Genomic DNA, 55,457 nt, shown 5'->3' on the forward strand with positions numbered 1-55,457 from the left:
CGGGCGTGCCTTCCCGACCCGCGTTCGCATCGCGGGCCTACTCGGTGACTTGACGATCACTCACTCGGGAAGGTACGCCCTTCGCACGCTCCCCGCGGAGCCGATCCACAAGTCATGAGCATTGCTCCGCGGGCCTGGCAGCAGAAGCGTGTTCAGGCGGTGCGGGAGGAGTTGCCCGATCGCTACCGGATCGGGCTCGACCTCGGTGCCGGGTGCGGGCTGCGGCAAGGAGAGGCGTTCGGCTTCAGCCCCCTCGATGTTCGCGGGGACTTCGTGCATATCGAGCGCCAGGTCCTCCGGCACAAGTCGCAGCTTTACTTCGGCCCTCCGAAGGGGGGTAAGGAGCGAGACGTCCCTCTGGCCCCGTCTCTTCAGAAGAGGATCCTCGGCCACCAGGAGCGATTCGAGCCCGCCCTGGTCACCTTGCCGTGGCTGGATCCTGAAGAGCCGGACCTGCCGCGGGAGCAGCGTCGGATGGTGACGGTGCCGCTGCTCATCTCCACGACTCGTGGTATGGCGATCAACCGCGCAACGTGGAACACCAAGACGTGGAAGCCGGCACTTGCGGCCGCCGGTGTAATCTCTCCGCTTCCGCGACGGGAGAAGGGGGAGAAGCCCGCCCGCGTATGGGAGCCGAGTCGCGAGCACGGATTCCACGTGCTCCGGCACACGTACGCCTCGGTCATGCTGGAAGCCGGTGAGTCGATCGTGTCGCTCGCCAAGTGGCTCGGCCACTCGGACCCTGCCTTCACGCTCTGGACGTACACTCACTTCATGCCGCAGGCAGGAACGCGCGGTCTCGCCGCGCTGGAGTCCTGGTTCTCCCTCGTGGCATAAAGTCCCTGAGAAGTCCCAGCCGCCTTGGATGCCTCGTGCGAACGGGTAAATCCGCAGGTCAGGGCGTAATCCGTCGGGAAGCAGGACAGAACCCGGCGTACAGGCCGACTCGTCCGCCACACGGGCCCTGACCAGCACTGATGCGCTGATCGGGGCTCCTGGCCGTCCGGCGCCACTTCCCTGTTTTTCCCGGGCAACTGTGCACCAGATGTGCACTGGCCCGATCCTCTCTGCCGTGCCGCCGCCGGGGATCCGGAGGGCCCGATGAGTGACGATATGTCTGCCCGGGAGTCGCGTGTGCCGGGACCGCGATCGGCGCGCTGTATCCGTCGCAGCCGAGGCGATGTTCCGCATGCCGGCACCGATGAGCCGCAAGTCCTCTGCGACGACCGCCGCCCGATGCCGCACAGTGCGGTTCACTTCGGGGCGAGCACGCGGCGGCGAAATCCAGGAAGTTCATGATCAGGCCAGGCGCACGACTCGGCCAGCGAGCCGCCCTGCGTCGGCGCAGGCTGGCTGCTGCACTTCTTCCCCAACTCTTGTGTTCGACAGCATTCGACTCATACCGTCGTCAGCGCTTCGCCCGCAGGAATCTGACCTGCATCAATCCTGACGCAAGCGCTTCGACGGACGAGCGGTTACTGCAGGCAAACCGGTCGCCGTACACCCCTGTGCTCCCTCAACTCCCGTCATGCGGCTCTGGCCAGAAAAGGAGAGGTCATGTCACTCTCGCGTCGCGGTTTCCTCGTGCTCGGGGCCACGGGAGCGGTCGTCGCCGGCGCTCCTCCCCTCGGCGTGGCGCAGGCGGCGGCCGAGTCGGCCGCCGCTTCCCGCACCCAGCGGATGTATCTGACTGGCCCGGACGCCGACCACCAGGTCGACTGGGACTTCATGTGCACCAGCGGGCGGCGCCGCGGCGTCTGGGGCACGATTCCGACGCCGTCCAACTGGGAGTTCCACGGCTACGGCACCTACAACTACGGGTGGAACCTGGTCCCGGAGGAGAAGGGCCACTACCGGCACACCTTCACACCACCCGGCGACTGGCGCGGCAGACGGGTCTTCCTCGTCTTCGAAGGCGCGATGACCGACACGGAGGCCCGGATCAACGGCGAGCTTGCCGGACCGGTACACCGCGGAGGCTTCTACCGGTTCCGTTACGAGGTGACCGGCAAGCTCGCCCCGGGTGAGGCAAACGTGCTGGAGGTCACGGTCAGCAAGGAGTCCGCCGATACCTCTGTCAACAACGCCGAACGTCTGGGCGACTACTGGAACTTCGGTGGCATCTACCGTCCGGTCTACCTGGAGTCGGCTCCGGCCCAGCACATCGAACGCATCGCCGTCGACGCCCGCGCCGACGGCACCCTGCGGATCGACGCGTACCTGTCGGGCGCGGGTCCGGCCGACCGTCTCGTCGCCCAGGTGACCGACCGCTCGGGTCGTCCCGTGGGCATGCCGTTCACCGTGCCGGTCCCCACCGGGGCAACCTCGGTGACACTCAGTACCGCCATCGACGCGCCGAGGCAGTGGACCGCGGAGACGCCCCACCTGTACCGCGTCGAGGTCGCGCTCAACTCCGGCGGCCACACCGACCATCGCGTCTCCGAGATGTTCGGCTTCCGTACCATCGAGGTCCGCCCCCACGATGGCGTGTACGTCAACGGCGTCAAGGTTCTCCTGAAGGGGGCCAACCGTCACACCATCTGGCCCACGTCCGGCCGGGCGACCAGCGCCCGCATCAGCCGCGAGGACATCCTCCTGATGAAGGAGATGAACATGAACGCGGTCCGGATGTCCCACTACCCGCCGGACACGCACTTCCTCGACCTCGCCGACGAGCTCGGGCTGTACGTCCTCGACGAACTGGCCGGCTGGCAAAAGTCCTACAGCGAGGAGGCCGGCGCACCCCTCGTCGCCTCAATGGTCAACCGCGACGTCAACCATCCGTCCATCCTGTTCTGGTGCAACGCCAACGAGGGTGGATGGAACACCGCCCTCGACGACGACTATGGCCTCTACGACCCGCAGCAGCGCACGGTGCTGCACCCCTGGGCCAACTTCGGCGGGATCAACACCGACCATTACGAGTCCTACGAGAGCACGCGCCGCATCCTGCAGGAGGGCAGCGACATCTTCATGCCCACCGAGTTCCTCCACGGCCTGTACGACGGAGGCCACGGGGCAGGGCTCGAGGACTACTGGACGCTGATGGGCCACGAACGCCTTTCCGCCGGAGGCTTTCTGTGGGCCCTCCTCGACGAGGGCGTCGTCCGTGACGACCAGGACGGTTCCGTCGATGTGGCAGGCAACGCCGCCCCGGACGGTATCCTCGGCCCCTTCCGTGAGAAGGAAGCCAGCTTCTACACGGTCAAGGACATCTGGTCTCCCGTACAACTCACCGAACCGGAGCGCTTCGCCTCCGGATTGCCGAGCGACTTCGACGGCCGGATCGGCCTCGCCAACCACTACGCCTTCACCAACACGCGCAGGTGCCGGTTTGCTTGGCGGCTCCTGGACTTTCCCACCCCCTCGCAGGGACGTGACGGCCATGCCGTGCGCGACCGCGGCACCGCCTCCGCGCCGGACATCGAGCCCGGACAGGACGGCGTCCTGCGGCTGCGCCTCCCGTCCGGCTGGCGGCGCGCCGACGCCTTGGCGCTGTCCGTGACCGATTCCGACGACCGCGAAATCCAGAACTGGACGTGGATCATCCCGTCCGCCACCGAACAGGCCCGCCGACTGGTATCCACCGGCCGGGACCGGGCGGTTCAAGGTGCGGTCGAGGGCGGCCGAATCGTGCTCACCTCTGGCCACACCACCGTCTCGCTCGACGCCGCAACCGGCATGCTGGCCGGTGTCCGTCACCGCGGAACGCCGTTCTCGTTCACCAACGGCCCGCTGCCCACCACGGGAACCGCCGAGCTCGTACATCTGACGCACGGGCTGGACGCCGACGGGTATGCGGTGGAGGCCGAATACTCCGGCGTCCTGCGTCACGTCCGGTGGTGTCTCACCCCCAGCGGCTGGCTGCGGCTGGACTACCGCTACCACCTCACCGGTGAGCACGACTTCTTCGGCGTCGGCTTCGACCACCCCGAGTCCGAGGTCAGCGGCGTGACGTGGCTGGGCCGCGGACCCTACCGCGTGTGGAAGAACCGGCTGCGCGGCGTCACACCGGACGTCTGGACCAAGACCTACAACGACACCGCCACCGGCGCCGACGGCTGGGAATACCCGGAGTTCAAGGGGTACCACGCGGATGTTCGGTGGGCGTCACTCCACACCGCCGCCGGACGCATCACCATGGTGTCCGAGAACGAGAACCTCTTCCTGCGCCTCTTCACGCCACGTTTCGGGCCCGATCCCCGCTACACCGCGCCGCCCTTCCCCACGGGCGATCTTTCCTTCCTGGACGCCATCCCAGCCATCGGCACCAAGTTCGACCCGCCCGCGGCGCTCGGCCCCAGCGGTGGCCCGAACACGGCAGCGGGTGACTACAGCCGGACCCTGTTCTTCGCGTTCACCCGCACGGTATGAGCTCTGGCGTGTACCGGTGCGCCGGCTGGACGGCGCACCGGTACACGGCGAAAGCGCGGTGCGAAGGGTGCCGGTCTCCCTCCGTCGGCTCGGCGGTCGCGCCCTCTCCGCCTGCCGGACCTTTGTACAGGTCGCGGCAGTTCTCGACGGGTCCAGGACGGCCACCGAGGTATCTCCGTCACCTCCCATGCAGGGCGAGGCTGCGCAGGGACATGGGGAGGGTGGAGTCCTGCGGACGAAGTCCGTAAGCCCCAATCCGCCAGGCGGGCCAGAACGGCGGGGGCCTTGCTCAGGGCACCACCCGCCTCGACAAAGTTCAGGCCCGGCGCGCACATCTCGGCGGCCGCCGTCAACAGCGCGTCGAGTCGTTCCGCTGATGGCCGGCACCCGAGGCGTCCTGTCGCGGAGAATCCGAGCGCTGGGCTTGTTCAGATCAAGCCCAATGCGGCAATGGCGTGTGCTGGGGACACTGGTCCGGCGCGCCTTGCGCCACCCGTCGGCGGACGTGCGGGAGGTGGGGCGGGACTACCTGGCCGTCTACGAGGACGTGGCGTCACTGCTCTCGTCGCGGGAGTGAGTCCACGGGCGGGCAACTGCTGGGCCGTTCATCACCTCGGGCCTCCCGCGAGGTGACTGAGCTGGGCAGCGGGGACCGCCAGGCCCGTTCGCCGCGATGGCCTGTGAAGGGGGCTCGGAGCCGAACTTTACTTTTCCATTACCACCCCTTGGTCATCCTTGTGCCGTTGGTGGTTCACGCCACGAGGAGAGGAATCGAGGTTGGACGTCTCAATGACCATGTGGGTGCTCACGGTCGTCGGACTGTGTGTGCTCATCGCTGCCGACTTCTTCATAGGCGGCCGCAAGCCGCATGAAGTCTCGATCAAGGAAGCAGGCATCTGGACAATCGTCTGGGTCGTTCTTGCCGTGCTCTTCGGCGTCGGCCTGCTGATCTGGGGCGGCGGACAGGCATCCGGTGAGTTCTTCGCGGGCTACGTCACCGAGAAGTCACTCAGCGTGGACAACCTCTTCGTCTTCGTTCTGATCATGGCGAAGTTCGCGGTCCCGCCGATCTACCAGCAGCGCGTGCTGATGATCGGCGTGCTGATCGCGCTGGTGTTGCGCGCCGTCTTCATCGCCGTGGGCGCCGCCGCGATCAACGCGTTCGCCTGGGTCTTCTTCATCTTCGGCGCCTTCCTCATCTGGACCGCCTGGAAGCTCATCCAGGAGGCGCGGGCCGACGAAGAGGACGAGGACTGGGAGGAGGGCCGCCTGATGAAGGCCATCCAGCGGCGCATTCCCTCCACCGACAAGTGGCACGGCACCAAGGTGTTCATCCGCGAGAACGGGCAGCGGCTGGCCACCCCGATGCTGATCGTCATGCTGGCGATCGGCCTCACGGACGTGCTCTTCGCGGTGGACTCGATCCCGGCGATCTTCGGCCTGACCCAGGATCCGTACATCGTCTTCACGGCCAACGCCTTCGCGCTGATGGGTCTGCGGCAGCTTTACTTCCTCATCGTCGGCCTGCTGAAGAAGCTGGTCCACCTGTCGTACGGCCTGTCGGTCATCCTCGGCTTCATCGGCGTGAAGCTGGTCCTGCACGGCATCCACGAGACGACGAGCCTGCACGTACCGGAAATCTCCATCCCGGTCTCGCTGGGCGTCATCTGCGGCGTGCTGGTCATCACCACGATCACCAGCCTGGCGGCGTCGAAGAAGGCGGCGGAGAAGGCCGGGACGGACGAGCCGAAGCCGGCCGAAAAGGCGAACGTCCAGAGCTGAGCCCCGTCCGCAGGGCCCGACCGCCCCCATCAATGACTCTGGGGACGGTCGGGCCCTCGGCCGCTGAGCAAGGTGCCGGGTGCGGTGGGCATCGACGAGTTCGTGCCGTGTCGAGCGCGCTGCAAGGTCGCGTTCACAGCGCTTGCTGTGCCGAACGGGGCCGTGACCGCGCCGCCGACGGTGGTGGCGGGATGAAAGCGTCATACGTCCGGCTTGCCCGGACAGTTGAGGCAAAGCCTCAAGCAGCGGTTCAGGCGAACGTGGCAGTGGCTGTTCCCTTGGAGCCGCCCGCTCCCGCCCCCAAGTTTGTGATGGGGTGCTTCGGTTGGCGGATTTCGCCCGGTGTGGCGCTCATGCCGTGGTGTCCTGCCCGGTCAGCTCCGTTCAGGTCCGAGCACCTGCTGGATCCCCACCAGGCCGACGCTGCGTAAACGGCGCTCACCGGGCCAGGACGGCGCGCTCGGTGTCGTCCGCGGTCAAGTCGGCGTTGAGCGCGGCTGCCGCGGTGACACCGGACGCCGCGGACTGCATGACGCCGGCGGTCACGTCGAGCACGTTGCCGGCGACCCACACGCCGGGCACACCGGTGAAGCCGCTTGGATCGGCACCGACTTGGCGGCCGATGCCGAGCGGGTGCTCGACGACCTTCACGCCCAGGAGGGCGAGCAACTCGTGCCGGGACTCGAACCGCGGACCGATGACGACGACCTCGCGTGGGTGGACCTCGCCGGAGGCGAGCCGGACGCCGGCGACCCGGTCGTCGCTGACCTCGATCGCCTCCACCTCGCCAGGCGCGACCGTGATGCCGCGGGCCGCGAGCCGGGCCCGTTCCTCCTCGGTCGGCTCGGGCGCGGTGTGCTGGAACAGCACCACGTCCTCGCTCCACTGGCGCCACATCAGTGCCTGCGCCGCCGCGCCGGGTCCGGTGCCGAGGACGGCAAGGGCGCGGTCGCGGTGCTCCCAGCCGAAGCAGTAGGGGCAGTGGACGACGTCGCGTCCCCACCGTTCGCGCAGGCCGGGGATGCGCGGGTACTGGTCGACCAGTCCCGTGGTCACGAGCACTCGCCGCGCCTCGTGGCTGGTGCCTTCCCGGGTGGTGAGGCGGAAGCGGCCGTTGTCGAGCCGCGTGATGCTCTCGACGGTGCCCTCGACGATTCGTCCGCCGTAGCCGCGCACCTCCTGCCGCCCCAGCCTGAGCAGTTCCAAGGGAGGCGTGCCGTCGCGGGTCAGGTAGCCGTGCGAGTGGGCGGCCGGCGCGTTGCGCGGGTGGCCCGCGTCGATGACGAGGACCGAGCGACGCGCGCGGCCAAGGGTCAGGGCGGCGCCGAGGCCGGCCAGGCCGCCGCCCACCACGACGACATCGACACGTTCTGAGACGTTGCCCGATTCGGATGCGGGTTCAGCTTCTGCTCGCGTGGTCATGCGCCCACTGTGCGGCGGCCCCGGCCGGGAGTGGAAAGAACTTTGCGGAAAGCGCAAACTCGTTCCATGGCCGACAACTTCAATGCCGTCCTCGACGCGGTCGGGCCACGGCTGCGTGCCATCCGCAAGCAGCGCGGATCCACGCTGGAGCAGCTCGCGGAGCTGACGGGCATGTCCGTCAGCACGCTGTCCCGGATCGAATCGGGCCAGCGGCGCCCGACGCTGGAGGTCCTGCTCCCCCTCGCGCAGGCGTACCGCATGCCGCTCGACGAACTGGTCGGTGCCCCGGCAACGGGCGATCCGCGCATTCACCCGCAACCGGTGCACCGTGACGGCGTGGTGTGGGTGCCCCTCTCCCGTGACCCGGGCGGTCTCCACGTGTTCAAACAGGTCCTGCCGGTGCCCGCACAGGTCCCCGAGCGGCTCGACCAGCAGGTGCACGAGGGCTACGAGTGGCTCTACGTGCTCACCGGCAAGCTGCGGCTCGCTCTCGGAGAGAAGGAGTTCCTCCTGGGTGCCGGTGAGGCCGCCGAGTTCAACACCCGGGTGCCGCACGCCATCGCGAACGCCGGCCGCCGGCCCCTTGAGCTGCTCATCATCTTCGGGCAGCAAGGGGAGCGGATACATCTGCGCGCGCGCACGAAATGACCCGACCCCGGACCAGCCGAACGGCCGCCGCGCACGCCCGCGGGCCGGGATGCGGCACTTTTGCGGTTCTCGCAAGTTCCTTTGCCCTGATGGCCCGGCTCCCAGCACGGTGGGCCCATCGGAACCGGATCAACGAGAAAGCAGGTGCGCACCATGCCATACGGCCGGGACATCACTGGTGAGCAGTTCACGCGGGACTGGAAGGCGTGGCGGGCTGGATGGGAACAGTGGCTCCTCGCACCGCACGGCTGGCTGTCGGCGCGATCGCTGCACTGGCTGGACGACACCCCCCGCCGCTACCCGGGGCTGCCGGGCCTGTGGTCCCAGGACCACGACGAGGTCGTCATCGACCCGGAAGGGGCGGCGATGTCGTTCGGCGGCGAGAGCTTCGACACTGTGAAGCGGCTTTTACTGGTCGACGCCCCCGACGACCAGCGGGTGGCGGCAGGTGAGTTGGAGATCGGCATCACCTACCGCGAGACCTACATGGTCGTGGTCTACGACCCCAACGCGCCGACGCGGCGGAACTTCCGCGGCGTCCCCGTCTTCGAGCCGAACCCCGATTGGGTGCTCACCGGCCACTACGAACCGTACGAGTCGTCCAGCCGGATCAAACTCGGCTCCGTCGATCCGGGGCTGAGCGAGCACACATACGACTCTCCCGGGCTCGTGCACGTCCAGCACGACCATCACACGTACACCCTGCGGGTGCTGCGCTCCGGCGGGACGCTGAACACCGTGTTCACCGACGGCACGAGTGGCGTCACCACCTACGGCGCGGGCCGCTCGCTGGTGATCTCCGAGGTGGGCGAGGACGGACGGGTGCGCCTGGACTTCAATCGGGCGGTGAACCTGCCGTGCGCGTTCAGCGACAACTTCCCCATCTGCCCCGTCCCGCCGCCGGGCAACCGACTGCCGTTCGCCATCGAGGCGGGGGAGCGGACGCCACGAGAGAAGACCGGCTGACCACCGCGACCGCCTGGCCGAACACGGCACCCGCCACCTCGGACGGTCGCTGAGGTGGTCCCGGTCGGTCAGCCCGCTGCCGGGCTCTGCGGAACCCGCGCTCGCGTGAACCCGTGGCTCCGCTCCACTTTCGCCACATGCAGCGTGTAGCTCTGGTACCACTCGGCTCGCCCGCGCTTCCGCGCCGCCCGGTGCTCGGCGTTGCTCCGCCACTCCGCGAGGGCATCGGCGTCGCGGAAGTACCCGACGGTGATGCCCAGCCCGCCGGGAATCTGCGCGTGGTCCATTCCCAGGAAGCCGGGGACGTCCTTCACCAGGTCTTCCAGGCGTGCGTTGGTCTCGATGAAGCCGCTCTGGTTCTCGGTTCGCACCGCAGTGAAGACAGCCACGTAGTAAGGGGGTTCATAGGCCTCGACGGGCACGACGGGCGCTTCCGAGTGATGGCTCATGACGCTGCCGTGAGGCGGGATGCGCCGCCGCGCGTACACCTCGATCTCGATCTTCATGCGGGGGTCGGAGAGGCCGCACATGAGCATCGAAGCGGCCGGCCGGACCTCGCCGAAGCAACGGCGCAGGACCGGCCAGCAGGGCTCGAAGTCTGCACGGTCGGGCAACAGATAGCGCACCCGCACGGCGTCCGCGAAGGTGCACTTCGCCTCGGCCAGCGCGGCCTCGATATTGCGCAGGCACTGCTCGGCCTGCTCCACCACGTCGTCGGAGATCGTCATGGTGGCGTAGTCGAACCCCGTCGTCCCGGACACATGCACCCAGTCGCCGTCGACCACAGCACGGGCATAGCCGATCTGCTCCTCAAAGGTCGAGCCGCTGAGGATCGCGTGTCGCCCTGTCATGCGCCGAACGCTAAGTGACCAGCACAGATACGTCTAATACAGCATGAGGCATGGTCTGATATCCCTGGGCGTATGGAGCGCCCCGAACTTCCCCTACCGCAGCTACACGCCTTCGTCGTGCTCGCCGAAGAACTCCACTTCGGCCACGCGGCCGCCCGCCTGGGCATCGCCCAGCCGCCGCTGAGCCAGCAGATCCGCCGCCTGGAGGACAAGGTCGGCCACGCCTTGTTCAGCCGTGAACCAGGACGCGTCACGCTCACCCCGGCAGGCCGGGAACTGCTGCCCGCCGCCCGGCGGGCACTCACTGGCCTCGCGGACGGCCTGGCCGCAGCCCGGGCCGTCGGCAGCGGCCGGGCCGGCTGCCTGCGGATCGGCTTCGCCGCCTCCCTCGCCCTGACCATCCTGCCCGGCCTGCTGCGCACCTTCCGCCACCGGTTTCCCGGCGTGCGCCTGGACATTCACGAGATGACCACCGCTCCGCAGATCGCCGCCCTGCGTGACAAGACCATCGACATCGGTCTGATGCGCGAACCCCCCACCGACGAGACAGAGCTCGGCTTCAGGACGGTACTCAGCGAGCCTTTCGTGGCCGTGCTGCCGTCCACCCATCCGCTGGCCGCCCAACGGGCCGTGGAGCTCGCACAGTTGGCGGACTCGCCCTTCGTGCTGCTGCCCCGCACGGTCGGCCCTTGTCGAGCAGGTGAGGGAAGACGCGAACCGAGGGAGCCGTCACGATGACCACCCGCTCCGGGCCGGACGCCGTTGACTCAGGCCGTTCCGATCAGGGCCTGGACGCGGTCATGAGCGAGCGGCGGCGGCTGATCAATCTCGCGTACCGGCTGCTGGGCTCGCTGGCCGAGGCCGAGGACGCCGTGCAGGAGACCTACGCCCGCTGGTACGCCATGCGCCGGCAGCAGCAGGAGGCCATCGAGTCGCCCGGCGCCTGGCTGACGACGGTCGCCAGCCGCATCTGCCTCAACCTGCTCGGCTCGGCCCGGGCGCGGCGAGAGACCTACGTGGGCGAATGGATTCCCGAGCCGCTCCCCGAGCCCACGGAGTGGATCAGCGGGCGGCCGGGCGGTGCGACCCTCGACCCGGCCGACCGGGTCACCCTGGACGAGTCGGTCAACCTGGCCTTCATGGTCGTGCTCGAATCGATGACCCCGGCCGAACGCGTCGCGTTCATCCTGCACGACGTCTTCCGCTACTCCTTCGCCGAAGTGGCCGAGATCGTCGGCCGTACGCCGGCAGCATGCCGCCAGTTGGCCTCCTCGGCCCGCCGCCGCATCCGGGACTCGCAGCCGTCCGCGGCCACGGCGGCCCAGCGCGCCGGCATCGTCAAGGAGTTCAAGCAGGCATGGGAGGCCAAGGACATCGACGCCCTGATCGGCCTGCTCGACCCCGACGCCACGGCGATCGGCGACGGCGGGGGCCTCGCCACCACCTTCCTGGACCCCATCGAAGGCGGCGAGCAGATCGCGCACGCCTGGATCGAGATCACCCGCCGCAGGCCCGGCAACATGACGTTCCTGGAACGCACGGTCAACGGCCAGCCCGGTGTGGTGGCCGAGCAGGACGGCGTCATCGTGACGGTGTTCGCGTTCGAGGTCGCGGGCGAGAAGATCAAGCGCATCTGGGTCGTACGCAACCCCGAGAAGCTCCGCCGCTGGACAACGCGCTGAGGGGCGTCCCCCTGTCATCGGGGCCGGTCACAGCCGGCACCGAGCAGCGGAAGACCTTCAACGAAGGGTTCTTATGCGTACTTGTGAGACATCGCCACCAGCGGGGCGCCGAGTTGGGCCGCGTCAGCCGGGAGCAGTCGCCGCTGGCCCCTTCCCGCTGCCGCAGCCAACTGTCCGTGCCATCGAACCCCGAGCGGCGAAGCCTCCGGCGAGGGCTGGGGAACGCGCCCGATCGACTCGTGAAGTACCCGGCCCTTACACTGCGGTGCGTCCTCGGCGAAGGCTCCTGGAGAATGGTAGGCGCGGGCCGGGCAGTACCACCCGCAGCAGGCGACGGCGGTGACGGGGGGCGTGCCGATGGAAGATGTGCAGGACAGTCTCCGCAACGGGCTGTACTGGTGCGTGGCGTTCTCGGTGATCTTGCTGCCGGTCGGGTACGCGACCGGGTTGTGGGTGTGGGTCGTCCTGGGCTATGCGGCGATCATCTGCGTCAGCGTGATCGTCGGCGTGGTGCTGGCTGTCGGCGGCCGGCTGCTGACGGCAGCGGCCTTCCTGCTGTGGCTGCTCGTTCTGGGAGTCGGCGTGTGCCTGGTTGCCTTCGGGGTGCATGCCATCGTGACGTTCGAGCCGTACTGCACTCCGTCCGAGACTGTCGACTGCCGCCTGCTGCTCAACGGGCAGGACGTAGGCGAGGCGAGCGTGGCCGATCAGCGCAGGAGCATGGTCACCGACTCGTTGGTGCCCATCGGTGGCGGGGCGCTGATCGCCATTGCCGCGCTGGTCTTCGGGACGGCGCGCGTGCGTGACCGCGCCCCACGAGCCAGGTACTTGTTCCGACGCCGGTGAACGGTGTGGCACGAACTCACGTCAATAACCAATAAGCATGCCGGGGAGGCCGTGTCCCTGGTCCACCAATGCCGCCTGCCGCTGTCCACGCGCGCCGTGAACCACCTCGCCGGTCCGCTGCGCGGCCCGCTGAAGTCGATACGGTCCAGGTGGCGGGCACTGCCGGCCGGGAGGATCGCGACCATCGTGCTGGCCGTGCTGCGGCACGATCAGCGCCTGGCCGACATGACCGGCGGCAACGACGTCTCCGCCGCCACCATCCGGCGCCGGCGCCGGCGCGACGAGCTGATCACCTTGCTGGCCGCCAAGGCCCCACGGCTGGACCGCGCTCCGCAGAAGAAGATTGCCCGGCGGGGCGGCGAGGTCATCCTGATCGACGGCACCCTGATCCCCAGCGAACCGGCCGAACTACTCCGGCAAACACCACCGCCACGGCCTGCACGTCCTCGCCCCGACCGACGAACGGGGCCGGATGATGTGGATCTCCGCGGCTCGGCCCGGCCGCACTCACGACATCACCGCCGTCCGCCGTGACCGCATCCTGTCCCACCTACGCGCCGCCCGCCTCGCCGCCGCACGCGCCCGGGTCGAGCACGGCTTCGCCCATCTCCAGAACTGGCGGACCCTCACCAAGTTCCGCACCGATCCCGCCCGCGCGACCGGTCTGCGCGCGCCCTGTTCGTCCTGACGAACCTCGAAGGAGCCCGCCGACAGATGATCTGCACCCAAGACATCCGCCCAACACCAGCATGACCACCCCGAACGACCCTCACGCCACCACCCTGACCAGCTACTTCAAGAGGGCGCAGCTTCACTGAAGCTCGCAGCCACGGAGCGTCACGGGGTCCACGTGGGTTTCCGAAGCTCGATCGCCGGTTACCGAAAGTCATATTCGGCGCGGTACGGCTCCGTCCTGCCAGCGGTAGAGGTCGCGCAGCAGGGAAATCTCGGCGCCGTGATGGATCAGCTCCCTGTTGACGTGCAGGACCCTGTTCTCCATGGGAAACCGCTCGGGACCCACCGTGGGCGGATTCTCCAGGTCGGCGTCCGAGAGTTCGCGGACCCCCGCGTTCCATCTCCCATACATCTCATCGAGCTGTTTCAGCGCCTCGTCAGCGGTCCCCGCGTAGGCGAATGTCTCGGAGTCGACGTCCTGGCCGCCGAAGTACCATCCGACCCGATAGCCCAGGCACGAGACGATGATGTGCGCCAGCCGCCAGGCAATCGTGGTCACCGGCGCCGGCACCGGGTCGGGGGACGCGAAGTCCATCGTCCATTCCCCCGAACCCGCCGACATCGGTGCGGCCGACGTGCCACGTGGGCGGATGCTCCAGCAGCCGCGCACCGGCTCCCAGAAGTACTCCTCATCGGCAAGACCGTGCAGTCGCGGCCGAAGGTTCTTGTGCCAGTACCAGTCAAGCTGGTCCGCGATTCGCTCGCTTCTTGTCATTTCCGCACACTACATACGACGGAGACCTGGCTGCGACCCTCGCGGAGGCCGTCGCGGGCCGTGGCCATGGCACGTCGGTTGCGAAACACGCAACGCTGGACCAGCGTCCCTCTTGTCCAAGCACTCCCGGTGCCGCACAGACCAGACGTCCCGTCCGGACCCTGCCAGGACTGGCCCGACGGCCAACCCACGTGCCTATGAGGCCTACAGCTCCCGCGGCTTCCGCGTCCACCTGCGCCGCCGCGGCATCGCCCACACCATCCCCGCGATGAAGGTCTCCCGGCGGTCTGCGCTGAGCGAGGACGAGCGCCTCGATGTCCTTGGCCGACTGCTGACCGAGCCGATACGCCCCCGGAAATCACGGACGATCGTCTCCAAGCTGAACCCATTGGGCACTCACAGCGGTTGAAGTGAACGCTGACGGAAACCTGTTCGTCGGCGCGGCGCCCTTCTCCGTGTCGACACGACGTTTCGCATTCGGCGGCGGCCGGGTGGTGCTGGGCGCGGACGGTGCGCCGACGGCGTTCGAGCATGTGGCGGACCCCGACCGGCTTTACCTGCTCGATGAGACCGTGGACGCCTGGCACGGCCCGGATCACCACTGGGGGGCGGGTTTCGCCAACACGTCGCGTGGCTCCGGTCGCTGGCAGACGCCCTACGTGATCGAATGGCGGGCCGACGGCGCGACGGCTTCGCACCGGCCGGTGGCCGGGCTGGAGCTGGAGGTCCGGCGCCGGGTCGCCGGGGAGCGCTACACCGAGGTCCACACCTGGACGAACACCGGCGACGAGCCGCTGCGAATCACCGGGCTCGGGTTGAACGTGCCGGTCAGAGACGTGTACGACGGCGCGGCCACCGCGCTCGCGCGGAGCTGTCACGCCCATGTGTTCACCGGCGGGCGTGGTCATGGGTGCTGGCCGAGCCGATGGCCGGCACGCCACCGCTGCTCGGTGCGATCGTCCGGACGGGCGCGCTGTGGGCGTACTCGGTCGAGTCCCGCAACACCGTGACCTCGTCCGACATCCGCGGTCACCTCGTCGTCCACCCCACCGACCACGCACGGAATCCCGAGGCGTTCGGCGGCCAGCTCGTCCTGGACCTCGCCCTCGGGGAGGACTACGTCCTGGCGTGGAAACTCGGCTGGTACGACGACCGCGAGGCGTTTCTCGCCGCGACCGACGCGCCCGCCGGCCTGCCGTCGTTGACCACGCCGGTGGGGTCGGCCCTGCGCGTCGATCCCGCCGAGCGCACCACGGGGCCCGGCAGCGGCGTCACGTCGCCCGCCCACGGCATCCGGCACATCGATTTTGAACGGGACGGCCGCCGGAGCAGGACGGTGGTCGCCTTCCTCGCGCCGGTGCGGGAGCTGGTCGAGGCGAGAGTCGCGCGCATCCTCGGCGAGCACCGGCCCGGCGAGCGGCCGGAGCCGGAGCGGTACGCGTTCGTGCCGGTGGACGCGCGCACCGGCCTGTGCCAGACCGAGAACGGATGGCAGGACTGGACCGACGGAGCGGAGCGCATAGGCATGGCCGTGCTGCTGCAACAGGCCCGGCTCCGCGTTCGGGTGATGTGGACGCGATCGACGAGGGGTTGCGCGGGTTCGCCCGCTTCGCCCGTGAGCGCCTGGTCCAGCCCGACGGCTCGGTACGCCGTGGCAGCCGCCCGGCCATCGAAGCGCTGCGGCTCTACAACACCCCGTGGCTGGCGCACTTTTTCCACGACCAGTTCGCCCTGTACGACGACCCGGCCGACCTCGACTTCGCGGCCCGGCTCCTCGAGGCGTCGTATGCCCTGGGCGTCCGCGACCACCTGCTCATCGGGCAGCCCGAGGCGATCGCCGCGGTGACCGCCACGCTGGCGGAGCACGGCCAGACAGCGCGTGCGAAGGTCCTGCGGGACGCGCTGATCGACCACGCGCTCGCCTTCGTCGACCGGGGCGCCGCGCTGCCGGCACACGAGGTGAGCTACGAGCAGTCGATGGTCGCGCCGCTGGTCAGCCTGATCGCGACCGCGTACGGTGCCTCGTCCGACGAGCGGCTGCTGACGGCGTTGCGACCGGCCGTCCGCTGGCTTCGCGCGTTCGGCTCCGTGACATCGGCATCCGGCACTGGGACCGGTACTGGTTCGGCATCGACCGTCAGTGGGGTGACACGTTCCCGCACTACTGGAGCGTGTTGACGGCGGTCGCGCTCCGGCAGTTGCCCGAGCCGCTGCGGGACGGGGACACCGAGCGGGTCGCCGACGCGATCTTCGCGGCCAACCTCGTCGACTTCGGCCCCGACGGCCTGGCGACCTGCGCCTTCGTGATGCCGAGCTGCGTGGACGGCCGTCCCGCGCACCGGGCGGACCCGCTCATGAACGACCAGGACTGGGCCCTTGCCCTGCTGTTGCGATCGCGGAAGTGAGCGCGCGGTAGGGGAACGCGCAGCGCCGGGCGTTACCGCTCTCCGGCCCGCACAGAAGTGTCCGGGCCGGAGGCGGCGTTCGTTCTTAGATCGCCCTCAGGAGATAGATGTTGCCCATTCCGCTGGTGGTGCAGACGATGGTGCTGGAGACCGAGGTGTAGGTGAAGCCTGCGGGGACGGTGCAGGCCCACAGGCCCGTCCTGGGCGTCACCACGTTGTACAGCGGGCTCAGCCCGCTGGTGGAGCAGGTCGTGGTGAGCGAGACCGAGGTGTAGGTGTAGCCGCGCGGAACCGTACAGGACAGGTACGAGGGGGACACGTCCTGCGGAGCCGGTGCGGCGGTCGCCGTGGCCGGGGCCAGGGCGGTGCCCACCACGGCGGCCGCGGTGCCCGCGCCGAGCAGCGCGGACCGGAGTTTCGATCGAAGCATGGGCTTGCACTCCTCATGGGTCATTCACGGGGACAGGACCGGCGGGTGGAGGTCCGGCCGGGGTCTGTCCCGTGCCCCGGCCGCCGCAGAGCGCACGCCGGGATGCTCGCAGCGCACGCCAAGCGTGGGCAAGTGCTCCGCGCGCTCCACAGTCCGGAATCGGCCGTATCCGCGCAGTAGCCGATTGGCCGGGGTGCGACCCCAACGTCTCGTCGGGGATGGGGGAATGGTGCCGTCTGATCAGAACTGCGGCAGATCGAGTGAGATGGGAAGAGTAAGGGCCTTCCCGGGGAGGGGGGCGGTGACGTGCTGTGCTGGGCGTCGGATGAACATGGCGAAAGCGCAGGGGGATCGGGTGCCTGCCGGTGAGTGCGTCGCGCAGAGTGGGGGCGGGGCCGCGGTCGGCGTGGGCTCCGGGGTGATCGATCTCGACCCGCTGTTGAGGCTCTTGGGTGTCAGGGGCGAATTCTTTCCCAGGCGTCTTTGTCCGGGAAGTGATGATCCCTCAGAGAATTGGTGAGGGAGGGGAGTGGTTGGTGGGGAGGAAGGAGGGCTGCCCGGCTATGTGCTCGCGGTCTCGTCCGGGTGGAGGGCGTCGAGGATGAGGGTGAGGCCGAAGGTGAACTCGTCGGCGTAGTCGTAGCCGGGCTGGAGAACGTGTTCGGTGGCCAGCTCGGTGAGGTGCGGGTAGGCGTCGGCGGGCATGTCGCGCAGGATGGCGCCCGCGACCACGCCTAGCGCCGCACGGCGGTGCCGCTCATGTGAAGGCGGCGATGCCCTCGTATGTGCCGTGGCCCGCTTGCCCGGTCACCTCGTATTCGAGGAGCAGCAGGCCGTTGGGCGTGGCCTCGTGGTGCAGCAGGCGGAGGCCGGACGGGGTGCCCGCGCCGGCCAGGAGCCGTCGGCCGGTCCGCAGGACGGCGGGGGCGACCGCGAGGCGGAGCGTGTCGACCAGGCCCGCCGACAGCAGCGAGTCGCCGAGGCGGGCGCTGCCGTGGATCTGGAGTTCCCGGCCCGGTCGTGCCCTGAGTTCGGCGACCGTGTGGAGCGGGTCGCCGGTGAGGACGGTGGTGGGGTTCCAGGTGCCCTCGGTGAGGGTGTTCGTCACGACGTACTTCGGCAGGGTGTTCATCCGCTCGGCGAACGGGTCGGCCGGGTCGGTGTTCCGCGGCCAGTCGCGCGCGAACGCCTCGTAGGTCCGCCGTCCGAACAGCAGGCCGTCGGCGAGGTCGAGCCAGTCGGAGGCGCGCTGGACGAACGTCCCGTCCAGGTGCGGGACGAGCCAGCCGCCGCGGGTGAATCCGCCGCTGGTGTCCTCCTGCGGCGAGCCGGGGCCCTGGCTGACCCCGTCGAGCGTGATGAACTCGGTGAGGGCGATCTTCATCGCATGCCCTCCGCGACCGCGGCCAGTTGGGCGGCGACCGTCCCCGTGCCCTCGGCGAAGCCGAGCTTCTCGTGGTGGTCGCGCGCCTCGGGGGTGCCGTGCCGGACGACGGTCCGGTAGTTCGTTCCGCCGGGGTGATCGCTCAGCGTGATCGTGGCGGTCATCGCGACCGGGGCGGGGCTCGCGGGCCGCCATGTGCTGTCGATCGCGTTGGTGAACACGATCCGCTCAAATTCGTCGACGGCGAGGAAGCAGGCGTTCATGTGTGGAACGAACGTGGTCCCGTCGTCGCTCAGGCTCGTCACGAACGCCCCGCCGGGCCGCAGGTCCAGGCGGTCGACCCGGCAGTGGGACGGGGCCGGGACCCACCACCGCTTCAGCCGGGACGGATCGGTCCAGGCGGCCCACACGGTCGCGCGCGGGGCGCGGATGATCCGCTCCAGGCCGAGATCGAGGTCAGGGTCGAGGTTCATTGAGGGTTCTCCTGCGGGTCGGTGACGAACTGTTCGAGGCGGTCGGTGCGCGTCTCCCATATCCGGCGCTGCTCCGCGAGCCAGTCGTCGACCAGCGCGAGCCGCTCGCGGTTGAGCACGCAGGTGCGCACCCGGCCGGACTTGACCGTTCGGATCAGCCCGTTCGACTCGAGCGTCCGCACATGCTTCATGAACGAGGGGAGGGTCATCGGGAACTCGCGGGCGAGGTCGCCGACGCTCGTGGGCCCGTGGCCGAGGCGCCGCACGACGGCGCGCCGGGTCGGGTCGGCAAGGGCGAGGAACACCCCGTCGAGGTGCACCGGATACTGTGCCATGTGGCTAAGTATTGCGGTCTCGCAATACTTAGCGCAAGGGCTAAGTGTGGGAGACAGGTCAGGAATCGAGAAGCCCCGGCCGCCGGGCAGGTCCTAGCGTGACGGCCATGGCAACCACCACGTCCACCACGTCCATCGCGTCCGTCACCCTTGAGGTGGCCGACCCCGAGACCGCCCGTCGCTTCTACACCGCGTTCGGAGTGGACGCGTACCTACGCCTGCGGGCGTCCGAGGCACACTCCACCGGATTCCGTGGCTTCACCCTGGCGCTCACGGTGTCCCGGCCGGCCACCGTCGACAGCTTCCTCGGCGCCGCCGTGGACGCCGGTGCCACGGTGCTCAAGCCCGCGGCGAAGTCGCTGTGGGGGTACGGCGGCGTCGTCCAGGCGCCGGACGGGGCGATCTGGAAGGTCGCTACCTCGGCGAAGAAGGACACCGGCCCGGCCACCCGCGAGATCGACGAGATCGTCCTGCTGCTCGGTGTCGAGAGCGTGAAGGCCAGCAAGCAGTTCTACGTCGGCCGGGGCCTGACCGTGGCCAGGAGCTTCGGCGGCACGTACGCCGAGTTCGCCTCCGGCGAGTCCGCCCCCGTCAAGCTGGCGCTGTACAAGCGCCGCGGCCTGGCCAAGGACCTCGGCGTCCCCGCCGACGGCGCCGGCTCGCACCGCGTCGCCGTCGGCAGCACCGCCGGCCCCTTCGCCGACCCGGACGGATTTGCCTGGGAGGCCGCCACCGCGTCCACCCCCGCGCCGTTCACGGCGTCCGCCACGTCCTGACCCCCGGCTACCCTGAACCCCCGCCCCGACCTGCGTCATCCCCGCACGAGAGGAAACCGCCATGCAGCACAAGAAGACGACCGCCGAGGACTCTGGCACGGCCGCCGAGCAGTACAACGGATTCACCGCGGAGGAGCGGGCCGCGATGAAGGACCACGCGCAGGAGCAGAAGAAGGCGGCGGCGCGGCGTGGTTCGCGGGCGGAGAAGGAGGCGGCGGCGGAGCGGGATGTGCTCGCGAAGATCGCCGAGATGCCGGAGGCGGACCGGGTCCTCGCCGAGCGGATCCACGCCCTCGTCAAGGCCGCAGCCCCGGACCTCACGGCCAAGCTCTGGTACGGGATGCCCGCCTACGCCCGAGACGGCAAGGTCGTCTGCCACTTCCAGGGCGCGCAGAAGTTCAAGACGAGGTACGCCACGCTCGGATTCAGCGACCAGGCGGCACTCGACGACGGCGCCATGTGGCCGGTCGCCTACGGGCTGAAGGAGCTGACCGCGGCCGACGAAGAGCGCATCAGCGCGCTGGTCAAGAAGGCGGTGGGCTGAGGCCGGCCGGGGCGGAACGCCGGGCCGCCGGCGGTCAGGCGTCCGGTGTGGTCGCCCGGGACAGCGCCACGCCCCCGACGATCAGGACGAGCGCGGCGACGCGCCCCGCGGTCACGGGGTCCTTGTGGACGACGATGCCCAGGGTGATGGCCCCGATGGCGCCGATCCCGGTGAACACCGCGTAGGCCGTGCCGACCGGCAGTCCCCGCATCGCCAGCGACAGCAGATAGACCGCGACGGCGGCGAGCGCGAAGCAGACCAGCGTCGGCAGCGGGCGGGTGAAGCCGGCCGTGGGCTTGATGCTCTGCGACCACGCGACCTCGACCAGGCCCGCGGCGATGAGCAGCAGCCAGCTCACAGCACCTCTCCGATCTTCCGGGCCGCCGCGAGCGCGGCCGCGCGGGACGCGTCGTGCGTCTCGCGGCGAGCGGCGAGGGCGGGGTCGACGCGGGAGTTGACCAGCTCGGTGCCGAGGAACGTCATCGCCTCCTCCGGGATGGCGAAGTGCCCGGCGAAGAAGTCCCGCAGATAACGCTCCTGGTGGTCGTACGGGTGGCGCGGAGTGCCGGGCCCGTAGGCCCCGCCGCGCGCGTGGGCCACGACGAAGCGCCGTCCGGCCAGGGACATCTTCGGGAACGTCACCTGGTCGATCCACGCCTTGAGCGACGCGGGGATGGAGAAGTTGTACATGGGCGTGGCGATCAGGACCGTGTCGGCGGCGACGAGTTCCTCCAGAAGCGGCTGGACGATCGCCCAGGCCGCGGCCTGGGCCGGGGTGCGCACCGCTTCCGGGTACCGGGCGATGTCGGTGATCTCGTGCTCCAGGACGTAGTCGCACAGCTCGGTCCACGCCTCGTCTATCGGCGGAACCGAGGTGCGCGCGAGGTCGCGGTGGACGTACGTGCCGTCGGGGTGGGACGCCCGCCAAGCGGCGGCGACGGCGTCGCCGACCTCCCGGCTGAAGGAGCGGCGGCGAGCGCTGGCGTCCAGGTGCAGCAACGTCCGTGCGGCGGTGGCCATGGGGTCTCCTCAGGGTGGACTGAACCGGACACAGCGTCCGGTTGAGGGTGACCCTAGCAACCGGGCGGGGCGTCCAGTTATTCCCGGGGGCTGACGTAGGCTGACTCCCGTGGAGACGAGGGAACGTGCCGACGCGGCGCGGAACCGCGCCAAGGTGCTCGCCGCCGCGGCCCGGCTGTTCGCGGCCGGGGACCCCCGCGCGGTCACGATGGAGGACATCGCCCGCGCCGCCGGCGTCGGCCGGGGCACGCTCTACCGCCGCTACCCGGACGTCGCGTCCGTCGCGGCCGCGCTGCTCGACGAGCACGAACGGCTCCTGCAGGGCGAACTGCTGCACGGCGCACCGCCGTTGGGTCCCGGTGCGCCGCCACACGAGCGGCTGGCCGCGTTCTTCGCGGCCATGATCGACCTGCTGAACCGCCACAGCCATCTCATCCTGGGAGCCGAGGCCGGGCCGAAACGCTTCGCCGTCGGCGCCTACGGCTTCTGGCGCGCCCACGTCCTCGCGCTCCTGCGCCAGGCCGGCACCCCGGACCCGGAGGCCCTCACGGACGCGCTGCTCGCGCCGCTGGCGCCCGAGGTCTTCCTCCATCAGCGAGACCAGGGCGTGACGACCGACCGGCTCAAGGCCGCGCTCGCCCGGCTCGCACGCGTGGCCGCACCCTGAGTTGCGTGATCTGACGGGCCGTGATGCGCGAACGGCGTGCGCGCCGCAGCCCTGTACTACCGGCTGCTCATCACCCATCGTCTCCGCCGAGGCCGCGCCGTGGGTGCTTGCGCCCGCCGGTCAGCGGCCGCTCTTCAGCCGGATCTCCCGGGTCCAGGCGTTGACGCGGCCCGAGGGGCCGGTCTTGCAGGCGGTGGCGTAGCAGCGCCAGACCCAGCTCTTCTTCCAGCGGCGGATCTCGATCTCCGTGCCCTTGCACCGCCCGCACTTCGGCGGGCGGGCGAAGGTTTCGGCGTGTTCGTGTTCCAGCAGCTTGCGGGCGAAGTAGCCGCCGCGCATCGTCAGCATCACCTCGCGCGTGTTGCTCTGCGAGAGCGCGTTGAGGCTGCCGAGCATGACGGTGTGCTCGTCGATGACCGCGATCTTCTGGTGCATGACGTACATGGGGACGACGGTGTGGGCCACCGCCCGCAGATCGGCGATGAGGGACTGGCTGGTCGGCTTCCGCTGGAGCTGGTCGGTGTCGTCGCGGATGAAGACCGTGATCCGCACGCCCCGGTCGGCCGCGGCCCGCAGCTCGGGGAGCAGGGAGCGGACCCGGTTCGCGACCCACGGGGCCCACAGCCACAGGGACCGCCGCGCCTGCCGGATCTGGTCGGTGAAGGTGCGGTAGAAGTCGCGTTCGTCGTCGACGTCCGTCACCTCCACGTGCCGGCTGAGGACTTCGGCGAGTGCGGTGCCGAACTCGCCCCGGAAGGTGGTGGGCGCGTGGGGCGGGGTGATCAGGTTCTTGGCGTGGAGCACCCGGACACCGGGGGTGCCGATCAACGCGGCGAGCTCGGCCAGTGCCGCGCCCGGCCGGGCGCCGCGGACGCGTTCGCCGCTGGCAATGATGTACAGGCGGGTCCTGACCCGGGTGACGGCGACGTTGAACAGCCGGACACCGTCGCGCATCCATGCGTTGGCGCCCGGCTGCCGGTGGGCGAGGGCCATCCACAACTCTCGGCTGTCCGCGCCGCCCTCCACGGTGTCGAAGACGAGCACGTCGAACTCCCGGCCCTGGAATGTGTGCGCCGTGCCGACCTCGGCGAGCGGGCGCCCCCCGGGGCCCTCGACGTCCCGCAGCGCCTCCAGTGTGGCGTCGGCCTGGACGCGGTACGGCGTGACGATGCCCGCTTCCTCGCCCAGCTCGCCGTGCAGCTCCACCAGGGCCCGCGCGATGAGCGAGCCGGCCGGCCACCAGCCGCTTCGGCTGCCGGTCTGGTGCGCGCGGGCCAGTTCGTGCAGCCCGTCGGTGTCGATGAGGACGATCTCGGGGTCGTTGTCGGGCCGTCGCCCGCGTGCCCGTGCGCCGCCGCGCAGCATTCCGCCATAGGCGAGACCGTTGGCCAGCCTCATCACGGCGGGGCCGAACCGGTGTTGGTCGGTGAGGGTGACGCAGGCGGGGTGCGCCTGGGCGTGGGTCGGCTCGACGATGCCGCAGTGCTGGAAGACGTCGGGGAGCAGCCACCGCTTGATGTCGTCGCGTTCCTGGTCCTTGAGCGCGTTTGGGATGACAGGGCCGAGCTGCATGAAGTCCCCGAGCAGGACGGCGGTCCTGCCGGCCTTGCCGGTGGCGAGGAGCACCTCGGGGAGAGTGGCGGCGCCGGCCTCGTCGATGAGCACCACGTCGTACGGGCCCTCGAAGACGGCCCGGTTGGTGCGGAACCTGGCCAGGGTGGTGGCGACCAGCCTGGCCTCCTTGATGATCTCGCCCTGGGCGTTGCGGGCGAGGCGTTCGTACTCCTCCTGGACGGCCTGGTACCGCTTCTCCAACTCGGGGCGGCGGGCGGTGTCGGCCGCGACGGTCACGCGCAGCAGCTCGGCCTGGTCGTGCTTGACCGGCCAGCCCTTCCGCTCGGCCAGGTCGGTCAGCGCCTGGGCTTCCTCGGCGCGTTGGACGGCCTGGTCGGCGCGCGTTGCGTCCCTTGCGCGGTCGGAGCGCTCCCGCTGCGCCTGGGCGGCGGCGTTCCGGATACGCTCGGCGTCAACCAGGACAGCGTGGAGCTGTTCCCTGGTGAGGGGAATGCGGTCCGCGATCGCGGTGAGTCGGGCGCTGAGTGTCGCGATACGGGCGGTGGCGGTGGCACGGGCTCGCCGCGCTGTCTCGCGGGACTCGGCGGCCTGCCGCTCCGCGTCATCCAACCGCGCCTGAAGGTCGCTGATCTTCCTGCGTGCACGTCTTCTGGCGAAGGCGCCCTGCGCTTGGAGCGGCGCCAGCTCCTCGCGAAGCGGCCGACAGCGATCCTCGGCCACCAACGCGTCGGCCTCGCGGTGTTCGGCGGCCTGCCGTATCTGGTCGATGTCGTCGGAGACCTGATCCACCTGCTGCCACAGGGCGATGGACGGCGCGGACGCCGAGAGGCGGGCGTCGGCCCGCTCCGCCTCCGACCTGGCTGCCGCCAGCTGCTGGTCGGCCTCGGCCAGCCTGGCGCGGGCCTGGTCGGCCCGGACCCTGGCGACCGCCGGGTCCTGGCCCTGGGGCTCAGCAGCTGTCGCGCGGCGTCGTACGCGGAAGCGTCGAACCCGACGAGCGCCGAGTCCAGGGCGGCCAGTTGGTCGGCCCGCTTCCGGATCGCGACCAGCTCCGCCTCCACCGCGCTCCGGCGTTCGGCCGTCTCCGCCAGTCGCACCTGGACCATCAGCGGGAGGGAGACCGAGGCGTCCTGGGCCACTTCCTTCAGGTTCGGCGGGCCCACCCGAACGATCTCACCAGGGGCGTGGCGCTTCTCCCGCACCACCCCGAGCAGGGCGTTGTCCACGGCGACATTGGTCGCCGACACCAGCAGCACCCGCTCGCCCCGGGCGATCAGGTCGCCGATGGCGCGTTTGAGGACCGTGGTCTTGCCGGTTCCCGGCGGCCCCCACACCAGGTGGACGCCCGAACCGAGGCACGCCCGGTACGCGTCCGCCTGGGCGGGGTGGAAGCCGGGCGGGTCCGGCTCGTGTGCCGCCGGCGCGCCGCCGATGGTCCTGGCCGCCAGGGCGGCGGCCAGTGGATGCTCACCGAGGCCGGCTATGCCGTCGCGCAGGGCCTCGACCAGGAAGGTGGGAGGTTGCTTGAGTATCCACAGGTGTGGGTCGGCGAGATCGGCGAACTCGGCCACCCGCAGGGTGAGCAGGGAGCCGTTCTGCACCGTCTCGGAGACGGAGAAGCCGTCCGTCTCGATGGAGTCGTCCTCGGGGCCGGCGAGCCGCAGGCTGTCGAGCTGGTCGGGGCCGATGTCGCTGCCGCGCAGGTCGACCACGTACTGTCCGGGCTCACCGCTCTTGGCCGCCCGCCCGATCCGCTGCCAGCGGGGTGCTCTGCCGGCGCCCCCCTCCAGAGCGATCCACTCGCCGAGCGCCGTGGTGATTTCCTCGCGCCACCCCACCTACCCGTCTCCCCCTCCGAGTTCCGTGACCCCACATCCGGACCGGCAAATCTAGCCGTGTGCGATGACATAACGAAAGGGCGCTTTGACCGAGGGTGCGGACGGGTGGCGTGGGTCTTACGCGCGGGCAGGGCCTCACGGGGTCGTGAGGTCGTCGATGGCCTGGCGGAACTCGGCGGCGCTCTGTGGTGTCGGGATGATCTGTCCGTCGAAGCGCAGGGTGGGGGTGCCGGTGACATCCAAGTTGTCCAGGAATGCCTGGGACATCGCGGTCGCCCACCCCTGGAAGGTGTCGCCCGTCACGTCCTGCTCGAACTGTTCGTCGTTCTGCAATTCGGGAATCAGCCGGCCGATCTCCAGCAGCCGTTCGTCGTTGGCGAAGTCGTCGGAGTATTCCGGAGGTTGTGCCGCGAACAGGCTCTGGTGGTAGAGCCGGAACGCGTCGGGACTCACGTCGAGGGCGGCGCCCAGGGCGATGAGGGCGTTCATGGAGCCGGAGCCGCCGAGGTTGCCGTCCAGGAAGGTGCCGAAGACGTACTCGACGTTGTAGGTGCCCTCCTGGACATCGCTGTGGACCTCGCCGCCCATCTGCTCCTCGAAACTCGCGCAGTACGGACAGCGCAGATCCTCGTACACCACGAGTGTGTGGGGCGCGTCGGGATCGCCGAGGCGGATGGTCAGGCCGTCCGTCCCTGAGGCGTGCTCGGGAACGCGCGTCCCGGCGCGGTCATCGCCCTGGCCGTCACCGTCCGCCGCTGACGGCGTTGGCGTCGCCGATGGCGAACCGGCGGCGGCCGGGGAGTCGTCGCCGTCTCCGGCGAGGAGCACCGCGGCACCCGTTCCCAGGGCTGCCACGGCTGTCAGCGCCAGCACGGTGATCAGCGCCGTGGAGGCGTGGGAGCGGCGGGGCGCGTTCGTGCCGGGCGGGCCACTGGGAGGCGGCGGGGGATAGGCCGGGGGTGCCTGTGCCTGTACCGCGGCGAGCATGGCGTCGAGCCGCGCCGCGTCGGGACGGGTGGCGGGATCCGGGGCCAGCACCGCGCGCAGCACGTCGGCCAGCGGTCCGGAGCGCACCGGTGGCGGGGCGAGGTCCCCGGTGGCGGTCGCACCGGCGTCCGTCCGCGCTTGGGTCCCGGCGTGCGACGGTTCATGTCCCTCGGCGAGGACGTAGAGCACCATCCCCAACGACCACAGGTCCGCCGACGCCTGGTCAGCGGTGCTGTCCGCCTGCTGCCCCGGGCCGGAGAAGCCGGCCAGCGCCACCGACCCCGGGCCGGTCCCCGGCTGCCGCATGAACAGGCTCGCGGGTCCGAGGCCCGGGACGTACAGGCCCGCGGCGTGCAGAGCGCGCAGGACGGCGAGCGCGTCACGCCCGTACCCCGCAACTTCCCACCAGGGCAACGGCCCTGCCATGGCGCGCTCCCGGAGACTGGGGCCCGGTGGCAGGGTCACGGCAAAGGAGGAGTGGTCGACCTGCACGACCTCCACCACCGGCACCAGGCCGGGATGAGCCAGACCGGACAGTGCGTGAGCCCGGGCCAACGCCCCGGGCCCGGGGGGCAGTTCCCACAGCACGACCTCCGCCTGCCGCGGCAAGTCCCGGGCCCGCCACCCGCCTTCGTCTTCCGCCCCCAACGGCCCCGCTACCTCGAAGCGTCCCGCGATGGTCCGTCCCCGCATCAGCCCTCCCTCATCCGGCGACCATGATGTCGGCACCGCGCCCGCCCGTCCAAGATCGGAACGAGCCCGCGCAAAACCCCCGGACAGGAGACATCGGGTAACCATCGCAAGCGTCGAGATCCCGTCCGCCCCACACAATCGGACGGGCTCGGCGGTCAGGCCCCGTTCCCCGTCTTCGTCAGGCGGATCAGCCAGACCGTCGCCACCAGGGAGGCGGCGGACAGCGCGGTGAGCAGCCAGGAGACGGCGTGGATCCCCGACGCCTCGATGCCCACGCCGAGCAGGGGCGGCGCCGCCACACCGCCGATCATCGAGGCGGCGATCACCCAGGCCCCGGCGCGCCTGGACTGCGGGAGGGCCCGGTTGAGCCAGGGCAGGCCGGTGGGGAAGACGGGCGCGATGAACAGCCCGACACCGGCGTACGCCACGGGCGCCAGTCCCTCGACGAGAGTGAGCAGCAGGCACACGGTCATGCCGGCCGCGCACACGGTGAGGATGCGTTCCGGGCTGTACCGCAGCGTGATGGGGACGACGAGGAAACGGCCCGCCGTCATCATCAGCCAGTACACGGAGGTCGCCGAGGCGGCCACGGTCGCGCTGTAGCCGACGGTCTCCAGATGCGTGGGTTCCCAGCCGCCGACGCCGGCCTCGACGGCGACGTTGAGGATGTAGAGCGCGATGAAGCCGACCAGGACGCGGGACAGGCCCAGCGACACGGAAGGCGTCGCCTCGGACGGGGCGCCGGCCGGCCGCGTGCGGATGCCGTTCGTGGTCAGGGTGAGCGCCGCCGCCAGCACCGCGCACCCGGCGAACGCGTACGCGTAGTCGTCCGGCCCCAGCCACGCCACGACGGCCGGGCCCAGCACCGCGCCGATGCCGAAGTGCGCGTTGAGCACGTTCAGCATGGCGGTGGACCGCTCGCCGAAGCCGACCGCGAACAGCTGGTTGAGGCCGTAGTCGATGCCGCCGAAGCCGAGGCCGCCGAGGAAGGCGGCGGCCAGCGCCACCGGCCAGTTGGGGGCGAGTACGAAGCCCGCGCCGCCCGCCGCCATGAGACCGTAACTCGCGGCCACCAGCGTCCTGTTGCTGATCCGGGAGTGGATGGCGTTGAAGGCGAGGACGCCCGCGAGCCCGCCCACGAAGTGCAGGCTCAGGCCCAGCCCGGCGCCCGACGGGCCGAGGCCGTACTCCTCGCGCAGGCCCGGGACCGCCGGACCGTAGAGGGCCTGGAGCATGCCGATGAGGACGAATCCGACGCAGGACGCCACCGCGGCCGGCCGGGTGAAGAGCCGGCCGGCCGCGGGCGGCCTCAGGACCGTGTCGGTCACGGGGTCTCCGAGAAAAGGAAGGAGAACTCGGCGGGCTCGGCCCGCAGGAGGTAGTGCGGCAGCGGGCCCGGGCCGCAGGACTGCGAGCCGATGCCGTGCTGGCCGTGGTCGAGGTTGACCCAGACCGTGTCGCCGGGCGTGAGGTCGGTGCGGTGCGCGGCGGCGTCCAGCTGCTCGTTGGTCCAGCGCCGCGCGCTGAACCAGAACTCCGGGTCGCCCTCGATCCGGAGGCCGCCGATCTCCGCCCAGCGGACGTCGGCGCGGGCGCCGTTCTCCTGTGGGCGGACGTATGGCGTCTGCAACTCGTCGACCGTGGACTCCCAACGCCCCAGCATGGCGGCCGTCCTGGTGTCCGGGTACGCCTCACCGGGGCCGCCGCCGAACCACCGCACGCGGTCCGCCGAGCCGGCGAGCCCGAAACGGATGCCGAGCCGGGGCAGCGGCACGTTCCAGTCGCCCTCGGGTGTCACGGACACGGTCAGCTTCAGCCGGGTGCCGTCGGAGGTCCACCGGTAGACGGTGGCGAGGCCCGCCTCCCGGGACGCGGGCGCCACCCGGGTCCGCACGGTCAGCGCGTCGTCGCCCAGCTCGACGGAGTCGAGGCGGTGCCGCATCCGGTGCAGGCCGAACTCGCGCCACAGCGCGCCGAAGCACACGTCGTCCTGCCAGGACATGCCGTTGTCGTTGTCGGTGGGCGCCCGGAACACGTCCAGGCGCAGGCCCTCCACCGTCACCCCGCCGATCGACGTCAGCGCGCCGGTGCGGGGGTCGAACGCGGCCGGTCCGAGGGCGATGTGCCGCTCGCCGGGGACGGGCCCGGCGGAGGCGGCGACGGACGGCGCCCGCCGTGGGGCCACGGGGAGCTGTCCCCACGCCATCGGGTGGCCCTTCGGCGCCCATGCGGTGTCCGCGGCGAGCACCGCCCGTACCGTCCACTGCGTCTCGCCGCCGCGGGTGCCCGCCAGTTGTTCGGGGAGCTTCACATCGGCGGACTCGCCCGGTGCGAGCGCTGGCACCGGCAGCGCGCCCGCCTCGACGGTCTCGCCGTCCACCTGGTACGACCATTCGAAGGCGAGCGCGGAAAGGTCGGCGAAGTCGTGCCGGTTGGTGATCCGTACGGTGCCGTCCGCACTGTCGCCCTCGATGCGGACCGGCTCGATCACCTTCTTGAACTCGGCCAGCCCCGGCGACGGCCTGCGGTCCGGGAACACCAGCCCGTCGCAGACGAAGTTCCCGTCGTGCAGTTCCTCGCCGAAGTCACCGCCGTACGCGTAGCCCAGCTCGGCGTGCGCGATCCCGTGGTCGATCCACTCCCAGACGAAGCCTCCCTGAAGCCGCTCATACGATTCGAAGAGCCGCTGGTAGTCGGCGAGCCCGCCGGGGCCGTTGCCCATGGCGTGCGCGTATTCGCACAGGATGAAGGGGAGTTGGCGCCTCTTGTGCGTGCCGCCGTCCAGGCGCTGGCCGATGCGCTCGACCTCCCCGTGGGAGGCGTACATCCGCGAGTACATGTCCGTGTCACGGCAGGTGCCGTCGCCCTCGTAGTGGACGAGCCGCGAGGAGTCCCGGCCGCGGATCCACTCGGCCATGGCCGTCAGACCGCGCCCGGTGCCGGCCTCGTTGCCGAGGGACCATATGACGACCGACGGGTGGTTCTTGTCGCGCTCGACCATGCGGGCCGCCCGGTCGAGCAGGGCCGGGGTCCAGCGGTCGTCGTCGACGGGGTTGTCGCGCCAGTTCTGGTCCTCGAAGCCGTGGGTCTCCAGGTCGCACTCGTCGATGACCCACAGTCCGTACTCGTCGCACAGGTCGAGGAACGCCGGGTGCGGCGGGTAGTGGCTGGTGCGGACGGCGTTGACGTTGTGCCGCTTCATCAGCGCGATGTCCTCGCGCATGGTCTCCAGGTCCAGGGCGCGCCCCTTCTCCGGGTGCCACTCGTGCCGGTTGACGCCCTTGAAGAGGACGGGCTTCCCGTTGACCTTGAGCAGGCCGTCCTCGAGGACGACCGTGCGAAAGCCGATCCGGAGCGGCACGCGTTCGCCCGCGGTGGCCAGTACGCCGTCGTACAGCTTGGGGGTCTCGGCGGTCCACGGCTCGACGGGCACGGTCACGCTCTCGCCGGTGGGGACGTCGATCCCCAGCGCGGGAACGGTGATCCGGCCGGCCACGTCCGAGTCGACCCGCAGCGTGCCCGCGCCGGTGACGTGGTCGTACGAGGCGTGCACGAAGAAGTCGAGGACGCTGTGGGAGGGGCGGTGCAGCAGCGTGACATCACGGAAGATGCCCGGCAGCCACCACTGGTCCTGGTCCTCCAGGTACGAGCCGGCCGACCACTGGTGGACCCGGACCGCGAGCACGTTGCCACGCGGCTTGAGCAGATGCCCGACCGCGAACTCGTGCGGCAGGCGCGAGCCCTTGAACTCGCCGAGATCCGTGCCGTTCAGCCACACCCGGGCGCAGGACTCGACACCGTCGAAGCGGATCACTGCCTCGCCCTCCGCCGGCCAGTCGGACGGCAGGTCGAAGACGCGCAGGTGGTCACCGGTCGGATTCTCGGTCGGGACGCGTGGCGGGTCGACCGGGAAGGGGAAGAGACGGTTGGTGTAGATGGGGGAGCCGTGGCCCTGCAGGACCCAGTGGCCGGGCACGGTCACCTCGGCCCAGCTTCCCGCGTCGTATCCCGGCTCGGCGAACCCGTCGTCCTCGGCGTCGGCCGTCGGCGACAGACGGAAGTGCCAACTTCCGTTCAACGGGAGTGACTTGGCGTCCGAAGACGCGTACCAGGCGCGGGGCGGCAAGGCCCCGCTGCCCGGCGAGACGTCCTCGACGTAGTCGATGGCCGTGGTGGTGCGAAAAGACATCTGTGTCTCCTGAGCAGCCTTGACGCCGGTCTTGGCGATGCGTCCCGTTACCGTTAACGTGAGCGCTAACGGAGTCTTGCTCATCGGATCGGTCCGGTCAAGGGCTGGGAGCGGTATCCGGCAGGCGGGCGGCGGCGCGGCCGGGTGCCGGACCTGGTTGACTTGGGACGCGGAGCGGCACGACGACACGGGTGAAGTAGGCAGGGTGGCTGGACAACGGGAAACGGAAGACCGGCGGGGACGGGACTCGCTCGGCGCGAGGACCGCCAAGCGCGTCACGCTCCGCGACGTCGCCGAGGCGGCGGGCGTGTCCCACCAGACCGTCTCCCGGGCGATCAACAGCAAGGGAGAGATCGACCCGGAGACCCGGCGCCGGGTGCTCGACGTCGCGCGGCGGCTGCGGTACCGGCCCAGCCGGTTCGCCCGGGGGCTGGTCAACCCCGAGGTCGTGACCGTGGGGCTCATCGTTCCCGACGTGGTCAACCCGTACTTCCCGGAGTTCATGGCCGGGGTGTTCGCGGCGGCGGACCAGCGGGGCTGGCAGGTGCTCGTGGCCAGCACCGAGAACTCCCGGGACCGGGAGCTGACCCTGGTCCGCTCGCTCGGTCGGCAGGTCGACGCGCTCGTCGCCTACCTGAGCCACCCCGACGCACAACTCGAGCCGTACGTGGGCGGCGTGCCCCTGGTCATCGTCGATCGCGGACTGGACTCATCGACCTACGCACTGGTCAAGGTCGCCACCGCGGACGGAGTCAGGGCGGGGATGCGGCACCTCATCGACCGGGGGCACCGCCGGATCGGCATGATCGACTGCGAGCCGGTCTGTGACCCCTTGGTCCGGCGGCGCACCTTCCTGGAGGTCGCCGAGGAACACGCGCTGCCGATCGACGAAAGCTGGGTGGTCGTGGAGGACCAGTCCCTGGACGGCGGCGCCGCCGCGTTCGAGGCGCTGCACACCGCCCACCCGGACCTCACCGCCGTGTTCGCCTTCAACGACCTCGTCGCCATAGGCGCGCTCCGGGCCGCCCGCCGGCTCGGCGTGCGAGTGCCGGACGACTGCGCACTCGTCGGATACGACGGGCTGAGCGTCACCGACCTGCTCGACCCGCCGCTGACCACCCTCCACCTCGACAAGCGACGGCTGGGGGAACTGGCCGTCCACCAGGTCGACCAACTCCTCGCCGGCGAACTGCCGCCCCCCGCCGTCCTGACGCCGCGCCTGAACGTCCGCGGCACGACCTGACCCGCCGGCCGGCGTCGGCCGGTGCGGCTCCCGGGCGCGCGAGCGGGCCCCCGATCGTGATCGAGGGCCCGCTCGGTCACCACCCCTGCCCGCTGTTTACGCCCGGCGCAGCGCGGAGCGGCCCGCGAAGCGTGCCGAGTCGCCCAACTCCTCTTCGATCCGGATCAGTTGGTTGTACTTCGCCGTGCGGTCGGAGCGGGAGAGCGAGCCGGTCTTGATCTGACCGCAGCCGGTCGCCACCGCCAGATCCGCGATGGTGGTGTCCTCCGTCTCGCCCGAGCGGTGCGACATGACAGCCGTCCAGCCCGCCTGGTGGGCCGTGGCCACCGCGGCCAGCGCCTCGGTCAGGGTCCCGATCTGATTGACCTTGACCAGCACCGAGTTGCCGACGCCGGTGCGGATGCCCTCGCGCAGCAGCGTCTCGTTGGTGCAGAACACGTCGTCGCCGGTGAGCTGGCAGCGGTCGCCGACGCGGGCGGTCAGCTCGCGCCAGCCGTCCAGGTCGTTCTCCGCCATCGGGTCCTCGATGGAGACGATCGGGTAGGCGTCGATGAGCTTGGCCAGATAGTCGGCGTGCTCGGAAGGGGTGCGGCGCACGCCCTCGCCCGCGTAGTCGTACACCCCGTCGCGGAAGAACTCCGACGACGCCGGGTCCATGACCAGGCCGATATCGGTGCCGGGGCGGTAGCCGGTGCGCTCGATGGCGGCCATCACGAAGTCGAGCGCCTCCTCGGCGGTGCGCAGCGCGGGCGCGAAGCCACCCTCGTCGCCGACGCCCGTGGAGTGTCCGGCGGCCAGCAGGTCGCGGCGCAGGGTGTGGAAGACCTCGCTGCCCATGCGGACGGCTTCCGCGAAGGTGTCCGCGCCCACGGGCGCGATCATGAACTCCTGGAAATCCAGCGGATTGTCGGCGTGGGCGCCGCCGTTGACGATGTTCATCATCGGCAGCGGCAGGAGGCGGGCGTCGGCGCCGCCGAGGTGGCGGTAGAGGGGCCTGCGGTGGGCCGCCGCGGCGGCCTTGGCGGCGGCGAGGGAGACGCCGAGGATCGCGTTGGCGCCGAGCCGGGACTTCGTGGCGGTGCCGTCGAGGGCGACCAGCGCCGCGTCGAGACCCGCCTGGTCGCCCGCGTCCCGGCCGCGCACGGACGCCGCGATCTCCCCGTTGACGTGGGACACCGCGCGGTCGACGCCCTTGCCGTGCCAGCGGGCGGAGTCTCCGTCGCGCAGTTCCACGGCCTCCCGGGCGCCGGTGGAGGCGCCGGAGGGGACGGCCGCGCGCCCCAGGGACCCGTCCGTCAGGACGACGTCGACCTCGACCGTGGGGTTGCCCCGGCTGTCGATGATCCTCCGGGCGGTGACGGTCTCGATGGCGGCGCTGATCGTTCCGACTGTCGCTGCGGACATGGGAGTTCCTTCCCGTTGTGTGTGCCGTGGCCCCGGCTGCGACAGCGCTGGCGCTGAGCCCGGCACGCCAAACTCTACAGCAATGCTGCTCAGTTTTGCTGTACAGCATTGCTGTGCAGATCAGGTGCACAGCTTTGCTGACCAACGGGGTAAAGTGCCCTATGCCCACCTCGGAAGCCGCCGCCATCGCCGCCGAACTGCGCACCGCGATGGGCAAGCTCACCCGACGCGTCAAACACGAGGACCGCATCCCGCTGGGCCAGGTCGCCGTGCTCGGCGCACTCGACCGCAACGGCGCCATGACCACCAGCGACCTCGCCGCCGATCAGCGCGTACGCCCCCAGTCGATGGCCCGGGTGGTGGGGCTGCTCATGGAACAGAACCTGATCACGCGCCGGGCGCACCCCACGGACGGCCGCAAGTCGCTGGTCGAGCTGTCGGACGCGGGCCGGGCCGCGCTCGAAGCGGAGCGCGGCCGCAGGGCCGGCTGGCTCGCGCAGGCCATCGAGGCCGAACTCACTGATGAGGAGCGGGCGTTGCTGGCCCGGAGCGCCGCCCTGCTGGAGCGGCTCGCCACACGCTAGTGCCCCGACGGGCAACGTTCGCTCCCGGCCTCATCCCGGCGTCGGGGAGGTGACCCACTCTGCCGGGAAAAGCGGTTGCCACGTGCCGGCGAGGTCAAGTGATCATGTCCGCATGCGCGTTGGTGTCATCGGATTGAGCAGGGGCCTGCACCTGGCGGGCTGGTGCCGGCGGTTGGGCATGGAGGTGGTGGCCGCCTGCGACCGGGACGCCGCGCGGCGGGAGGCGTCGCGGAAGGAACTGCCCGGCGCGGTGGTGACCGGCCGATGGGAGGACCTGCTGGAGCACCGGCTGGACGGTGTCGTCCTGGCCAACGACTTCGATGAGCACGCGCCGCTGGCCATCGCGTTCCTGGAGCGGGGCGTGCACGTGCTGTCCGAGTGCGCGGCCTGCGTGGACGAGGACGAGGGCCGGCGCCTGGTCGAGGCGGCCGAGCGGTCCACGGCCACGTATTCCTTCGCCGAGAACTTTGTCCACCACCCGCACGTTCGCCTGGTTCGGCAGGTGGCCGAGGGCGGCGAGCTGGGCCGGGTCGGCCTGATCGAGGCCGACTACCTGCACGGCATGTCGCCGGAGGTCATCACCGCGCTCATCGGCGACCCCGGAAGCTGGCGCGGCCGTATCGCCGCGACGGCGTACTGCACGCACACCGTCTCCCCGGTGCTGGCGGTCACGGGCGCCTGGCCCGTGGAGGTGGCGGCGTTCCCGGCCGACGAGGCCAGCCCGCGCGACGCCGTCGTCATGACGGTCCGGTTGTCCACGGGTGCGCTGGCCGTCACCCGGCACGGCTTCCTCCAGGGCGAGCCCGACAGCCACTGGAGTTGGTTGTCCGTCCGCGGCAGCCGGGCGCTGGCCGAGTCCGTGCGGGCACCCGGCGAACGCTCCTGGTCCGTCCGCGTCCGGGCGGAGAGCTGGACACGAGCCGACGGCGTCGCACACGAGGAGGAACGGACACCGCCGCCTCTCACCCTGAACGGGCAGCGGGTGGAGCGGCAGGATGAGGGGACGGTACGCGTCCTCCAGGGCTTCGAGGCCACCGTGGAACGCGGGGAGCCCCCGCTGGTTCCGGTGCGGCCCGCGGTGGCCGCGTCGCTGGTCGGTGTGGCCGGCGCGGAGTCGCTGCGGAACGGTTCGCGGCCGGTGCGGGTGCCGGACTTCTCTCCGAAGTGAGGACTGTGGGGGCTACGACTTCCCGACGCGCGTGTACGTCACGTCGAAGTCGGGGCTCCAGAGCTCGCCGTCGCGTGAGTGCTCCCAGCCGCCGTTGATCGTGTTGCCTCCGTCGGCGAAGGTGGCGGTGAACCGCTGGTGGAAGCCGGGTGCGGCGCGCCACTGCCGCCACCTGCCGTCGTTCATGCTCGTCCGGTAGACGCGTGCGACACCGCGGCCGTCGGCGTACAGCGTGGTGAAGTCCCCGGCTGTGTCGTCGTAGCCGGTCAGCGTCACGGTGGGGAACGGCGTGTTCGCCTCCCATTCGGCGGGAAGCGTCGATTCGGGTCCGGTGTCCGCGCGTTGGACCAGGAAGGCTCCGCCCTCCAGCCACGCGAACTCGGTCCGGACCGGGCCGGCGCTGTGGCCGGCGGCCCACATGTCCCACTCGCCCACGAGCACGTCCAACTGCCGCAAGGCGCTGTGGGGTGTCGGTTGCCGCATCAGGCTCTCCTCGTCTCGGGTTCCATGGTGGCCACGGTTGTCGTCGGCGTGGCCGCTTCGGCGAGTGCGGCCAGAACGGCGGCGACGGCGGGCGGGTCGGGTGGGTCGCCGTAGGTGGCGGCGTGGATCCGGCGGTGGAAACCGGTCAGTTCGGTGGCGTGGATGTCGGGTCGGCGGTGCGCCTGGAGCGCGAGGCCGGGCAGGGTCGTGACGCCCATGCCGGCGGCGACGAGGGCCTGCACGACGACCATGTCGTCGCTGAACGAGGCGATGCGGGGGGTGAAGCCCGCAAGCCGGCACACCGCGTTGAGCTCGTCCTGGCACCGGTCACAACCGCCGATCCAGGTGGAGTGGCGGTGGTTCGCGACGCTGTCGTCGGGTCGCCCGCTGATGAGGTGGATCGGGTCGTCACCGAGGTGGACGAGGCGGAATCCCTCCTCCTCGAACGGGGCATCGGCGTGCTGGAAGACGAGGGCGACGTCGATCTCGCCGTGCCGCAGCATCCGTAGCGCCTCGACGGGGTGCTGATCGAACAGGCTGAGCTGGAGCCCCGGGTGCGCCTGGGCCAACGAGGCCGCCGCCCTCGGCACGATCGTGCTCAGCGCCGACGCGTTGGCGGCCAGCCGGACCCGCCCCGCCCGCAGGCCGACCTGCGCCGCCAGCTCGTTGGTCGCCGCGTCGACCCGTCCCAGGATCTCGGCGGCCCGGTGGGCCAGCAACTGCCCTTCCGGCGTCAGCCGGATCCCGCGCCCGATTCGCTGAACGAGCTTGACGCCGGTGGCCGCTTCCAGGCGGGACAGGTGGTGACTCACCGACGGTTGGGAGTAGTGCAGATCTCTCGCCGCCTCGGTCACCGAGCCATGGCGGGCCACCGCGGCCAGCACCTTGAGGTGGACCAGGTTGAGCATGGATCAAGATTATCAATGTATTTATCGTGGGATTGGCATTGGACGTCATGTCAGCTCTGCACCATGCTGATGCCTGACGGAAGCTGGTCGTGAGGGCGACGGCCGGTCGCCACAAGGAGGACAGAGCGATGACCAAAGGCGCGGGCAAGGTGACCTGCGATCTGTCGATCTCGGTCGACGGGTACTCGGCCGGGCTCAACCAGACCGAGCAGCGCCCGTTCGGCGACGACGGCGGGGATGGCTGGGGCGACAGGCTGCACGCCTGGTTCGCCGAGACCTCCGAGGAGAACCGGGCCGAGATCGACCGGACGACGGCGGCCAAGGCGTTCATCATGGGGCGCAACATGTTCGGCCCGGTGCGCGGCGAGTGGGATCGGGAGTGGAACGGCTGGTGGGGCGACAATCCGCCGTATCACGTCCCGGTCTTCGTGCTCACCCACTATCCGCGCGATCCGCAGCCGATGGACGGCGGCACCACGTTCCACTTCGTCACCGACGGAATCGAATCCGCGCTGGAACGCGCGCGCGAGGCGGCCGGGGACGGCGACATTTCGATCCAGGGCGGCGCGACCACCGTCAACCAGTACCTCGCGGCCGGCCTGATCGATGAACTGCGGCTGCACATCGTGCCGTTCACGCTGGGCGCGGGCACGCGGCTGTTCGACGGCGTTCCGCGGCTGAATCTTGAGCAGGTGCGGTCGCGGGCGGCGACCTCGGTCACGCACGTGACCTATCGGGTGCTGTCCTGAGCGATGCTTATGTGACGTCCAGGACCTGCTTGTAGAGCTGGCGGGCTCGTTCGCGGTTCCCGGCGCCGAGTTCCATGTCGGCCCACGTCATGAGCAACCCGGCGATCTGCTCGGGCGGGCCGGGGGCCTCGGTGGCCCGCTGGAACAGCCCGCGGGCCGCGTCCACGTTCCCGGCCTCCCTCTCCACCCGGCCCAGATTCCCCCACGCGTCCGGGGCTATGCCCCACTGGCCGGACTCGGCCGCCCGCTGGTAGAGGCCGCGAACCTTCTCCACATCCCCGGCATCGTCCTTCTCCAGCACGCCCCAGCAAAGGAGCGCCTTCGCCTGCTGCCAGGCGTTGCCGATCTCGATGATCCGCTGGTACAGCCCGCGGGCCTCGTCCAGATTCCCGGCCTGCTTCTCCAGCCAGCCCAGGCTGATGAGCGCGCCCGCCGTCTGCTCGGGCGTGCCGCCGGCCTCGATGGCCTGCTGGAACAGCCTGCGGGCCTCCGCCGGATTCCCCTCCCCTTCCACGTTCGCCAGGCCGATGAGCGCGTCGACGTGGTGGGGGAGGCTCCTGGTGTGGTCGTCGGCACCGCCGGACGCGGACGAAGGGGGCGGCGATTCCGGAGGGGCGACCGTTCGCTCGTCGATCATCGTGGTGACGGTGGACGGCAGCCACGAGATTCCGGTGTCGTCCGGAGCGGGTACCCGGTCCAGGATCTCCACCACGGTCGGCCGCCGCGGGGCGTCCTTGGCGAGGCAGTCACCGACCAGTTCGGCGAGCGGCGCGGGCAGCCCCGACAGGTCCGGCTCCTCGTGGACAACCCGGTAGTTCACCGCGTGCGCGGGGCCCGTCCCGAAGGGGAGGCGGCCGGTCGCCGCGTAGGAGAGCACGGCGCCGAGCGCGAACACATCCGATTCCGGTCCGGCGTCGTTGCCCAGGAGGTGTTCGGGGGCCATGAATCCGGGTGTTCCGATGGCCGTCCCGGCCCGGGTGAGCTGCGTGTCCTCGGCCGCCCGGGCGATGCCGAAGTCGATGAGGCGGGGGCCGTCCGCCGCCAGCAGGACGTTCCCGGGCTTCAGGTCGCGGTGCACCATCTGGCAGTCGTGCACGGCCGCCAGCCCTTCGGCGAGCCCCGCGGCCAGCGGCCCCAGCGCGCGCTCCGGCAGCGGACCGTGCCGGGCGACGGCCTGCTGCAGCGACGGGCCGGGAATATAGGCGGCGGCCAGCCATGGCGGGTCGGCCTCGGGATCCGCGTCCACCACGTGCGCGGTGTAGAAGCCGCCCACCTGCCGCGCGGCCTCCACCTCACGGACGAACCGCCGCCGGAAATCGGCGTCCCCGGCGAGCTCCGGCCGCACCACCTTCACCGCCACCAGCCGGGCACCACGACGGGAACGGCCCAGGAATACCTGCCCCATCCCGCCCCCGCCCAGCCGCTTCAGCAACCGGTAGGGCCCGACCTCCCGCGGATCCCCGGCCAGCAAATCCTCCACGCCGCTCCCTACAACCGAAGAAATGCTCCACCCCACCAGGACGTCGCCACGGCTCCGGCGGTTCTCTTCCTCAACTCGCGCTGGAGTGCCGGTGGTACGCCTTGTTCGCGATGCGCCAGCCGTCGTCGGCGCGGACCAGCAGGAAGATGTCGGTGAACGTGTCCGCGCCGTGGTGGAGCGTCATGGTCGCGGTCGCGACGGTGCCGTGGACTCCGAGGACGTCGACGCGGCGTGAACGGGTCGGTTCATCCGGCGCCGGCCGCCCCTGGAAGAGGGCGCAGTACTCGCCCAGGCGCCACGAGACGAACGCGCCGTCCCGGATTCCCTCGATGTGCGCGGTGGGCAGAAACGCGTCGCGGAAGTGGGTGGGGTCGCCGGTGGCATGGCCGCGGATGTAGGCGTGGAGCGGTTCGAGCACTTCGTCGTCCGTGGCGGGGACCGTGGCGGCGACGGCGATGTCGGCCTCGGTGCCGGCGGGGGTGCCAGCCAGGTCGGCCGCGACGGGCAGGGGCGCGTTCGACGCGGCGGCCAGCAGGGCCATGTCCTTGGCCAGCGCGCCGATGGTGAACTCGGCGGTTCCGGCGGTCGGCGGGTCGGTGAGGAAGGGGCGCTTGCGGGCCACCAGCCCGCCGAGCTGGCCGAGTTCGAGAACGTCCAGCACCTGGGCGCGGGGCAGGCCGAGGGCGTCGGCCTGCCGCAGCGCGTCGCGCAGCGCGAGAACGGCGCCGGCGAGGCTGCTGTTGGCGATCAGCTTGAGCGCGGCGGCGGTGGCGGCGTCGTCGACGCGGCGCACGGTGCCCAGCGTTTCCAGAACCGGTCGGGCTCGGTCGAACGCGCCCTGCTCGGCGGCGGCGAGGATCCGCAGGGCTCCGGCGGCGACGGCCGGTACGGAGCCGAGGACCGGCGCGTGGACATGGGACGGGCCGAGCCGCCGGGCAAGTTCGGACGCTTCGTCGGGCGCGATGGTGCTGGTGTTCAGCACGATCGTGTCCGTTCGCAGCGAGTCGCGGACGTCGTCGAGGACCTGTCGGCAGGCAGGCCCGTCGAACAGCGACAGGAGCACGAGGTCGGCCCTCGCCACGGCGTCGTTCGGATCGCCGGTCACCTCGACGGTGCCCGACGCGCGCCCGGAGCGAGTCCAGCCGACGACGTTCCAGTCCTGCGCGGCGAGTCGTGTCGCGATCGCCTCGCCCATGCGCCCCAGGCCGAGGACGGCGAGCGTGTGTGGTGCGGTCATGCGTGTCAGCGTGGTGTACCTCGACGGCTGCGACAAGCGCAGATTTCGCGGGCCGGCCCTGCGGGGTACGCATACCGGCTGGGCATACTGGGGCCATGGATCTGACCGTGTGGCGGACCTTTGTGACCGTGTGCCGCCTCGGGTCGCTGTCGGCGGCGGCCGCCCAGCTCAACCACACGCAATCGGCCGTCTCCCGGCAGATCGCCGGGCTGGAGCGGCAGCTCGGCGTGCCACTGATGGAACGCCACGCGCGCGGTGTGCGTCCGACACCGGCCGGCGAGGCGTTCCGGCGCCACGCCCTGGCCACGCTCAACGAGGCCGACCGCGCCGTACGCGCCGCACGCGACGTTCGCGACGGGGCGTTCGACCGGCCGCTGGCCGTCGGTGCCACGCCCTCGCTGGCCGCGGGGATCGTTCCCGAGGCCATCCGCGGCCTGTTGCGGGAGACCGGGTCCCTCCGGTGGAGCCTGGTCCCCGGCCTGAGCGCGCAACTGCACCACCGCGTGATCGCCGGCGATCTCGACATCGCCGTCGTCACCGACGCGCCACCGGGACTGCCCCAGGACCCGCGGGTCGAACGGCGGTTCCTCGGGCTGGACGACATGGTCGTCGTCCTGCCCGCCGGCCATCCGCGGGCCGGGGGCGGTCCCGTGTACATGCGGACGCTGGCCGACGAGACCTGGGTCGAGGACAACGACGGCTCGGCGGCCCTGCTGCGCCAGCACGCCGCCCGCGCCGGAGTCAGCGCCCGCATCGACCTCACCGCGGCCGATCTGCTCGGCAAGCTGGCGCTGGTCGCGACCGGCCACGCCATCGCGCTGATCCCCGGGGTGCTGACGTGCGCGCTGCGAACCGACGTCACCACGGTGGGCCTGGTCGATCCGCCGACCCGCGGCATCTACGCGATCACGCCACGCCGCGACCCCCACTCCTCCGCGGCGCCGCTCCTCGACCAGCTCGCCACCGCCTTCTCCTCGGTCCGTCCGGTGGGCGCTGTCAGACCTCGTTGAGACGATGAGGCCATGCAATATGGGGTGGACATCTGCACGCTCGGTGAGCTCGCCGAGCCGGCCCGGGTCGTCGAGATGGCGCGGGCGGCCGAGGCCGCCGGGTGGGAGGCGGTGTTCCTCTGGGACCATCTCGCCTTCGCCTGGGGCGTGCCGTCGGCCGATCCCTGGGTGCTGCTCGCGGCGGTGGCCCAGGCGACGAGCCGCGTCCGGCTGGGGCCCGCCGTCACGCCGCTGCCGCGCCGCCGGCCGGTGGTCGTGGCCCAGGCCGTGGCCACCCTCGACCGGCTCAGCGGCGGCCGAGTGGTGCTGGGAGCGGGGGCCGGCGGGGTCCCGGCGGAGTTCACCGCGTTCGGGGAGCCGGCGGAGGCGCGGGTGCGGGCGGGGATGCTCGACGAGGCGCTCGAGGTCGTTTCGGCGCTGTGGGCGGGGCGGCAGGTCAGCCACGAGGGCGAGCACTACGCCGTCGACGGGGTCACGCTGGCGCCGCTGCCGGTTCAGCGCCCGCGCGTGCCGATCTGGGTCGGCGGCGACAGTCGCGCCGCGCAGCGCCGGGCGGCGCGCTGGGACGGCTGGATCATCGGCGGGGACAACGAGGACGGTGAGATGACACGGGATCCCGGGGGCCTGGCCGAGGATCTCGCCCGCATCCGGGAGCTGCGCGGCCCCGGCCATGACACGCCGTTCCAGGTGGCCATGACCGGGGTCTCCGCCGGGCCGGACGACGGGGTCTTCGCGCGCTACGAGGCGGCCGGCGTCACCTGGTGGCTGGAGCATCTGAGCGGCGCACGCGGGTCGTACGCGCGGCTGCTGTCCCGCATCGAAGCGGGGCCGCCGGGCCGTGCGTGAAAGCGGTCGAGGCAGCCTCGCAGCGGTGGGCGCCGGTGTCAGTCCTCCAGCGTCGACGGCGGCGTGCCCAGGGCGGCCAGCTCCGGCCAGAACTCCTCGGGGACGGTGGTGGCCTGTAGCTCCTGAAGCTGGGTGAGCCGCTCGGGGCGGTTGACACCCACGATGGTCGAGGCGATGCCCGGGTGGCGCAGGGAGAACCGCAGCGCCGCGGCGTGCAGCGGGATCTCCCACCGCTCGCACAGCTCGCGGGCGCGCGCCACCCAGGCGAGGAGCTCCGGCCCCGCCTGGCTGTAGGCGTACGCCTCGCCCCGGCCGGCGAGGATGCCGCCGCCGAAGGGCGCGGCGTTGAAGACGCCCATGCCGCGCTCGGCCGCGAGGTCGATCAGCTCCTCGCCCCGGCGGTCCACGATCGTGTACCGGTTGTGGGTCAGCAGGACGTCGAACGCGCCGCTCTCGGCGTACCGGCGCATCAGGGAGACGGGGCCCGCGGCGATGCCGAGCGCCCCGACCAGCCCCTGGTCGCGCAGCTCGGCCAGCCCCTGCACCGCCCCGCCGGGCGCGAGCGCCTCCTCGAACTCGATGGTGTAGGGGTCGTGCAGGTGGAGCAGCGGCAGGTACTCAAGTCCCAGGCGCGCGACGCTCTCCTCGAACGACCGCCAGACCCGGTCGCGGTCCAGCGCGCCCGTCACCCGGTCGGCGTCGACCTTGGTGACGATGGCCTTGCCGACGGGCAGCCCGTCGCGCCGGACGGCGGTGCCCAGGACGGTCTCGCTGCGGCCCTCGGCGTAGTTGTTCGAGGTGTCGATCACGGCGAACGGGCTCGCGAACATCGCCCGCGCCAGGGCGTCGGCCGCCTCGGCCGGCGTCCCGTCCGTGCCCGGCGGGTTGCCGAGGAAGGAGGTGCCGACACTGACCGCCGTCGCGCGCAGCGAGGTCCCGGGAACGATCCGCTCATTCGTCAACTCGTCCATCGCTCTTCGTTCTTCCGCTGTATCGCCTGCGCGTATCGGTCGATACGCCTTGTCGCGCAGGACCCTAGCAGCGACGCCGTCACGCGAGCGGGAGTACCACGTCGATACCCTGCCGTGCGCGGGCTGGATCGGCTCAGGCGGCGAACCTAGGCGGCGAACACAGTGGAAGAACTCGCACGACTCAGCGACATAGAGCGGGCCGGGGCCGGGGACGGGCAGGTGATCTGGGCCGCGCAGGGGCAAGGTGGCGACGGCCTGGGGCCGGGGGTGCGGGCCTGGCGCCACGGCGGGGCGCTGGCGGTGGCGAGTCCCAACCCGCGGCAGGACCGGCTGGCGGTCCAAGGGGACAGCGCCGACGCGCTCGTTCTGGTGCGGCGGGTCCTGGAGGAAGTCGGCCCGTCCTACCGGCTTTTGGGCGAGGCCGCCCTGATCGACGCGCTGGTGCGGCGGCTGCCCGGGCTGACGCCGATCCACACCTTCTTCTGGATGGAGACGACCTCCCCCACCGGTGCCGCCCCCGCGGACGTGCGGTGGCTGGATGCCCGCGAGGAGAAGGAGGCGGCCTCGCTGTTCGACCGCTTCTTCCCCGACTCCTACGCGCGGCCGGGACGCGCGGGCGTGCGCCGCTGGGCCGGGGTCGTCGGCCAGGCGGACGGCGGCGTCCGAGCCGAGCCGCTGGCGGTGGCCGCGGACGCCTGGTCCGCGGCCGGGTGCGGGTTCATGGGCGGGGTCCTCACCCACCCCGCCGCCCGCGGACGCGGTCTCGCGCGGGCCGTGTCCGGCTTCGTCCTCGACGCCCTCGTCGAACGGTACGGCCGCGCCGCGCTCATGGTGCTCGCCGGCAACGCCCCCGCCATCGCCACCTATGAACGCCTCCGCATGACCAAGCGCCTGTTCGCAGCGGCCCGCTTCCGGACCGGGTGAAACCCAGGTCCTGCCTACCCGGCGGCTGCCGCGCCGCCGGGGCCGTTCTCCTCGTCCGGGGGAGTGCTCCGTTCCGGCCGTACCGGGTGCTTGCTCATGATCGAGACCCGGTTGAACGCGTTCATGGTGATCGCCACCCAGATCACCGCGGAGATCTGGTCGTCGGTGAGCACCTGCCGGGCGGCCTCGTAGGCGGATTCCTGTGCGGCGCCATGGGTGAGGGTGGTCGTCGCCTCGGCCAGCGCGAGGGCCGCGCGCTCGGCGTCGGTGAAGAGGTCGGTGTCCCGCCAGGCCGCCAGCACGCCCAGGCGCCGTGCGGAATCGCCAGCGCGCAGGGCGGCCCTGGTGTGGACGTCGAGGCAGTAGGCGCAGCCGTTGATCTGCGATATGCGGATGTTGAGCAGCTCCACGAGGGTGCGGTCGAGCCCCGCCTCTGCGGCGACCGCGCGTACCGCCTCCGACGTCTGCACCAGTGAGTGGAAGGCCTTGGGGCTCTGCTTGTCGATGAAGATCCGCCGCGTCGCGGATCCTGGCACGTTGCTCATCACTCCTGGCCTCCTTGGGACCGTTTCGGCCTACCGTGGCATTATAGTTGATGTAACAACTAGACTGAACGTGAGGTGGTCCCGGTGAGCAACGTGGAAGCCGAGCCCGCGGTGGTGAGATGCGGGGCATCGGTCGACGGCGGGCGGCCGGCCGAGGCGCCGCGGGTCGATGTGCTCGCCGCGCGGCAGGTGCCGCTGGGCGGGCCGCGCTCGATGACCGTGCGGCGGACGCTGCCGCAGCGGGACCGGACCCTGATCGGGGCCTGGTGCTTCGCCGATCACTACGGCCCCGACGACGTCGCCGCCACGCGCGGCATGGAGGTGGCCCCGCATCCGCACACCGGCCTGCAAACGGTGAGCTGGCTGTTCAGCGGGGAGGTCGAGCACCGCGACAGTCTCGGCAGCCACGCCTTCATCCGGCCCGGTGAGCTGAACCTCATGACGGGCGGACACGGCATCGCCCACTCGGAGGTCTCCACCCCGCGCACAACGGTCCTCCACGGTGTCCAGTTGTGGGTGGCGCTGCCGGAGGAACACCGGGACACCGAGCGGAACTTCGAGCACTACGTGCCCGGGCCCCGGCGGATCGAGGGCGCCGAGCTCAGGGTCTTCCTCGGCTCGCTCGCCGGCGACGCCTCTCCGGTGCGGACGTTCACACCGCTGCTCGGCGCCGAGGTCACCCTCGCGCCGCGGGCGGCGATATCCCTCCCCGTGGACGCCTCGTTCGAGCACGGTCTGCTCGTGGACAGCGGGAACGTCCGCCTGGCCGAAACCCCGCTGCTGCCGGGTGAGTTGGGCTACGTTCCGCCCGGCGCCGACGCCCTGACGCTGGCGAACGAGTCGGACGGCCCGGCGCGGGCGATCCTGCTCGGCGGCCCGCCGTTCGAGGAAGAGATCGTCATGTGGTGGAACTTCATCGGCCGCAGCCACGAGGACATCGTCCGGGCCCGGGAGGACTGGGAGGCGTCCTCCGCCCGCTTCGGCGCCGTTGGCGGATACCCGGGCGACCGGCTTCCGGCGCCCGCTCTCCCGAACGCCACCATCAGGCCGCGCGGGAACCCCCCCACGTCGCTGACCTCCCCCATTCGAAAGCAGGGCACCCTCATGAGCCAACCGTCTGCCGCTCCGGTCGTCGAGCGGGTGGAAGCCGCGCACCGGTACGAGATCCTCGTCGACGGCGAGCGCGCCGGCCTGACCGAGTACCGCGACCGCGATGGGCAGCGCGTCTTCTTCCACACGGAAGTCGGCGACGCCTTCTCCGGCCGGGGCCTGGCCGGGCAACTGGTCCGCCAGGCGCTCGCCGACACGCGCGCCTCCGGACTGCGCGTCGTTCCCGCCTGCCCGTACGTGGCCGCGTTCCTGAAGCGCCACGAGGAGTTCGCCGGCCTCGCCGACCCCGTGACCCCCGATGTCGTGCGGTGGCTGGAGACGGAGCTGGGCTGACCGATCGCCTCGGCGACACGGCCCGAGCCTGTGCTGGACGAGTCGGCCGCGGGCTCTAGGGTGGATGATGAATCAACTATACGCCGCGCCGTCGCCCCTCCCCGGGCGGCGGCCTGCCAGAAGGATCGCCTGCGATGTATGTGACCGCCGCCATTCTGAGCGTCGTCCTCGCCCTGGTGTCGCTCGCCGCCGGCGTGCCGAAGCTGCTTCTCAAGGGAGACGTCCCCGTGAAGCTCCAGGAGCACATGGGGCTGAGCGCGGGGCTCGTCCGCCTCATCGGGGTGGCCGAGGTCGCCGCGGCCGGCGGTCTGGTGGTCGGACTGTTCTGGCAGCCGCTGGGCATCGCGGCCGCCGTCGGCTTCGCGCTGATGATGGCCGGCGCGGTGGCGTTCCACGCCAGGGCGGGCGACTACGCCGATCCCGCCGCCCGGGGCAACGCCCTCGCTCCCGTCGTGCTCACCGTTCTCTCCGTCGCCGCGGCCGTGACCCTCGGGCTGGCCATGTGAGAGGGCTCCGCCCCGGCGGCCCACCCGGCGGTGATCAGGCTCCGGACTCCACCTGCTCGGCCGGATGGGAGGGCGCGTCCAGCCGGTCCACGACGCGTTCGCAGAGGTGGCCGAGCATGTCCAGCTCCGCCGGTGTCACGTGGTCGAGGAACATCTCGCGAACGGCTTCGACATGCAGCGGGGCCGCGGCCCTGATCGCCTCGTGGCCCGCCGGGGTGATGACCACGAACGCTCCCCGGCCGTCCTCGGGGCACTCGACCCGGGTCACCAGCCCGCGCTTCGTCATGCGGGTGATGTGGTGGGACATCCGGCTCTTCTCCCACTCCACCGCCTTGGCCAGATCCAGGAAGCGGCGCCGTCCGTCGGGCGCGTCCGTCAGCTCGACGAGGACCGTGTAGTCGGCCTCGGACAGGCCGGAATCGGCCTGCAACCGGCGCGACAGCCGGCCCTGGAGCTTCTGCTGCATCCGGACGAAGCTCCGCCAGGCCCGCTGTTCGGCGGGGGTCAGCCAGCGCGGTGTCTCGTTCATGCGTGCCAGTCTAACGAGATTGTTGACAAATCACCCAGGCGATGCCGCCCGCCCCCCTTCATCGCCGCAGCCGCGACGGCAGTTCCAGCCAGCGGTGCGGGGTGCCGAGACCGAGCGCGGCCCGGCCGTCGGTGATCTTCAGGCCGGCCGCGGCGCAGCAGTAGGCGAGGATGTCGGCGCCATGAGGAAACGCGTGTCCGCGCTGCCAGAAACGGAAGTGCCAGTAGGCACTCGGGTCCGACTTGTGCTGCCAGAGCCCTATCTCGTCCCGGGCGACGATCTCGCCGTCGCGGGCCAGGGTGCCGAACGTCCCGCCGTCGGGGTTGAAGTACACCCCGTAGGCGGCGGTGCCCGCCGATATCGCGCGCAGCAGTTCGTTGTCATGTGGCAGGTAGCCGTCCTGGGTGACCGCACAGCCGCCGGGAGACCCGTCCACGCCCCGCACGCTCACATAGCGCAGGGACTCCTCGTAGTCCGCCGGGTCGAACGGCGCGTCCTCGATGTCCACCCGCGGGCACCGCGCGGGATCGGCGCCCAGCCGCCGGATCACCTCGTCCTCGCTCAGGCCCTGAACGAAGGCGATGCCGAGCCCGTCCGTCCACAGCGGCTCGGTGCCGAAGGCCGCGATGAGCGCGTCCGCCGCCCGGAAGGCGGCGGCCTCCCCGGCGGGCAGCTCCTCCGCGTTCGGCAGGCCCGCGACGAGCGGTGCGAGCGATGTGGTCAGCAACAGCCGGCCCGGTGACCAGGGCCCCGACTGCGGCGTCCACACATCCGCCCCGGCGTCGATCAGCGCGCGGACACTGCCCTCGTCCATGCTCTGGGCGGCGAACCACAGCGGCGTGTGCCCGTCCTCGTTGCGAACGTCGACCGCCACGCCCCGGGACAGCAGCTCCCGCACCGCCTCCTCCGCGCCCTGCTCCGCCACCAGGTGCAGCGGGGCGGTGCCGCGCCAGCCGACGGGGTCCCCGGGCGGCGCGCCGCCGTCCAGCCGGGCCCGGACCAGGGCCGCGTCCGCCCAGTCCTGGGGGCTCATGCGCTGCCAGTCGGCCCGCGGCACATATCGCTGCCGCGCCTCCTCCTCGCGACGGCGCTTCCTGAGCCGGCCCGGAGTCAGCGGCGGTGCCAAAAACGAGGGCGGTCCGCCCAGCTCCATGGTCGCGATCGAACGCGACTCCTCCGTCGGCTCCGGCGGCTCAAGTCCCGGCCAGACCTCGATCGTCCGGCTCGTGGCGGCATGGAGCGCCGCCACCTCGACCGGGGTGTGGGTCTCGGCTATCCCCTCGTCCGGCCACTCGACGACCAACTGGGCGTCCCCGAGGGGCGGGAGCTCCGCCAGGTAGAGATCGACGTCGGTCTTGAACAGCGACCGGTGGGAGTGATGCATCCCCGGATCCAGCGGGATCAGGCCGACCGCCTGCGTCGTCGCCGCTTCCCTCTCCTCGCCCCCCGGCCCGGTGAAGCGGAAGTGCCGCGGCACCGTCCCGTCCAGTGAGGTCACCCGGCGGCCGTCGGAGAACCGCAGACCCACCCGGAGCCCGGACTGGCGGTTCGCAAGCGTGCCCTGCCTGCGGATCCCGCGGAAGACCGCCAGGTGCAGGGTGGCGGACCGCGGCCACACGGACCACCCCGTCAGCAGCACCCGGGTGTCCGGCCCGGCGCCCGCCACCGCGAGCTGCGACAGCCGCACGGGCGCGAAGCGGTCAACGGGTGGCGCGTACCGCGCGTCGTCCTCGGTCGGTGCCGTCAACCGGGCGAGCACGGGCCGCTCGGTGGCCGGTTCCTCCGGCAGGACCAGATCGTCGAAGAATCCCATGCGCCGAGCGTGACACACGGCACTGACAGCGCTCCGGTGGGTCACGGGCGCAGGGCCCACAGCGTTCCGCCGTTGTCCAGGACGACGATCAGGCCGTCACCGTCCGACGCGGGGCCGCTGACGGCGTTGCTGTCGAACTGGCCCGTCCAGAACTCGCGGGCGTTCCCCGAGTCGAGGATCCGCACGGTGGTCCAGCGCTGGAACAGCCGTTCCTGCTTGGTCCGGCGGAGCATCACGTACCTGTCGGTGATCCCCACCCCCTGGGAGCTGTCGGCCTCGTCGTGCCAGCGCTCCGCGCCGTCGTAGGCGGCCAGGCACACCGTTCCCCCTTGAGTGGGGAAAATGAACCCGCCCGGCACGCTCGCCACCGGACCGTCCGGGCCGTCCGGTTGGTAGGTGCCGTCGTACTTCCACTTCTCCTCGCCGGTGAGCCCGTCCAGGGCGGTCGGCTTCCGGTGGCCCCCGGCGGCCAGCGGCAGGAACACGGTGGTGTCCGACACCAGCGACTCGATGGGCCGCAACGCCCCGACGACGGGCTCCGGTTCGCTGTCCTGGAACGGGCTCCGCCACACCACGTCGCCCGTGCCTGCCTCGCGGAAGACGAGGTCGATGCCGACGCTCCCGTTGGCCTCTTAGCAGAGGATGCCCTCGCCGAGGGCCTGCCCGCGGTCGCCCCTCGGGAAGATGTCGGAGCGTTCCCACAGCTCCTCGCCCGTCTCGCCGTGCACCGCCCACCCGCCGTCGCACAGCACCAGATCGCCGGCCGGCACGAACCCGCCGTAGGGGGACGCGTCGAACGTCCAGCGGCTGTCGCCGGTGCGCGGGTCGATCCCGACGACCAGCCGGTCCTCGCCGGTGATCAGCAGGCCGCTGGGCCGGTGCACGTCCAGTTGCGTGCCGAGGGCGATCTCCCGCTGCCACCGGCGCTCGCCGCCGGCCGCGTCGAACGCGTGCAGCAAGTCGAACTCGTCGCGGTGCCGGGTCATGGCGAGCACGGTGCCGTCGATCACCGTGAAGTGCCTTTCCCCGCTGGCCCAGAGCCCGTTGAGGGGGGCCTCCCACAGGGGCTCGCCGCCGGCCAGGTCGACGGTGCAGAGCACCGCGTCATCTCGGTAGTCGTTGCCGCGGGCCACGTGGCAGCGCCCGTCGGCCACGATGACGTCGGAACCGGAGCTGTTCATCAGGTCGACGTCGCCGATGTTCCGCGACCAGGCGACCGGGTCCTTCCGGGGAGCGCCGGTCAGGTACAGCGCCGCCGGCCACCGCGAGCGCGGCGGGGCCCGCGCCGCGCAGCACAGCAGGTCGCGGCGCGTGGCGCCGGGTCGTCCGGCCGGCCGTGGCGCCGTCTGCGTGGTCGCCGCGCTGGTCGGTGCCGGCGAGGAGTTGCCGCGGGCCGTCGCGGGGGGCGGGGCCGGCCGCTGCTCGCCCGGGTCCGCGACGGTCGGGGTGTAACGCGCCGCCGTCCGGTCCAGGCCGTCGAGGCGGCGCAGTTCGTCGGCGAGCGCGGCGGCCGAGTCGTAGCGCTGGCCGGGGTCCTTCGCCAGCAGCCTGAGGACCAGGTTGTCCCAGGCGGCGGAGACGCCGGGCGCGACGCTGCTCGGCGCCGGAGGGGTGTCGTTCAAGTGCGCCGTGAGGTACCCGACGGTGTCCGGGGCGGTGAACGGCAGTTGCCCGGTGAGGAGTTCGAAGAGCAGACAGCCCAACGCGTACAGGTCGCTGCGCTGTTCGGGGCGGCCGCGCGCCTCGGCCAGCGCGTCGCAGATCTGCGCGCCCCACCGAGCGGCGTCCGCCTCGCCGGCCGGGCCGCGGCGGATGACGGCGTCCAGGCCCCGGGCTTGGAGCAGTTCCATGACCAGGAACGGCGTGGTTCCCTCGTCGGTGGCGGCCTCGCCGAGGTCGTGGACGGTCACGATGTGCGGGTGCTGGAGGACGGCCGTGATCCGCGCCTCCCGCAGGAAACGGGCGCGCGCCTCGTCGGCCCGGCTGCCGCCGCCCGCGAGGGCCGAGATCACCTTGACCGCGACCGGCCGCCGCAGACTCTCGTCGTGGGCCTCCCACACCTCCCCCATGCCGCCCTGTCCGAGCGGGCGCACCAGCCGGTAACGGTCAGCGAGTTTCCGGTCTTCCACGGCCCAAGTCCCGGAAAATGTATGGGTGTTCGGTCAGCAGGGCGCATCGTAGCCGCGCGACCCCGGCGGAGTGGGACCTTGCCGGGGCCGCGCGACTTCGTGTGGCGCCCGGCCGTCAGGCCGTGCGGTAGGCGTCGATCAGTGTCTGGGTGACCGTGTTGCCGTCGCGGTCACGGGCCTCGGCGCGGAAGGAGACCGTTCCGCCGGCCGGCGGATTGTCGACGTGAACGCGGCCGTTGCGGACCGGGGCCGGGGCCCAGGTCTCGCCCCGGTCGTAGGACACCTCGACGGCGAGCGAGGCCGCCGGCCCGGCGGTGCCGCGCGCGGTGACCGGGATCCGGACGCGCCGGTCGGCGGGTGAGGTGTTCTCCGGCGTCAGGTCGGGGGTGAAGTGGACGGCGCCGGACGGCAGTTGGACCGTTTCCCCGGCATCGGCCGGGCCCGAGGCGAACGCGTAGGACGCCGTGACCGCCGTGCCGGCCGTCGCGCCCGGGCGGGTGGCCTCGACGACCAGTTCGTACGCCGCCTCGTCGGCCGGCACGTCGAACGCGAACCAGTCGGCGGACTCGGTCGAGCGGGCGTACTCCTCGCCGTTCCGGTACAGCGTGACGCGCGCGCTGTCGGTCAGGCTGCTCCCGCCGTGGCCGGCGCCGTCGCCGAACGGGCTGGTGCCGCCGTGGATCACGTTGCCGGTGCGGAAGATCCCGTTGTCCCCGGCGTTCGGCGCGGGGCCGAACACGGCCGTGTTGAACGCCTCCCGGTAGCGGTGCCCGGCGCGGTACTCCCTGGCCTGCGAGCCGTGGACCGACTCCTCGCCGCCGTCGGGGCCCAACTGCCACAGCTCCTGGCTCCACCGGCCGGCGTCGGCCTGGACGAACACCTCGGTGACGCGCGGCAGTTCACGCGCCTGCGCGGCGGCGATCTCGACCAGCGACGACCTGGTGATCAACTGGCCGTGCCGGCCGTCGGCCCAGGCGCCCTGCCGGGTGGTGACGCGGGCCATGTCGCGCAGCGGCACACGCAGGTCGAGCCCGGTGTAGAACGAGTCCTCGGCGCGGTCGGCCAGGTGGTAGCGGCGGTCGCCGTTCTTCCACCAGGTGCTGGCGGTGGCGGACATCCGCCAGCCGTCGGCGACTTGGCCCAACTGCGCGGTGCGGTGTCCCCCGGGCGCGGCGGGATAGGCCCAGGTGGCGGCCATGCCGAAGTCGCCGTTCTCGGCCACGTATTCGTTGGCCAGGATGACGGACTCCTGCGTCGCGTCGTCGTCCGGGCCGGTCATGGTCACCGGCCGGGCGTCGGCGGCGTCGACGCGGACGGTGGTGTCGCCGGTGACGCGCACGTCGGGACGGATCAGCCAGTCGGAGCTCAGCAGGGTCGTGCCGTCCTCGGCCCACTCCAGGAACGTGACGTCCACCGCGTAACGTCCGGCCGGGACGCGGCCGGTGAGGGTGGTGCCGTCCGCGCTCACCGCCAGCTCGTAGAACTCGGCCCGGTCGAGGTTGGCGACGACGGTGGACGCGGGCACGGCCGGGCGCCCGTCGCGGCCGACGGGCTCGACCGTCAGGTCGACAAGCGGCTCCTCGCCGTCGGCGCGGGTGCCGGGAACGTCCTCGGCGGTGGCGTCCAGCGCGATCGACTCGATGCCGGGGGCGGCGGCCGGTGTCCCGTTCCGTCCGGCGGGGTCGGTCAGTGACTGCCATACCTCGGCGGCCCGTTCGGGCGTGATGGTCAGCTCTTCAAGCTCGTCGCCCTCGTGGGTGACGAGCAGCCGGAGGCCGTTGTCCGCCTCGCCGAGCGCGGTGACGTCGAACAGCCGCCGGTCCAGGACGTCGTCGGCCAGCAGCGGACGCACGTCCGCGGGCAGCGCCAGCGTGGCACCGGCCGTTTCGACGAACTGGACGGGTATGTGTTCCCGGCCCTGAGCCGGGATCAGGCCGGTGGTCTCTCCCGCCTCGTTCAGCACGACGCGGTCGCCGGTGACCAGGGTGACCAGGCGCTCCCCGGGCGCCTGCGCCGGCTGTCCGGGGGAGGCGGCCTGGGCACCGGCCGGACTGGCGGCGGCCCCGGGAGCGCTCGGCCCGACGGCGAGAGCCGCGGCCAGCACCGCGCAGGCGGCCAGGGCGGTCAGCCGGGGCGAGGGTGATCTGTGGTGCGAACGCATACCGGGTATATATCACGTATGGTGAACGAGGCCCCGAGGCCGGTGCCCGCGGCGGGTCATGGGCACCGGCACCGGCCCCGATGTCCTCAGATGATGCCCAGGAGCAGTCCCGCGCCGAGCACCACCAGGGAGACCAGTGCGGCCCATTTGACGGCGTATCGCGTGTGGTCGCCGAATTCGACCTTGGCCATACCCACCAGGACGTAGACCGCGGGCACAAGAGGGCTGGACATGTGCAGGGGCTGGCCGACGAGGGACGCCCGGGCGATTTCCGTCGAGGAAACCCCGTGCGCGGCGCCTGCTTCGGCGAGGATCGGGACGATGCCGAAATAGAAGCCGTCGTTGGACATGAAATAGGTGAGGGGGATGCTCAACAGGCCGGTGACCAGCTCCATATGCGGGCCGAGCCCGTCGGGAATGGCGTCCACGAGGCTCAGCGCCATGTTCTCGACCATGCCGGTTCCGGTGAGGACGCCGGTGAAGACGGCGGCGGCGAAAACCATGCCGGAGACGTTGAGGACATTCTCTGAATGGGCGGCGATCCGCGCCTTCTGGTCCTGCATGTTGGGGTAGTTGACGCTCAGGGCGATCGCGGCGCCGAGCAGGAAGAGCACCGGAATCGGCAGCGCCTGAAGGATCATCAGGGTGAGCAGGGCGGCGGTGAGGGCCGCGTTGAACCAGTAGAGCCGCGGGCGCAGGGTGGGCCGCCGCGGGTCCAGGCCGACGGCCTCCTCGGGGTCGTCGTCCCCGGGGCCGGCGCCGCCGGTCACCGGCTTGGGGGCGCCGCCGCTTTCGCCGCCCGCTTCGCCACCGGTTTCGGCCTGGAGAAGCGCCGCCGGCAGGGTCTCCCGGTCACCCGGGGTGTCCAGGGCCAGCGTGCCCAGCCGCCTGCGTTCCTTCAGTCCGAGCAGCCAGGCGAGGAGGAAAACGGCGACCAGGCCCACGGCGAGGGCCGGGATCATCGGCACGAAGATGTCACCGGCGTCGAGGCCCAGGGCGGTGGCGGCGCGGGCGGTCGGGCCGCCCCAGGGGAGGGTGTTCATGACGCCGTTGGCGGTGGCGGCCACGGCGGTCAGGATCAGCAGGTCCATCTTGAGCCGGCGGTACAGCGGCAGCATCGCGGAGACCGTGATCATGAACGTTGTCGAGCCGTCGCCGTCCAGCGAGACGATCGCCGCGAGCAACGCCGTTCCCACGACGATCCGCATCGGGTCGGCCTTGCAGAACCGCAGAATTCCCCGGACGATCGGGTCGAAAAGACCCACGTCGATCATGACGCCGAAATAGATGATCGCGAACATCAACATGGCGGCGGTGGGCGCCAGTTGTCCGATTCCGTCGATGACGTAGTCCCCGAGTTCCGCGCCCTGGCCGACGAGAACGCAGAACAACGCCGGTATCAAGATGAGCGCCCCGAGCGGGGACATCTTCTTCGTCATGATCAATGTCAGAAAAGTTGCGATCATGGCGAAGCCCATGAAAGTGATCATTCCGGCTACCTATCGCTCGCCCTTGAACCACGGTCCGCATGACCGTAGGTTCCGCCCGAACTGCGCGACAAGAGTCGGCGGCGTGGGAAATATGAGCAAAAGCCCAGTTCAAGGCGGTGTTGAGGCGCGCGGTCAGTGACCTCTGGCCCAGGCGTAGCGGTGTTCGGGGCGGCCGGCGTCGCCGTATTTGAGCGTGAGGCTGAGGCGGCCCACGCGTTCCAGATACTTCAGATAGCGCTGCGCGGTGGAACGGCTCACCCCCGCGCGCTGGGCGACCTCGTGCGCGGACAGCGGCGAGGTGGCCTCGTTCAGCACCTGGCGGATGAGGTCGGCCGTCAACGCGGAGTGCCCCTTGGGGAGTTCGGCGGGGGCCGCCTCGGGCGTCCGGAGCGCGCCGAACATGCGGTCCACCTGCTCCTGGGCCGCCTCGCCGTTGCCGCCGACGCCCGCGAGGGTGCGGCGCAGCGCAGCGTATCCCTCCAGCTTGGACCGCAGGC

The 55,457-nt window shown here is 71.2% G+C and carries 54 protein-coding genes and 4 pseudogenes (1 of these 58 running past the window's edge); 27 read left to right on the forward strand and 31 right to left on the reverse strand.

The window, feature by feature from the left end:
• Positions 1-114: 114 nt before the first annotated feature.
• The 4 genes from RM590_RS17775 (at position 115) to RM590_RS17790 (ending at position 6,156) form a co-directional block, all read left to right on the forward strand.
• Complete coding sequence (locus RM590_RS17775; RefSeq protein WP_311705586.1) at positions 115-837, forward strand: tyrosine-type recombinase/integrase; 723 nt, start codon at positions 115-117, stop codon at positions 835-837.
• A 720-nt stretch (positions 838-1,557) separates the two neighbouring features.
• Complete coding sequence (locus tag RM590_RS17780; protein ID WP_311705587.1) at positions 1,558-4,374, forward strand: glycoside hydrolase family 2 TIM barrel-domain containing protein; 2,817 nt, start codon at positions 1,558-1,560, stop codon at positions 4,372-4,374.
• Positions 4,375-4,816: 442 nt separating this feature from the next.
• A complete protein-coding gene (locus tag RM590_RS17785; protein ID WP_311705588.1) occupies positions 4,817-4,951 on the forward strand; it encodes a hypothetical protein in 135 nt (44 codons plus the stop codon).
• A 200-nt stretch (positions 4,952-5,151) separates the two neighbouring features.
• Positions 5,152-6,156: a TerC family protein gene (locus RM590_RS17790; protein ID WP_311705589.1), complete on the forward strand. Its 1,005-nt coding sequence runs from the start codon at positions 5,152-5,154 to the stop codon at positions 6,154-6,156.
• A gap of 438 nt (positions 6,157-6,594) precedes the next feature.
• Here the strand turns inward: RM590_RS17790 and RM590_RS17795 are convergent, their stop codons facing one another.
• The gene (locus RM590_RS17795) at positions 6,595-7,578 is read right to left on the reverse strand and encodes an NAD(P)/FAD-dependent oxidoreductase (RefSeq protein WP_311705590.1); all 984 of its coding nucleotides are present in this window, start codon (positions 7,576-7,578) and stop codon (positions 6,595-6,597) included.
• A 66-nt stretch (positions 7,579-7,644) separates the two neighbouring features.
• Here RM590_RS17795 and RM590_RS17800 point away from each other — a divergent pair, with 66 nt between their 5' ends.
• Both RM590_RS17800 and RM590_RS17805 read left to right on the forward strand, forming a co-directional pair.
• Positions 7,645-8,226: a helix-turn-helix domain-containing protein gene (locus RM590_RS17800; RefSeq protein WP_311705591.1), complete on the forward strand. Its 582-nt coding sequence runs from the start codon at positions 7,645-7,647 to the stop codon at positions 8,224-8,226.
• Positions 8,227-8,379: 153 nt separating this feature from the next.
• Positions 8,380-9,192 carry a DUF1684 domain-containing protein gene (locus tag RM590_RS17805; RefSeq protein WP_311705809.1) on the forward strand — a complete coding sequence of 271 codons (813 nt, stop codon included), beginning with the start codon at positions 8,380-8,382 and terminating at the stop codon, positions 9,190-9,192.
• 68 nt (positions 9,193-9,260) lie between these two features.
• Here the strand turns inward: RM590_RS17805 and RM590_RS17810 are convergent, their stop codons facing one another.
• Both RM590_RS17810 and RM590_RS17815 read right to left on the reverse strand, forming a co-directional pair.
• Positions 9,261-9,641: an antibiotic biosynthesis monooxygenase family protein gene (locus RM590_RS17810; RefSeq protein ID WP_311705810.1), complete on the reverse strand. Its 381-nt coding sequence runs from the start codon at positions 9,639-9,641 to the stop codon at positions 9,261-9,263.
• Between the two features lie 24 nt (positions 9,642-9,665).
• Positions 9,666-10,043 (reverse strand): annotated as a pseudogene (locus RM590_RS17815) (RidA family protein); the annotation flags it as partial.
• A gap of 72 nt (positions 10,044-10,115) precedes the next feature.
• Here RM590_RS17815 and RM590_RS17820 point away from each other — a divergent pair.
• The 5 genes and pseudogenes from RM590_RS17820 to RM590_RS17840 all read left to right on the forward strand — a co-directional run.
• Positions 10,116-10,733, forward strand: a pseudogene (locus RM590_RS17820) (LysR family transcriptional regulator); the annotation flags it as partial.
• 44 nt (positions 10,734-10,777) lie between these two features.
• Positions 10,778-11,725, forward strand: a complete 948-nt coding sequence (sigJ, locus tag RM590_RS17825) for an RNA polymerase sigma factor SigJ (protein ID WP_311705592.1) — start codon at positions 10,778-10,780, stop codon at positions 11,723-11,725.
• A gap of 357 nt (positions 11,726-12,082) precedes the next feature.
• The gene (locus RM590_RS17830) at positions 12,083-12,571 is read left to right on the forward strand and encodes a hypothetical protein (RefSeq protein WP_311705593.1); all 489 of its coding nucleotides are present in this window, start codon (positions 12,083-12,085) and stop codon (positions 12,569-12,571) included.
• 186 nt (positions 12,572-12,757) lie between these two features.
• On the forward strand, positions 12,758-13,105 hold the full coding sequence (locus tag RM590_RS17835) for a hypothetical protein (protein WP_311705594.1): 348 nt from the start codon (positions 12,758-12,760) through the stop codon (positions 13,103-13,105).
• Positions 13,008-13,259 carry a hypothetical protein gene (locus tag RM590_RS17840; RefSeq protein WP_311705811.1) on the forward strand — a complete coding sequence of 84 codons (252 nt, stop codon included), beginning with the start codon at positions 13,008-13,010 and terminating at the stop codon, positions 13,257-13,259. Before RM590_RS17835 ends, RM590_RS17840 begins: the two co-directional genes overlap by 98 nt.
• A gap of 198 nt (positions 13,260-13,457) precedes the next feature.
• Here RM590_RS17840 and RM590_RS17845 read toward each other — a convergent pair whose 3' ends face one another.
• Positions 13,458-14,021: a DinB family protein gene (locus RM590_RS17845; RefSeq protein ID WP_311705595.1), complete on the reverse strand. Its 564-nt coding sequence runs from the start codon at positions 14,019-14,021 to the stop codon at positions 13,458-13,460.
• Positions 14,022-14,431: 410 nt separating this feature from the next.
• On the opposite strand from RM590_RS17845, the gene RM590_RS17850 reads away from it, so the two are divergent.
• Complete coding sequence (locus RM590_RS17850; protein ID WP_311705596.1) at positions 14,432-15,031, forward strand: hypothetical protein; 600 nt, start codon at positions 14,432-14,434, stop codon at positions 15,029-15,031.
• Positions 15,032-15,137: 106 nt separating this feature from the next.
• On the opposite strand, the gene RM590_RS17855 is transcribed toward RM590_RS17850, so the two are convergent.
• Positions 15,138-15,413: a hypothetical protein gene (locus tag RM590_RS17855; protein WP_311705597.1), complete on the reverse strand. Its 276-nt coding sequence runs from the start codon at positions 15,411-15,413 to the stop codon at positions 15,138-15,140.
• Between the two features lie 177 nt (positions 15,414-15,590).
• Between RM590_RS17855 and RM590_RS17860 the strand changes: the two genes are divergently transcribed.
• Together RM590_RS17860 and RM590_RS17865 are read left to right on the forward strand one after the other, a co-directional pair.
• Positions 15,591-16,199 (forward strand): hypothetical protein, encoded by a 609-nt coding sequence (locus RM590_RS17860; RefSeq protein ID WP_311705598.1) that lies wholly within the window; start codon positions 15,591-15,593, stop codon positions 16,197-16,199.
• Entirely contained in the window at positions 16,193-16,426 is a 234-nt protein-coding gene (locus RM590_RS17865) for a hypothetical protein (protein ID WP_311705599.1), read from the forward strand. The genes RM590_RS17860 and RM590_RS17865 overlap by 7 nt, the downstream gene beginning before the upstream one ends.
• Before the next feature lie 85 nt (positions 16,427-16,511).
• Here RM590_RS17865 and RM590_RS17870 read toward each other — a convergent pair whose 3' ends face one another.
• The 5 genes from RM590_RS17870 to RM590_RS17890 all read right to left on the reverse strand — a co-directional run bounded on the left by RM590_RS17870 (position 16,512) and on the right by RM590_RS17890 (position 19,048).
• Complete coding sequence (locus RM590_RS17870; RefSeq protein ID WP_311705600.1) at positions 16,512-16,856, reverse strand: hypothetical protein; 345 nt, start codon at positions 16,854-16,856, stop codon at positions 16,512-16,514.
• A gap of 561 nt (positions 16,857-17,417) precedes the next feature.
• Complete coding sequence (locus tag RM590_RS17875) at positions 17,418-17,561, reverse strand: hypothetical protein (protein ID WP_311705601.1); 144 nt, start codon at positions 17,559-17,561, stop codon at positions 17,418-17,420.
• 52 nt (positions 17,562-17,613) lie between these two features.
• Positions 17,614-18,240: a dihydrofolate reductase family protein gene (locus RM590_RS17880; protein WP_311705602.1), complete on the reverse strand. Its 627-nt coding sequence runs from the start codon at positions 18,238-18,240 to the stop codon at positions 17,614-17,616.
• Entirely contained in the window at positions 18,237-18,713 is a 477-nt protein-coding gene (locus tag RM590_RS17885; protein ID WP_311705603.1) for an SRPBCC domain-containing protein, read from the reverse strand. Before RM590_RS17885 ends, RM590_RS17880 begins: the two co-directional genes overlap by 4 nt.
• Positions 18,710-19,048: an ArsR/SmtB family transcription factor gene (locus tag RM590_RS17890; RefSeq protein ID WP_311705604.1), complete on the reverse strand. Its 339-nt coding sequence runs from the start codon at positions 19,046-19,048 to the stop codon at positions 18,710-18,712. The genes RM590_RS17885 and RM590_RS17890 overlap by 4 nt, the downstream gene beginning before the upstream one ends.
• Before the next feature lie 107 nt (positions 19,049-19,155).
• On the opposite strand from RM590_RS17890, the gene RM590_RS17895 reads away from it, so the two are divergent.
• Positions 19,156-19,824 carry a glyoxalase gene (locus tag RM590_RS17895; protein WP_311705605.1) on the forward strand — a complete coding sequence of 223 codons (669 nt, stop codon included), beginning with the start codon at positions 19,156-19,158 and terminating at the stop codon, positions 19,822-19,824.
• Positions 19,825-19,885: 61 nt separating this feature from the next.
• Positions 19,886-20,368: an iron chaperone gene (locus RM590_RS17900; protein WP_311705606.1), complete on the forward strand. Its 483-nt coding sequence runs from the start codon at positions 19,886-19,888 to the stop codon at positions 20,366-20,368.
• A gap of 34 nt (positions 20,369-20,402) precedes the next feature.
• On the opposite strand, the gene RM590_RS17905 is transcribed toward RM590_RS17900, so the two are convergent.
• Together RM590_RS17905 and RM590_RS17910 are read right to left on the reverse strand one after the other, a co-directional pair.
• Positions 20,403-20,726 (reverse strand): DMT family transporter, encoded by a 324-nt coding sequence (locus tag RM590_RS17905; protein WP_311705607.1) that lies wholly within the window; start codon positions 20,724-20,726, stop codon positions 20,403-20,405.
• On the reverse strand, positions 20,723-21,388 hold the full coding sequence (locus RM590_RS17910; protein ID WP_311705608.1) for an FMN-dependent NADH-azoreductase: 666 nt from the start codon (positions 21,386-21,388) through the stop codon (positions 20,723-20,725). Before RM590_RS17910 ends, RM590_RS17905 begins: the two co-directional genes overlap by 4 nt.
• A gap of 109 nt (positions 21,389-21,497) precedes the next feature.
• Here RM590_RS17910 and RM590_RS17915 point away from each other — a divergent pair, with 109 nt between their 5' ends.
• Positions 21,498-22,055: a TetR/AcrR family transcriptional regulator gene (locus RM590_RS17915; RefSeq protein ID WP_311705609.1), complete on the forward strand. Its 558-nt coding sequence runs from the start codon at positions 21,498-21,500 to the stop codon at positions 22,053-22,055.
• A 120-nt stretch (positions 22,056-22,175) separates the two neighbouring features.
• Here RM590_RS17915 and RM590_RS17920 read toward each other — a convergent pair whose 3' ends face one another.
• The 5 genes and pseudogenes from RM590_RS17920 to RM590_RS17940 all read right to left on the reverse strand — a co-directional run bounded on the left by RM590_RS17920 (position 22,176) and on the right by RM590_RS17940 (position 31,337).
• Complete coding sequence (locus tag RM590_RS17920; RefSeq protein ID WP_311705610.1) at positions 22,176-24,419, reverse strand: AAA domain-containing protein; 2,244 nt, start codon at positions 24,417-24,419, stop codon at positions 22,176-22,178.
• Between the two features lie 284 nt (positions 24,420-24,703).
• Positions 24,704-25,468 (reverse strand): annotated as a pseudogene (locus tag RM590_RS17925) (AAA domain-containing protein); the annotation flags it as partial.
• Positions 25,469-25,603: 135 nt separating this feature from the next.
• Positions 25,604-26,881, reverse strand: coding sequence for a thioredoxin domain-containing protein (locus tag RM590_RS17930; RefSeq protein WP_311705611.1), 1,278 nt, complete (start codon positions 26,879-26,881; stop codon positions 25,604-25,606).
• Between the two features lie 422 nt (positions 26,882-27,303).
• Positions 27,304-28,476, reverse strand: a complete 1,173-nt coding sequence (locus tag RM590_RS17935) for an MFS transporter (protein WP_311705612.1) — start codon at positions 28,474-28,476, stop codon at positions 27,304-27,306.
• The gene (locus tag RM590_RS17940) at positions 28,473-31,337 is read right to left on the reverse strand and encodes a glycoside hydrolase family 2 TIM barrel-domain containing protein (protein ID WP_311705613.1); all 2,865 of its coding nucleotides are present in this window, start codon (positions 31,335-31,337) and stop codon (positions 28,473-28,475) included. The genes RM590_RS17935 and RM590_RS17940 overlap by 4 nt, the downstream gene beginning before the upstream one ends.
• Positions 31,338-31,542: 205 nt before the next feature.
• On the opposite strand from RM590_RS17940, the gene RM590_RS17945 reads away from it, so the two are divergent.
• Positions 31,543-32,580, forward strand: a complete 1,038-nt coding sequence (locus RM590_RS17945) for a LacI family DNA-binding transcriptional regulator (RefSeq protein ID WP_311705614.1) — start codon at positions 31,543-31,545, stop codon at positions 32,578-32,580.
• 96 nt (positions 32,581-32,676) lie between these two features.
• Here RM590_RS17945 and eno read toward each other — a convergent pair whose 3' ends face one another.
• Positions 32,677-33,984 (reverse strand): phosphopyruvate hydratase, encoded by a 1,308-nt coding sequence (gene eno / locus RM590_RS17950; RefSeq protein ID WP_311705615.1) that lies wholly within the window; start codon positions 33,982-33,984, stop codon positions 32,677-32,679.
• Positions 33,985-34,145: 161 nt separating this feature from the next.
• Here eno and RM590_RS17955 point away from each other — a divergent pair, with 161 nt between their 5' ends.
• The gene (locus RM590_RS17955; RefSeq protein ID WP_311705616.1) at positions 34,146-34,568 is read left to right on the forward strand and encodes a MarR family winged helix-turn-helix transcriptional regulator; all 423 of its coding nucleotides are present in this window, start codon (positions 34,146-34,148) and stop codon (positions 34,566-34,568) included.
• A 112-nt stretch (positions 34,569-34,680) separates the two neighbouring features.
• Entirely contained in the window at positions 34,681-35,736 is a 1,056-nt protein-coding gene (locus RM590_RS17960) for a Gfo/Idh/MocA family protein (protein ID WP_311705617.1), read from the forward strand.
• A 12-nt stretch (positions 35,737-35,748) separates the two neighbouring features.
• Here the strand turns inward: RM590_RS17960 and RM590_RS17965 are convergent, their stop codons facing one another.
• Complete coding sequence (locus RM590_RS17965; RefSeq protein ID WP_311705618.1) at positions 35,749-36,219, reverse strand: hypothetical protein; 471 nt, start codon at positions 36,217-36,219, stop codon at positions 35,749-35,751.
• Complete coding sequence (locus RM590_RS17970) at positions 36,219-37,127, reverse strand: LysR family transcriptional regulator (protein WP_311705619.1); 909 nt, start codon at positions 37,125-37,127, stop codon at positions 36,219-36,221. The genes RM590_RS17965 and RM590_RS17970 overlap by 1 nt, the downstream gene beginning before the upstream one ends.
• Before the next feature lie 128 nt (positions 37,128-37,255).
• Between RM590_RS17970 and RM590_RS17975 the strand changes: the two genes are divergently transcribed.
• Entirely contained in the window at positions 37,256-37,876 is a 621-nt protein-coding gene (locus tag RM590_RS17975; protein WP_311705620.1) for a dihydrofolate reductase family protein, read from the forward strand.
• Positions 37,877-37,883: 7 nt separating this feature from the next.
• On the opposite strand, the gene RM590_RS17980 is transcribed toward RM590_RS17975, so the two are convergent.
• The gene (locus RM590_RS17980; RefSeq protein WP_311705621.1) at positions 37,884-39,356 is read right to left on the reverse strand and encodes a serine/threonine-protein kinase; all 1,473 of its coding nucleotides are present in this window, start codon (positions 39,354-39,356) and stop codon (positions 37,884-37,886) included.
• 70 nt (positions 39,357-39,426) lie between these two features.
• Positions 39,427-40,593: a nuclear transport factor 2 family protein gene (locus RM590_RS17985; protein WP_311705622.1), complete on the reverse strand. Its 1,167-nt coding sequence runs from the start codon at positions 40,591-40,593 to the stop codon at positions 39,427-39,429.
• Between the two features lie 95 nt (positions 40,594-40,688).
• Between RM590_RS17985 and RM590_RS17990 the strand changes: the two genes are divergently transcribed.
• Positions 40,689-41,603, forward strand: coding sequence for a LysR family transcriptional regulator (locus RM590_RS17990; protein ID WP_311705623.1), 915 nt, complete (start codon positions 40,689-40,691; stop codon positions 41,601-41,603).
• A 12-nt stretch (positions 41,604-41,615) separates the two neighbouring features.
• Positions 41,616-42,449: an LLM class flavin-dependent oxidoreductase gene (locus RM590_RS17995; RefSeq protein WP_311705624.1), complete on the forward strand. Its 834-nt coding sequence runs from the start codon at positions 41,616-41,618 to the stop codon at positions 42,447-42,449.
• A 38-nt stretch (positions 42,450-42,487) separates the two neighbouring features.
• Here RM590_RS17995 and RM590_RS18000 read toward each other — a convergent pair whose 3' ends face one another.
• Entirely contained in the window at positions 42,488-43,420 is a 933-nt protein-coding gene (locus tag RM590_RS18000; protein WP_311705625.1) for an aldo/keto reductase, read from the reverse strand.
• Positions 43,421-43,582: 162 nt separating this feature from the next.
• Here RM590_RS18000 and RM590_RS18005 point away from each other — a divergent pair, with 162 nt between their 5' ends.
• Positions 43,583-44,344, forward strand: coding sequence for a GNAT family N-acetyltransferase (locus RM590_RS18005; protein ID WP_311705626.1), 762 nt, complete (start codon positions 43,583-43,585; stop codon positions 44,342-44,344).
• Between the two features lie 14 nt (positions 44,345-44,358).
• On the opposite strand, the gene RM590_RS18010 is transcribed toward RM590_RS18005, so the two are convergent.
• Positions 44,359-44,889, reverse strand: a complete 531-nt coding sequence (locus RM590_RS18010) for a carboxymuconolactone decarboxylase family protein (RefSeq protein WP_311705627.1) — start codon at positions 44,887-44,889, stop codon at positions 44,359-44,361.
• Positions 44,890-44,973: 84 nt separating this feature from the next.
• Between RM590_RS18010 and RM590_RS18015 the strand changes: the two are divergent.
• The 3 genes and pseudogenes from RM590_RS18015 to RM590_RS18025 all read left to right on the forward strand — a co-directional run.
• A pseudogene (locus RM590_RS18015) lies at positions 44,974-45,954 on the forward strand (pirin family protein); the annotation flags it as partial.
• 39 nt (positions 45,955-45,993) lie between these two features.
• Positions 45,994-46,332, forward strand: a complete 339-nt coding sequence (locus RM590_RS18020) for a GNAT family N-acetyltransferase (protein ID WP_311705812.1) — start codon at positions 45,994-45,996, stop codon at positions 46,330-46,332.
• 134 nt (positions 46,333-46,466) lie between these two features.
• Positions 46,467-46,838: a DoxX family protein gene (locus RM590_RS18025; protein WP_311705628.1), complete on the forward strand. Its 372-nt coding sequence runs from the start codon at positions 46,467-46,469 to the stop codon at positions 46,836-46,838.
• A gap of 34 nt (positions 46,839-46,872) precedes the next feature.
• Here RM590_RS18025 and RM590_RS18030 read toward each other — a convergent pair whose 3' ends face one another.
• From RM590_RS18030 to RM590_RS18060, 7 genes are all read right to left on the reverse strand, one after another.
• The gene (locus RM590_RS18030; protein WP_311705629.1) at positions 46,873-47,367 is read right to left on the reverse strand and encodes a MarR family winged helix-turn-helix transcriptional regulator; all 495 of its coding nucleotides are present in this window, start codon (positions 47,365-47,367) and stop codon (positions 46,873-46,875) included.
• Between the two features lie 58 nt (positions 47,368-47,425).
• A complete protein-coding gene (locus RM590_RS18035) occupies positions 47,426-49,180 on the reverse strand; it encodes an ankyrin repeat domain-containing protein (protein WP_311705630.1) in 1,755 nt (584 codons plus the stop codon).
• 41 nt (positions 49,181-49,221) lie between these two features.
• Positions 49,222-49,755, reverse strand: coding sequence for an outer membrane protein assembly factor BamB family protein (locus tag RM590_RS18040; protein WP_394813893.1), 534 nt, complete (start codon positions 49,753-49,755; stop codon positions 49,222-49,224).
• Between the two features lie 57 nt (positions 49,756-49,812).
• A complete protein-coding gene (locus RM590_RS18045; protein WP_311705631.1) occupies positions 49,813-51,309 on the reverse strand; it encodes a protein kinase domain-containing protein in 1,497 nt (498 codons plus the stop codon).
• Between the two features lie 115 nt (positions 51,310-51,424).
• Complete coding sequence (locus RM590_RS18050; protein WP_311705632.1) at positions 51,425-53,470, reverse strand: hypothetical protein; 2,046 nt, start codon at positions 53,468-53,470, stop codon at positions 51,425-51,427.
• Positions 53,471-53,556: 86 nt separating this feature from the next.
• Positions 53,557-54,960, reverse strand: coding sequence for a CitMHS family transporter (locus RM590_RS18055; protein ID WP_311705633.1), 1,404 nt, complete (start codon positions 54,958-54,960; stop codon positions 53,557-53,559).
• A 132-nt stretch (positions 54,961-55,092) separates the two neighbouring features.
• Positions 55,093-55,457, reverse strand: partial view of a response regulator gene (locus RM590_RS18060; protein ID WP_311705634.1) — the 3' portion only. The gene runs 328 nt beyond the window's last position; 365 of the gene's 693 nt are visible here — the last part of the coding sequence; the start codon falls outside the window, past its right edge — the gene reads right to left on this strand; the stop codon is at positions 55,093-55,095.

The organism is Streptomyces litchfieldiae (genome assembly GCF_031845365.1).
GTDB lineage: Bacteria > Actinomycetota > Actinomycetes > Streptomycetales > Streptomycetaceae > Streptomyces > Streptomyces litchfieldiae.

Bases quoted from the DNA above. Each gene is read 5' to 3' on its own strand.
- RM590_RS17985 (WP_311705622.1), bottom strand. From the start codon at position 40,593: ATGACCGCACCACACACGCTCGCCGTCCTCGGCCTGGGGCGCATGGGC.
- eno (WP_311705615.1), bottom strand. From the start codon at position 33,984: ATGTCCGCAGCGACAGTCGGAACGATCAGCGCCGCCATCGAGACCGTC.
- RM590_RS18010 (WP_311705627.1), bottom strand. From the start codon at position 44,889: ATGAGCAACGTGCCAGGATCCGCGACGCGGCGGATCTTCATCGACAAG.
- RM590_RS17900 (WP_311705606.1), top strand. From the start codon at position 19,886: ATGCAGCACAAGAAGACGACCGCCGAGGACTCTGGCACGGCCGCCGAG.
- RM590_RS17855 (WP_311705597.1), bottom strand. From the start codon at position 15,413: ATGCGCGCGACTCTCGCCTCGACCAGCTCCCGCACCGGCGCGAGGAAG.
- RM590_RS17890 (WP_311705604.1), bottom strand. From the start codon at position 19,048: ATGGCACAGTATCCGGTGCACCTCGACGGGGTGTTCCTCGCCCTTGCC.
- RM590_RS17960 (WP_311705617.1), top strand. From the start codon at position 34,681: ATGCGCGTTGGTGTCATCGGATTGAGCAGGGGCCTGCACCTGGCGGGC.
- RM590_RS18050 (WP_311705632.1), bottom strand. From the start codon at position 53,470: ATGCGTTCGCACCACAGATCACCCTCGCCCCGGCTGACCGCCCTGGCC.
- RM590_RS17800 (WP_311705591.1), top strand. From the start codon at position 7,645: ATGGCCGACAACTTCAATGCCGTCCTCGACGCGGTCGGGCCACGGCTG.
- RM590_RS17940 (WP_311705613.1), bottom strand. From the start codon at position 31,337: ATGTCTTTTCGCACCACCACGGCCATCGACTACGTCGAGGACGTCTCG.
- RM590_RS17780 (WP_311705587.1), top strand. From the start codon at position 1,558: ATGTCACTCTCGCGTCGCGGTTTCCTCGTGCTCGGGGCCACGGGAGCG.
- RM590_RS17970 (WP_311705619.1), bottom strand. From the start codon at position 37,127: ATGCTCAACCTGGTCCACCTCAAGGTGCTGGCCGCGGTGGCCCGCCAT.
- RM590_RS17975 (WP_311705620.1), top strand. From the start codon at position 37,256: ATGACCAAAGGCGCGGGCAAGGTGACCTGCGATCTGTCGATCTCGGTC.
- RM590_RS17785 (WP_311705588.1), top strand. From the start codon at position 4,817: ATGCGGCAATGGCGTGTGCTGGGGACACTGGTCCGGCGCGCCTTGCGC.
- RM590_RS18030 (WP_311705629.1), bottom strand. From the start codon at position 47,367: ATGAACGAGACACCGCGCTGGCTGACCCCCGCCGAACAGCGGGCCTGG.
- RM590_RS17955 (WP_311705616.1), top strand. From the start codon at position 34,146: ATGCCCACCTCGGAAGCCGCCGCCATCGCCGCCGAACTGCGCACCGCG.
- RM590_RS18055 (WP_311705633.1), bottom strand. From the start codon at position 54,960: ATGATCACTTTCATGGGCTTCGCCATGATCGCAACTTTTCTGACATTG.
- RM590_RS18035 (WP_311705630.1), bottom strand. From the start codon at position 49,180: ATGGGATTCTTCGACGATCTGGTCCTGCCGGAGGAACCGGCCACCGAG.
- RM590_RS18020 (WP_311705812.1), top strand. From the start codon at position 45,994: ATGAGCCAACCGTCTGCCGCTCCGGTCGTCGAGCGGGTGGAAGCCGCG.
- sigJ (WP_311705592.1), top strand. From the start codon at position 10,778: ATGACCACCCGCTCCGGGCCGGACGCCGTTGACTCAGGCCGTTCCGAT.
- RM590_RS18025 (WP_311705628.1), top strand. From the start codon at position 46,467: ATGTATGTGACCGCCGCCATTCTGAGCGTCGTCCTCGCCCTGGTGTCG.
- RM590_RS17885 (WP_311705603.1), bottom strand. From the start codon at position 18,713: ATGAACCTCGACCCTGACCTCGATCTCGGCCTGGAGCGGATCATCCGC.
- RM590_RS17910 (WP_311705608.1), bottom strand. From the start codon at position 21,388: ATGGCCACCGCCGCACGGACGTTGCTGCACCTGGACGCCAGCGCTCGC.
- RM590_RS17830 (WP_311705593.1), top strand. From the start codon at position 12,083: ATGGAAGATGTGCAGGACAGTCTCCGCAACGGGCTGTACTGGTGCGTG.
- RM590_RS17845 (WP_311705595.1), bottom strand. From the start codon at position 14,021: ATGACAAGAAGCGAGCGAATCGCGGACCAGCTTGACTGGTACTGGCAC.
- RM590_RS17995 (WP_311705624.1), top strand. From the start codon at position 41,616: ATGCAATATGGGGTGGACATCTGCACGCTCGGTGAGCTCGCCGAGCCG.
- RM590_RS17875 (WP_311705601.1), bottom strand. From the start codon at position 17,561: ATGCCCGCCGACGCCTACCCGCACCTCACCGAGCTGGCCACCGAACAC.
- RM590_RS17805 (WP_311705809.1), top strand. From the start codon at position 8,380: ATGCCATACGGCCGGGACATCACTGGTGAGCAGTTCACGCGGGACTGG.
- RM590_RS17880 (WP_311705602.1), bottom strand. From the start codon at position 18,240: ATGAAGATCGCCCTCACCGAGTTCATCACGCTCGACGGGGTCAGCCAG.
- RM590_RS17870 (WP_311705600.1), bottom strand. From the start codon at position 16,856: ATGCTTCGATCGAAACTCCGGTCCGCGCTGCTCGGCGCGGGCACCGCG.
- RM590_RS17965 (WP_311705618.1), bottom strand. From the start codon at position 36,219: ATGCGGCAACCGACACCCCACAGCGCCTTGCGGCAGTTGGACGTGCTC.
- RM590_RS17930 (WP_311705611.1), bottom strand. From the start codon at position 26,881: ATGGCAGGGCCGTTGCCCTGGTGGGAAGTTGCGGGGTACGGGCGTGAC.
- RM590_RS17810 (WP_311705810.1), bottom strand. From the start codon at position 9,641: ATGAGCCATCACTCGGAAGCGCCCGTCGTGCCCGTCGAGGCCTATGAA.
- RM590_RS17990 (WP_311705623.1), top strand. From the start codon at position 40,689: ATGGATCTGACCGTGTGGCGGACCTTTGTGACCGTGTGCCGCCTCGGG.
- RM590_RS18000 (WP_311705625.1), bottom strand. From the start codon at position 43,420: ATGGACGAGTTGACGAATGAGCGGATCGTTCCCGGGACCTCGCTGCGC.
- RM590_RS17895 (WP_311705605.1), top strand. From the start codon at position 19,156: ATGGCAACCACCACGTCCACCACGTCCATCGCGTCCGTCACCCTTGAG.
- RM590_RS17795 (WP_311705590.1), bottom strand. From the start codon at position 7,578: ATGACCACGCGAGCAGAAGCTGAACCCGCATCCGAATCGGGCAACGTC.
- RM590_RS17775 (WP_311705586.1), top strand. From the start codon at position 115: ATGAGCATTGCTCCGCGGGCCTGGCAGCAGAAGCGTGTTCAGGCGGTG.